The sequence below is a fragment of the Embleya sp. L77 genome, from assembly GCF_055557415.1.
In genome coordinates this window covers 4,249,585-4,307,255 of record NZ_CM145709.1, presented here as the reverse complement: position 1 = coordinate 4,307,255, position 57,671 = coordinate 4,249,585, and the positions used below count along the sequence as shown (strand labels likewise).

The 57,671-nt window shown below is 71.0% G+C and carries 49 protein-coding genes and 2 pseudogenes (2 of these 51 only partly in view); 25 read left to right on the top strand and 26 right to left on the bottom strand.

Annotation, left to right across the window (positions count from 1 at the left end; all coding sequences use genetic code 11):
* The 3 genes from ACZOOI_RS18465 to ACZOOI_RS18455 all read right to left on the bottom strand — a co-directional run.
* On the bottom strand, positions 1-527 hold the 5' portion of the coding sequence (locus ACZOOI_RS18465; protein ID WP_465276908.1) for a class I SAM-dependent methyltransferase. Its footprint begins 136 nt before the window's first position; 527 of the gene's 663 nt are visible here — the first part of the coding sequence; it begins with the start codon at positions 525-527; the stop codon falls past the left edge of the window.
* A 362-nt stretch (positions 528-889) separates the two neighbouring features.
* A complete protein-coding gene (locus tag ACZOOI_RS18460; RefSeq protein ID WP_465276907.1) occupies positions 890-1,510 on the bottom strand; it encodes a TIGR04282 family arsenosugar biosynthesis glycosyltransferase in 621 nt (206 codons plus the stop codon).
* Positions 1,507-2,202 (bottom strand): glycosyltransferase family 2 protein, encoded by a 696-nt coding sequence (locus ACZOOI_RS18455; protein WP_465276906.1) that lies wholly within the window; start codon positions 2,200-2,202, stop codon positions 1,507-1,509. The genes ACZOOI_RS18460 and ACZOOI_RS18455 overlap by 4 nt, the downstream gene beginning before the upstream one ends.
* A 154-nt stretch (positions 2,203-2,356) precedes the next feature.
* Between ACZOOI_RS18455 and ACZOOI_RS18450 the strand changes: the two genes are divergently transcribed.
* Positions 2,357-3,049, top strand: coding sequence for a response regulator transcription factor (locus tag ACZOOI_RS18450; RefSeq protein ID WP_465276905.1), 693 nt, complete (start codon positions 2,357-2,359; stop codon positions 3,047-3,049).
* Positions 3,046-4,158, top strand: coding sequence for a sensor histidine kinase (locus tag ACZOOI_RS18445; protein ID WP_465281232.1), 1,113 nt, complete (start codon positions 3,046-3,048; stop codon positions 4,156-4,158). Before ACZOOI_RS18450 ends, ACZOOI_RS18445 begins: the two co-directional genes overlap by 4 nt.
* A gap of 60 nt (positions 4,159-4,218) precedes the next feature.
* Here the strand turns inward: ACZOOI_RS18445 and ACZOOI_RS18440 are convergent, their stop codons facing one another.
* Positions 4,219-5,214, bottom strand: coding sequence for an NAD-dependent epimerase/dehydratase family protein (locus ACZOOI_RS18440; protein WP_465276904.1), 996 nt, complete (start codon positions 5,212-5,214; stop codon positions 4,219-4,221).
* A 395-nt stretch (positions 5,215-5,609) separates the two neighbouring features.
* On the opposite strand from ACZOOI_RS18440, the gene cofD reads away from it, so the two are divergent.
* Positions 5,610-6,572, top strand: coding sequence for a 2-phospho-L-lactate transferase (gene cofD / locus ACZOOI_RS18435; protein WP_465276903.1), 963 nt, complete (start codon positions 5,610-5,612; stop codon positions 6,570-6,572).
* A complete protein-coding gene (locus ACZOOI_RS18430) occupies positions 6,572-7,906 on the top strand; it encodes a coenzyme F420-0:L-glutamate ligase (RefSeq protein WP_465276902.1) in 1,335 nt (444 codons plus the stop codon). Before cofD ends, ACZOOI_RS18430 begins: the two co-directional genes overlap by 1 nt.
* A 355-nt stretch (positions 7,907-8,261) precedes the next feature.
* On the opposite strand, the pseudogene ACZOOI_RS18425 reads toward ACZOOI_RS18430, so the two are convergent.
* Positions 8,262-8,705, bottom strand: a pseudogene (locus ACZOOI_RS18425) (SRPBCC family protein); the annotation flags it as partial.
* A gap of 173 nt (positions 8,706-8,878) precedes the next feature.
* Complete coding sequence (locus ACZOOI_RS18420) at positions 8,879-9,808, bottom strand: DNA-3-methyladenine glycosylase family protein (protein WP_465276901.1); 930 nt, start codon at positions 9,806-9,808, stop codon at positions 8,879-8,881.
* Positions 9,809-9,890: 82 nt separating this feature from the next.
* Here ACZOOI_RS18420 and ACZOOI_RS18415 point away from each other — a divergent pair, with 82 nt between their 5' ends.
* Positions 9,891-11,111 carry a glycosyltransferase family protein gene (locus tag ACZOOI_RS18415; RefSeq protein ID WP_465276900.1) on the top strand — a complete coding sequence of 407 codons (1,221 nt, stop codon included), beginning with the start codon at positions 9,891-9,893 and terminating at the stop codon, positions 11,109-11,111.
* Positions 11,112-11,243: 132 nt separating this feature from the next.
* On the opposite strand, the gene ACZOOI_RS18410 is transcribed toward ACZOOI_RS18415, so the two are convergent.
* A complete protein-coding gene (locus ACZOOI_RS18410; RefSeq protein ID WP_465276899.1) occupies positions 11,244-12,383 on the bottom strand; it encodes a peptidoglycan recognition protein family protein in 1,140 nt (379 codons plus the stop codon).
* A 124-nt stretch (positions 12,384-12,507) separates the two neighbouring features.
* On the opposite strand from ACZOOI_RS18410, the gene ACZOOI_RS18405 reads away from it, so the two are divergent.
* The 8 genes and pseudogenes from ACZOOI_RS18405 (at position 12,508) to ACZOOI_RS18370 (ending at position 23,910) form a co-directional block, all read left to right on the top strand.
* Positions 12,508-13,254, top strand: coding sequence for a TIGR03089 family protein (locus tag ACZOOI_RS18405; RefSeq protein ID WP_465276898.1), 747 nt, complete (start codon positions 12,508-12,510; stop codon positions 13,252-13,254).
* A gap of 95 nt (positions 13,255-13,349) precedes the next feature.
* Positions 13,350-14,708, top strand: a complete 1,359-nt coding sequence (locus tag ACZOOI_RS18400; RefSeq protein ID WP_465276897.1) for an LCP family protein — start codon at positions 13,350-13,352, stop codon at positions 14,706-14,708.
* A gap of 259 nt (positions 14,709-14,967) precedes the next feature.
* Complete coding sequence (locus ACZOOI_RS18395) at positions 14,968-17,019, top strand: LCP family protein (RefSeq protein WP_465276896.1); 2,052 nt, start codon at positions 14,968-14,970, stop codon at positions 17,017-17,019.
* 155 nt (positions 17,020-17,174) lie between these two features.
* Positions 17,175-18,686 carry an LCP family protein gene (locus tag ACZOOI_RS18390; RefSeq protein ID WP_465276895.1) on the top strand — a complete coding sequence of 504 codons (1,512 nt, stop codon included), beginning with the start codon at positions 17,175-17,177 and terminating at the stop codon, positions 18,684-18,686.
* 331 nt (positions 18,687-19,017) lie between these two features.
* Positions 19,018-20,877, top strand: coding sequence for an LCP family protein (locus tag ACZOOI_RS18385; RefSeq protein WP_465276894.1), 1,860 nt, complete (start codon positions 19,018-19,020; stop codon positions 20,875-20,877).
* A gap of 623 nt (positions 20,878-21,500) precedes the next feature.
* Positions 21,501-22,001, top strand: a complete 501-nt coding sequence (locus ACZOOI_RS18380) for a GNAT family N-acetyltransferase (RefSeq protein ID WP_465276893.1) — start codon at positions 21,501-21,503, stop codon at positions 21,999-22,001.
* Between the two features lie 123 nt (positions 22,002-22,124).
* Positions 22,125-22,373: pseudogene (locus ACZOOI_RS18375) on the top strand (AAA family ATPase); the annotation flags it as partial.
* A gap of 310 nt (positions 22,374-22,683) precedes the next feature.
* Positions 22,684-23,910, top strand: coding sequence for a DUF4276 family protein (locus ACZOOI_RS18370; RefSeq protein ID WP_465276892.1), 1,227 nt, complete (start codon positions 22,684-22,686; stop codon positions 23,908-23,910).
* A gap of 181 nt (positions 23,911-24,091) precedes the next feature.
* Here ACZOOI_RS18370 and ACZOOI_RS18365 read toward each other — a convergent pair whose 3' ends face one another.
* The 3 genes from ACZOOI_RS18365 to ACZOOI_RS18355 all read right to left on the bottom strand — a co-directional run bounded on the left by ACZOOI_RS18365 (position 24,092) and on the right by ACZOOI_RS18355 (position 27,535).
* The gene (locus ACZOOI_RS18365) at positions 24,092-24,685 is read right to left on the bottom strand and encodes an acyltransferase (protein ID WP_465281231.1); all 594 of its coding nucleotides are present in this window, start codon (positions 24,683-24,685) and stop codon (positions 24,092-24,094) included.
* A 22-nt stretch (positions 24,686-24,707) separates the two neighbouring features.
* Complete coding sequence (locus ACZOOI_RS18360) at positions 24,708-26,240, bottom strand: glycosyltransferase (protein WP_465276891.1); 1,533 nt, start codon at positions 26,238-26,240, stop codon at positions 24,708-24,710.
* A 221-nt stretch (positions 26,241-26,461) separates the two neighbouring features.
* Positions 26,462-27,535, bottom strand: a complete 1,074-nt coding sequence (locus ACZOOI_RS18355; protein ID WP_465276890.1) for a glycosyltransferase family 2 protein — start codon at positions 27,533-27,535, stop codon at positions 26,462-26,464.
* 291 nt (positions 27,536-27,826) lie between these two features.
* Here ACZOOI_RS18355 and ACZOOI_RS18350 point away from each other — a divergent pair, with 291 nt between their 5' ends.
* The 4 genes from ACZOOI_RS18350 to ACZOOI_RS18335 all read left to right on the top strand — a co-directional run bounded on the left by ACZOOI_RS18350 (position 27,827) and on the right by ACZOOI_RS18335 (position 35,658).
* On the top strand, positions 27,827-29,326 hold the full coding sequence (locus ACZOOI_RS18350) for an LCP family protein (RefSeq protein ID WP_465276889.1): 1,500 nt from the start codon (positions 27,827-27,829) through the stop codon (positions 29,324-29,326).
* Positions 29,327-29,404: 78 nt separating this feature from the next.
* Positions 29,405-30,790 (top strand): LCP family protein, encoded by a 1,386-nt coding sequence (locus ACZOOI_RS18345; protein ID WP_465276888.1) that lies wholly within the window; start codon positions 29,405-29,407, stop codon positions 30,788-30,790.
* 122 nt (positions 30,791-30,912) lie between these two features.
* Complete coding sequence (locus tag ACZOOI_RS18340) at positions 30,913-32,748, top strand: HSP90 family protein (protein ID WP_465276887.1); 1,836 nt, start codon at positions 30,913-30,915, stop codon at positions 32,746-32,748.
* 9 nt (positions 32,749-32,757) lie between these two features.
* Positions 32,758-35,658, top strand: coding sequence for a hypothetical protein (locus tag ACZOOI_RS18335; protein WP_465276886.1), 2,901 nt, complete (start codon positions 32,758-32,760; stop codon positions 35,656-35,658).
* 81 nt (positions 35,659-35,739) lie between these two features.
* Here the strand turns inward: ACZOOI_RS18335 and ACZOOI_RS18330 are convergent, their stop codons facing one another.
* Positions 35,740-36,093 (bottom strand): DUF6299 family protein, encoded by a 354-nt coding sequence (locus ACZOOI_RS18330; RefSeq protein ID WP_465276885.1) that lies wholly within the window; start codon positions 36,091-36,093, stop codon positions 35,740-35,742.
* Positions 36,094-36,696: 603 nt separating this feature from the next.
* Positions 36,697-37,119 (bottom strand): MarR family winged helix-turn-helix transcriptional regulator, encoded by a 423-nt coding sequence (locus ACZOOI_RS18325; RefSeq protein ID WP_465276884.1) that lies wholly within the window; start codon positions 37,117-37,119, stop codon positions 36,697-36,699.
* A gap of 143 nt (positions 37,120-37,262) precedes the next feature.
* Here ACZOOI_RS18325 and eno point away from each other — a divergent pair, with 143 nt between their 5' ends.
* Complete coding sequence (eno, locus tag ACZOOI_RS18320) at positions 37,263-38,540, top strand: phosphopyruvate hydratase (protein ID WP_465276883.1); 1,278 nt, start codon at positions 37,263-37,265, stop codon at positions 38,538-38,540.
* Positions 38,541-38,629: 89 nt separating this feature from the next.
* On the opposite strand, the gene ACZOOI_RS18315 is transcribed toward eno, so the two are convergent.
* Genes ACZOOI_RS18315 through ACZOOI_RS18305 form a run of 3 tightly spaced genes read right to left on the bottom strand, consistent with a single transcriptional unit; the run spans position 38,630 to position 39,874 of the window.
* Positions 38,630-38,812, bottom strand: a complete 183-nt coding sequence (locus tag ACZOOI_RS18315; RefSeq protein ID WP_465276882.1) for a DUF397 domain-containing protein — start codon at positions 38,810-38,812, stop codon at positions 38,630-38,632.
* 58 nt (positions 38,813-38,870) lie between these two features.
* Entirely contained in the window at positions 38,871-39,053 is a 183-nt protein-coding gene (locus tag ACZOOI_RS18310; RefSeq protein ID WP_465276881.1) for a DUF397 domain-containing protein, read from the bottom strand.
* Positions 39,050-39,874, bottom strand: a complete 825-nt coding sequence (locus ACZOOI_RS18305) for a helix-turn-helix domain-containing protein (RefSeq protein ID WP_465276880.1) — start codon at positions 39,872-39,874, stop codon at positions 39,050-39,052. The genes ACZOOI_RS18310 and ACZOOI_RS18305 overlap by 4 nt, the downstream gene beginning before the upstream one ends.
* A gap of 449 nt (positions 39,875-40,323) precedes the next feature.
* Between ACZOOI_RS18305 and ACZOOI_RS18300 the strand changes: the two genes are divergently transcribed.
* The 3 genes from ACZOOI_RS18300 (at position 40,324) to ACZOOI_RS18290 (ending at position 41,899) form a co-directional block, all read left to right on the top strand.
* Entirely contained in the window at positions 40,324-40,506 is a 183-nt protein-coding gene (locus tag ACZOOI_RS18300; RefSeq protein ID WP_465276879.1) for a hypothetical protein, read from the top strand.
* 143 nt (positions 40,507-40,649) lie between these two features.
* Entirely contained in the window at positions 40,650-40,796 is a 147-nt protein-coding gene (locus ACZOOI_RS18295; RefSeq protein ID WP_396011084.1) for a hypothetical protein, read from the top strand.
* On the top strand, positions 40,793-41,899 hold the full coding sequence (locus ACZOOI_RS18290) for a methyltransferase domain-containing protein (RefSeq protein ID WP_465276878.1): 1,107 nt from the start codon (positions 40,793-40,795) through the stop codon (positions 41,897-41,899). The genes ACZOOI_RS18295 and ACZOOI_RS18290 overlap by 4 nt, the downstream gene beginning before the upstream one ends.
* Before the next feature lie 540 nt (positions 41,900-42,439).
* On the opposite strand, the gene ACZOOI_RS18285 is transcribed toward ACZOOI_RS18290, so the two are convergent.
* Positions 42,440-43,600, bottom strand: a complete 1,161-nt coding sequence (locus ACZOOI_RS18285; protein ID WP_465276877.1) for an acyl-CoA dehydrogenase — start codon at positions 43,598-43,600, stop codon at positions 42,440-42,442.
* Between the two features lie 197 nt (positions 43,601-43,797).
* Here ACZOOI_RS18285 and ACZOOI_RS18280 point away from each other — a divergent pair, with 197 nt between their 5' ends.
* Together ACZOOI_RS18280 and ACZOOI_RS18275 are read left to right on the top strand one after the other, a co-directional pair.
* A complete protein-coding gene (locus ACZOOI_RS18280; RefSeq protein WP_465276876.1) occupies positions 43,798-45,117 on the top strand; it encodes a UDP-glucose dehydrogenase family protein in 1,320 nt (439 codons plus the stop codon).
* Between the two features lie 106 nt (positions 45,118-45,223).
* Complete coding sequence (locus ACZOOI_RS18275; RefSeq protein ID WP_465276875.1) at positions 45,224-45,649, top strand: CoA-binding protein; 426 nt, start codon at positions 45,224-45,226, stop codon at positions 45,647-45,649.
* Between the two features lie 60 nt (positions 45,650-45,709).
* Here ACZOOI_RS18275 and purE read toward each other — a convergent pair whose 3' ends face one another.
* Together purE and ACZOOI_RS18265 are read right to left on the bottom strand one after the other, a co-directional pair.
* Positions 45,710-46,213, bottom strand: a complete 504-nt coding sequence (purE, locus tag ACZOOI_RS18270; protein WP_465276874.1) for a 5-(carboxyamino)imidazole ribonucleotide mutase — start codon at positions 46,211-46,213, stop codon at positions 45,710-45,712.
* Entirely contained in the window at positions 46,210-47,349 is a 1,140-nt protein-coding gene (locus ACZOOI_RS18265; RefSeq protein WP_465276873.1) for a 5-(carboxyamino)imidazole ribonucleotide synthase, read from the bottom strand. Before ACZOOI_RS18265 ends, purE begins: the two co-directional genes overlap by 4 nt.
* A gap of 229 nt (positions 47,350-47,578) precedes the next feature.
* On the opposite strand from ACZOOI_RS18265, the gene ACZOOI_RS18260 reads away from it, so the two are divergent.
* Together ACZOOI_RS18260 and ACZOOI_RS18255 are read left to right on the top strand one after the other, a co-directional pair.
* Positions 47,579-48,076 (top strand): GtrA family protein, encoded by a 498-nt coding sequence (locus ACZOOI_RS18260; RefSeq protein WP_465276872.1) that lies wholly within the window; start codon positions 47,579-47,581, stop codon positions 48,074-48,076.
* Positions 48,073-48,684 carry a GtrA family protein gene (locus ACZOOI_RS18255; protein WP_465276871.1) on the top strand — a complete coding sequence of 204 codons (612 nt, stop codon included), beginning with the start codon at positions 48,073-48,075 and terminating at the stop codon, positions 48,682-48,684. Before ACZOOI_RS18260 ends, ACZOOI_RS18255 begins: the two co-directional genes overlap by 4 nt.
* Positions 48,685-48,735: 51 nt before the next feature.
* Here the strand turns inward: ACZOOI_RS18255 and ACZOOI_RS18250 are convergent, their stop codons facing one another.
* The 8 genes from ACZOOI_RS18250 to ACZOOI_RS18215 all read right to left on the bottom strand — a co-directional run.
* A complete protein-coding gene (locus tag ACZOOI_RS18250; protein ID WP_391586814.1) occupies positions 48,736-50,001 on the bottom strand; it encodes an ATP-binding protein in 1,266 nt (421 codons plus the stop codon).
* A 68-nt stretch (positions 50,002-50,069) separates the two neighbouring features.
* The gene (locus ACZOOI_RS18245; protein ID WP_020556678.1) at positions 50,070-50,741 is read right to left on the bottom strand and encodes a response regulator transcription factor; all 672 of its coding nucleotides are present in this window, start codon (positions 50,739-50,741) and stop codon (positions 50,070-50,072) included.
* A gap of 178 nt (positions 50,742-50,919) precedes the next feature.
* Complete coding sequence (locus tag ACZOOI_RS18240) at positions 50,920-51,759, bottom strand: hypothetical protein (protein WP_465276870.1); 840 nt, start codon at positions 51,757-51,759, stop codon at positions 50,920-50,922.
* A gap of 250 nt (positions 51,760-52,009) precedes the next feature.
* Positions 52,010-53,326, bottom strand: a complete 1,317-nt coding sequence (locus ACZOOI_RS18235; protein WP_465276869.1) for a hypothetical protein — start codon at positions 53,324-53,326, stop codon at positions 52,010-52,012.
* Positions 53,327-53,373: 47 nt separating this feature from the next.
* Positions 53,374-54,150 (bottom strand): hypothetical protein, encoded by a 777-nt coding sequence (locus ACZOOI_RS18230; protein WP_465276868.1) that lies wholly within the window; start codon positions 54,148-54,150, stop codon positions 53,374-53,376.
* The gene (locus ACZOOI_RS18225) at positions 54,147-55,358 is read right to left on the bottom strand and encodes a hypothetical protein (protein ID WP_465276867.1); all 1,212 of its coding nucleotides are present in this window, start codon (positions 55,356-55,358) and stop codon (positions 54,147-54,149) included. Before ACZOOI_RS18225 ends, ACZOOI_RS18230 begins: the two co-directional genes overlap by 4 nt.
* Positions 55,355-57,172, bottom strand: a complete 1,818-nt coding sequence (locus ACZOOI_RS18220; RefSeq protein WP_465276866.1) for a COG1470 family protein — start codon at positions 57,170-57,172, stop codon at positions 55,355-55,357. The genes ACZOOI_RS18225 and ACZOOI_RS18220 overlap by 4 nt, the downstream gene beginning before the upstream one ends.
* Positions 57,173-57,523: 351 nt before the next feature.
* Positions 57,524-57,671: the final stretch of a hypothetical protein gene (locus ACZOOI_RS18215; protein WP_465276865.1), read on the bottom strand. It continues 1,454 nt past the right edge of the window; only the last 148 of its 1,602 coding nucleotides appear in the window; the start codon falls outside the window, past its right edge; it ends in the stop codon at positions 57,524-57,526.

The following is a 57,671-nucleotide window of genomic DNA, read 5'->3' as shown; positions in this document are numbered from 1 at the left end:
CCGTGGTCGTTTTCGACGCGGGCGGCGAAGCGTTCGTGTACGTCCTGCGGGTCGGTCTCCACCACGAGCAGGCCGCCGGGGGCCAGCAGGCCGTGGATGCGGTCGAGCAGCCGGCCCGGGTCGCCGCCGATGCCGATGTTGCCGTCGGCGAGGAGGGCGGCGGCCCAGCGGCCTTCGCCGGGCAGCGGCTCGAATACCGAGCGGCACAGCGCGGCGGCCCCGGCGGCCAGGGCCCGAGCGACGGCGGCCGGCACCGGATCGACACCGAGGGCGGCCACCCCTCGGCGACCGAGTGCCGCGGTCAGCCGACCAGGGCCGCAGCCGATGTCCAGGGTGGGGCCGGTACAGCGGGCGAGCATGGTGTCGTCGGCGGCGTCCGGTTCGGCACACCAGCGGGAGAGTTCCAGGCGTTGCCGACGGCGGCCGTGTCGGCGCAGGTACAGCGCTCCCCCGTCGCGCAGCGCGATCGTGTACGGGTCGTCCGGAGCGTCCGGGGCAAGATCCGCAGCACCCGAGGCAGGGACCACCGAAGCATCCGCAGCGAGATCGACCCGAACACCCGAAACAAAGTCCACCCGAGCCCCCGGGGCAAGGACCGCCGAAGCATCCGCAGCAAGATCGCCCCGAACACCCGAAACAAAGTCCACCCGAGCCCCCGGGGCAAGGACCACCGAAGCATCCGCAACAAGATCGCCCCGAGCACCCGAAACAAAGTCCGCCCGAGCACCCGAGGCAAAGACCACCGGAGCATCCGCAACAAGATCGCCCCGAGCACCCGAAACAAAGTCCGCCCGAGCACCCGAGGCAAAGACCACCGGAGCATCCGCAGCGAGATCGGCCCGAGCACCCGCGGCAACGTCGGTCGGGTGGTCGGGGTCGCGGACCAAGGTCATGCGTACACCTCGCCGCCGAGCAGCGCGCGGGCCACGCCGGCGCAGTGGGTGCCGGGGATGTCGCGGGTGACCGCGGCCAGGTCGGCGGCCGTGTCGATGTCGGTGAGCGTGGGCAGGTCGCGTACGGTCAGCCCGGCGGCGAGCAGTCGGGCCCGCTGGATCGCGCCGGTCCGCGGCATCGACATCGGCACCCCGGGAAACACCGACGGGTCGGGCTCGCGCAGTCCGATCGCCCAGAATCCGCCATCGGTCGCCGGGCCGAACCACGCGTCGGCGGCCGACCAGTCCACGGTCAGCAACTCGGGCGTGATCTGTGGGGTGTCCATGCCGACCAGCAGGGTCGGTCCGGTACAGCCGGCGAACGCGCTGGCCAGGCGCAGGTCGAGGCCACCGACCCCCTGCGGCACCACGTCGAAGCCGGCCGGCAGCCACGGCCCGGGCTCGCCGGCGAGCACCAGGACCCGGCGGCGCGCGGGCGTGGCGAGTACGGCCGCGAGCGTGTCGGTGAGCGCGGCCTCGGCCACCGCCGCGGCCTGGTCCGGGGTCAGCGGCGGGGTCAACCGGGTCTTTACCCGACCGGGCAGCGGCGCCTTGGCGATCACCACGAGGGTGCTCATGCGGGCCGCCCCGCACGGGCGAGCACGGCGCTCATGTCCCGGACCGCGGTGACCGTGCCCCGGACCGTGCCGGTGACCTTGGAGCGACCGGAGCGCGGCAGGTAGCGCACGTCCACCTCGGCGATCCGCCATCCGGCGTCGGCGGCGCGCACCACGGTCTCCAGCGGGTAGCCGGAGCGGCGGTCCGCGACCGCCAGCGCGAGCAGTTCGGCGCGCCGGGCGGCCCGCATCGGCCCCAGGTCGTGCAGCCGCGCACCGGTGCGCCGGCGCAGGCGGCGGGCCAGCAACAGGTTGGCCAGGCGCGCATGCGGCGGCCAGGCGCCGAGGGTCTGCGGGCGGCGGCGACCGAGCACCAGGTCCGCGCCACCGGCGAGCACGGGGCCGGCCACCTCGGGCAGCTGCCCGGGGTCCAGCGACGCGTCGCAGTCGCAAAAGCACACGATCGGCGCGGTCGCCGCGAGCAGCCCGGCGTGACAGGCCGCGCCGAAGCCGCGGCGCTCCTCGGCCACCACGCGGGCGCCGAGCGACCGGGCCAGTTCGGCCGAGCCGTCGCGCGAGCCGTTGTCCACGACGATGGGGCGATATCCGGCCGGCATCCGGGCGAGCACCCACGGGAGCGCGTCGGCCTCGTCGAGGCACGGCAGCACGACGTCCACAAAATGCTCGGCGGGATGCGCTGAAGAGGCGTCCATGCGGCTCACGCTAGGTACGCGCAGGCCGCATACCCAGGCTTGACGTGCTTACGGAGTGCTGACGTCGCCGCGATACGGCCGTGTGGGTTACGGCCCCCTTACGGATCGGCCTCCCGCCGGAATCGTCCCTCTTCGCACACCTACACTCGCCGGCATGAAGGTGCTCGTCGTCGACGACGACCCGACCGTGGCCGAAGTCGTCGTCGGTTATCTCGAACGCGCGGGGTTCGGTACGGCACACGCCGCCGACGGGCCCACCGCGCTCGATCTGGCGTTCGCCGAGATGCCCGATCTGGTGGTGCTCGACCTGATGCTGCCGGGCATGGACGGGCTGGACGTCTGCCGACGGCTGCGCGAGCGCGGCCCGGTGCCGGTGGTGATGCTGACCGCGCTGGGCGACGAGGGCGACCGGGTGCTCGGCCTCGAAGTCGGCGCGGACGACTACGTCACCAAGCCGTTCAGCCCCCGGGAACTCGTCCTGCGGGTGCAGTCCGTGCTGCGCCGGGTCGCGGTGCCGGCTCCGCCGCCGATGCCCTCGGTGCTGCGGCACGCGGACCTGGAGATGAATGTCGCCGCCCACCGGGTGCTTCGCGCCGGCCGTGAACTCTCGCTCACCGCACGAGAGTTCGACCTGCTGGGCTTCTTCCTCGGCAACCCGGGCCGGGCCTTTTCCCGGGACGAGCTGATGCGCCGGGTCTGGGGCTGGGAGTTCGGCGACCAATCCACGGTGACCGTGCATGTACGGCGACTGCGGGAGAAGATCGAGGACGACCCGGCCGCGCCCCGGCTCCTGGTGACCGTGTGGGGCGTGGGCTACCGGCTGGAGGTCGAACCCGAGTGCCTGTGAAGGATTTTGCGCTGATCTGCCTGATCGCGGCGGGCAGCGGGCTCGGGGCCACCCTGCTGGGCGTACTCGGCCTGCGCGCGCTGCGCAATCGTTCGCTCTCGGTCGCCTTGGCCGCGATGTCGGTGGTGACGATAGCCGGCATGGCCGCGGGTACGGTCGGGGTCTCCCAGGCGATGCTGCTCTCCTCGCACGACCTGACCGTGGTGATGGTGGTCTGCGCGGTCTCGGCCGTACTCGCGATCGGTGTGGCGATGCTGCTCGGCCGTCCGGTGGTGGCCGACGTCCGGGCCCTGCGCGGCACCGCGCGAGCACTCGGCGGCGGCCCGCCGGGACCGCCGCGCCGAGTCTCCGCCGTGGTGGAACTTGCGGAGTTGGGCCGGGAGTTGGAGCGTGCCGGCGTACAACTGAGCGAATCCCGGGAGCGCGAGCGGGCGGTCGAGCACGCCCGACGCGAGCTGATCGCGTGGATCTCGCACGACCTGCGCACGCCGCTCGCGGGCCTGCGCGCGATGGCCGAAGCGCTGGAGGACGGGCTGCCGGAGGATCCGGCGCGCTATCACCGGCGGATCAGGACCGAGGTGGATCGGCTCAGCGGGATGGTGGACGACCTGTTCGAGTTGTCCCGGATCCAGGCGGGCGCCCTGAAGCTGACCCTGGCCCGGGTCTCGCTCTACGACCTGGTGGCGGACGCGATGGCCGGTACGGAGGAATTGGCCCGATCCTGCTCGGTCCGGGTGGCGGGCGAGGACATCGTCGCGGTGCCGGTCCGGGTGGACGGCCGCGAGATGTCCCGGGCGATCACGAACCTCCTGGTCAACGCGATCCGGCACACCCCCTCGGACGGCACGGTCGCGGTCGGGGTGAGCACCGCCGAGGGCGAGGTCGTGGTCTCGGTGACCGACGCATGCGGCGGCATCCCGGAGGAGGACCTCCCCCGAGTCTTCGACACCGGCTGGCGCGGCACCCACGCCCGCACCCCGGCCCCCGGCGGCGGCGCGGGATTGGGCCTGGCCATCGTCCGCGGCATCGTCGAGGCCCACTCGGGCCGGGTCGGCGTGGCAAACACGGGAATGGGCTGCCGCTTCGAGGTGAGGCTGCCGGCGGGGTGAGGGTGTCGGTGCGTCGGGGGTGGGGCCGGTGGTTTGTGACGGTCGTCGGGGGCGTCGGGGTCATGCCTGGGCGAACTCCGCCATGCCGTGCTTGAATTCGATCGTGGCCTGCCACCCGAGTTCGGTCTCCAGGCGGGTGGCCGAGGCGGTGATGTGCCGGACGTCGCCCAGGCGGTATTCGGCCGTCGTGATCGGGGCCGGGCCGGCGTGCGCCTCGGACAGGGCCACGGCCATTTCGCCCACCGTGTGGGGGACGCCGGTGGCGACGTTGTAGGCGCGAAGGCCGTGGCCGGAGCGGTCCAGAGCGGCCAGGTTGGCGGTGGCCACGTCGCGGACGTGGACGAAGTCGCGGCGTTGGCCGCCGTCTTCGTACACCCTCGGGGGCAGACCGGCACGCAGCATCGAGCGGAAGATCGCGGCGACGCCGGCGTACGGGGTGTCCAGCGGCATCCTCGGACCGTAGACGTTGTGGTAGCGCAGCGCCGTGGCCACACCGCCGGTGGCCCGGGCCCAGGCGCCCGCCAGGTGCTCCTGGGCAAGCTTGGTCGCGGCGTACACGTTGCGCGGGTCGGGCGCCGCCTCCTCGCAAATCCGGCCGGGCGTCACCGCCCGCCCGCACATCGGGCACGGCGGCTCGAAGCGGCCGGCCATCAGCGCCTCGACCGGCCGCGGACCCGGCACGACCTCGCCGTGCTCGGCGCAGTGGCCCAGCCCCTCGCCGTAGACGACCATCGAACTCGCCAGCACCAGACGGCCGATACCCGCCCGCGCCATCGCGGCGAGCAGCACCGCGGTACCCAGGTCGTTGCAGCCGACATAGTCCGGCGCATCGTTCAGGTCCAGGCCCAAGCCGACCTTGGCAGCCTGATGGCAGACCGCATCCACCCCGACCAACGCCCGGTCCACGACCGCCGGATCGCGCACATCGCCCTGTACCGCATCCACGTCCTCGACCGGCACCAGATCGAGCACCCGCACCTCGTGTCCGGCTTCGGTCAGGCATTCGACGACGTGCGTTCCGATGAACCCGGCGCCGCCGGTAACCAGGATTCTCATCCCCCAACGCTAGGCCGACACCGACCCCCCACCCCCCACCCCACGCCGACGTCACCCCTCCGTAAGACCTACTCCCCCACCGCCCCCCACCCCGAGCCTCCACCCCTCACCCCACCCGGCACGTGATTCACCCCACGCCCCCGGCCCATCACCCCACTCCCCCAGGCGCGTCAGCGCCCCCGACCCAGCCCGCCCCCAGTGATCGACGCGCGAAGCGCGGAGAGCGGCGGAGCCGCAAAGTGTGGACGGTGTGGCCCGGAGCGAAGCGGAGGGACACGCAGTCACGAGCGAGGGGCCACTTTTTTCTCGGAGGAGCGAAGCGGGGGAGAGAAAAAAGTGGTGCCTCGCGAGCCGGCGCCGAAGGCGCCCAACAAGCAGCCTGCGAGACTGATCCCATGCGCATCGTTGTACTTGCCGGCGGCATCGGTGGGGCCCGGTTCTTGCGGGGTCTCAAGGCGGCCGTTCCGGAAGCGGAGATCACCGTCGTCGGCAACACCGGGGACGACATCCACCTGTTCGGGCTCAAGGTGTGTCCGGACCTCGACACCGTCATGTACACACTCGGCGACGGCATCAACGAGGAGCAGGGCTGGGGGCGCCGCGAGGAGTCCTGGAGCATTCGCGAGGAGATGGCCGCGTACGGTGTCGAACCGACCTGGTTCGGGCTGGGCGACCGGGACTACGCGACGCACATCGTGCGGACCCAGATGCTCGGCGCCGGCTACCCGTTGTCGGCGGTCACCGAGGCGCTGTGCGCGCGGTGGCAGCCCGGTGTACGACTCGTCCCGATGAGCGACGATCGGGTCGAGACGCACGTGGTGATCGACGATCCCGACAAGCCCGGCACCCGCAAGGCGATCCACTTCCAGGAGTACTGGGTGCGGCTTCGCGCCGCGCCGACCGCGCACGCGATCGTGCCGGTGGGCATCGAGACGGCCAAGCCCGCGCCCGGCGTCCTGGAGGCAATTGCCGAGGCCGACCTGATCCTGTTCCCGCCGTCCAATCCCGTGGTCAGCATCGGCACCATCCTGGGCGTACCCGGGATCCGCGAGGCGCTGGTGGCCGCGGAGGCACCGGTGATCGGGTTGTCGCCGATCATCGGCGGCGCACCCGTACGCGGAATGGCCGACCGGGTCCTGGCGGCGGTCGGCGTCGAGACGAGCGCCGCCGCCGTCGCCCAGCACTACGGACCGGGGCTGCTGGACGGCTGGCTCGTGGACACCGCGGACGCGGACACGGTGCTCGCCGTCGAGGCGGCCGGCATCCCGTGCCGGGCGATCCCGTTGCTGATGACCGACGTCGAGGCCACCGCCGAGATGGCCCGCGCCGCGCTCGCACTCGCGGACGAGGTGCGCTGATGGGGGCTCCGCCGCGCGGCTACTCGGTGTTCGGGGTGCCCGGGCTGCCGGAGATCGGCGAGGGCGCCGATCTGGGCCGGCTGATCGCGGACGCGGCGGCGGGACCGGACGGGCCCGGCCTGCGCGACGGCGACGTGCTCGTGGTGACCTCGAAGATCCTCAGCAAGGCCGAGGGCCGGTTGTTGCGCGGGGTCGATCGGGAGAAGGTGATCGACACCGAGGCGGTCCGCCTGGTCGCGCGCAAGGGCCGCACCCGGATCGTGGAGACCCGGCACGGATTCGTGATGGCGGCGGCGGGCGTGGACGCGTCCAACACGCAACCCGGCACCCTGCTGCTGCTTCCGGAGGACTCGGACGCCTCGGCCCGCCGATTGCGCGCGGCACTGGCCGAGTCGGCCGGCGTCCGGGTGGGCGTCGTCGTGTCGGACACCTTCGGCCGGCCCTGGCGTACCGGGGTCACCGATGTGGCGATCGGCGTGGCGGGGCTGGACGCGCTGGACGACCACCGGGGCCGGATCGACACGCACGGCAACGAACTCGCGGTCACCGTCACCGCGGTGGTGGACGAACTCGCCGGCGCGGCCGAGTTGGTCAAGGGCAAGGCGGGCGCGGTCCCGGTGGCGATCGTGCGCGGCCTGGGGCATCTGGTCATCGACGCGGACGGCGCCGGGGTACGTCCGCTGGTGCGCGGCGCCGAGGACGACATGTTCCGGCTCGGCACCCAGGAGGCGGTCGGCGAGGGCGCCCGGAACGCGATCACCGCGCGGCGCACGGTGCGCGCGTTCACCGACGAACCGGTGGACCCGGACGCGGTGCGTCGCGCGGTGGCCGCCGCGATCACGGCGCCGGCCCCGCACCACACCGTGCCGTGGCGGTTCGTGCTCTTGGAGAGCGCGCCGGCCCGGACCGCGCTGCTGGACGCGATGCGCGACGCGTGGGTGGCGGATCTGCGGGCGGACGGCCTGGGCGAGGAGCGCATCGCGCAGCGGGTCAAGCGTGGCGACGTGTTGCGCGGCGCGCCGTATCTGGTGGTGCCGTGCCTGGTCACCGACGGCGCGCACACCTACCCCGATCCGGTGCGGATGCGGGCCGAGCGGGAGATGTTCACCGTCGCGGCGGGCGCCGCCGTGCAGAACCTGCTGATCGCGCTGACCGCGGAGGGCCTGGGGTCCGCGTGGGTGTCGTCGACGATGTTCTGTCCCGACGTGGTACGCGCCACGCTCGCGCTGCCCGCCGACTGGGACCCGATGGGTGCCGTCGCGGTGGGCCGGCCGGCCGAGCCGCCTCGGGAGCGTCCGGTCCGCGCGGCGGACGATGTGATCGTGGTGCGCTGAGCGGCGCACGAACAGGACGAAGGGGTGGGCGCGCCACCGGATTTCCGATGGCGCGCCCACCCCTTTGTGCACGGACTCTGCCGCGTGGCGCTGCCGGCCCGGATTCGGCGGGCCCACACCGCTGCCGACGACGGGTCGAAAGCGATGTCCGGCCGATGTCCGGGGGCGTCACGCCACGTCAGTAGCCTCCGACCGAGGATCCGCCGACGGTCGGCGGGGCCTGCGGACGCGGCGGCGGGATGTGTCCGCCGCCGGGGGCTCCGGTGCGTCCGGGGTTCGGCGACATTTCGGGGCCGTCATAGGGCGGGGGCGGTGTCTGCGGCAGATCGGCGGAACCGTGGCTGCCGGGCGGCTCGACCTCGCCGCGCCAGGCCCCGGTCTCGTGGCCCCGCTTCTCCACGAACACCTTGAAGTGTTCGAGGTCGCCCTTGGTGCGGCCACGCACGAAGCCGAGCTTGTCGCCCACCGTCTCGACCAGACCCTCGGGGTCGAACTCCATCTGGAGCATCACCCTGGTGTGCACGTCGTCGAGCCGGTGGAAGGTGACCACGCCCGCCTGATGCGGGCCGTCCACGGTCTTCCACGCGACCCGCTCGTCGGGTCGCTGTTCGGTGATCTCGGCGTCGAACTCCCGGGTCACTCCGGCGATTCGGGTGACCCAGTGGGTTCGCGTCGCATCGAGTTGCTCGATCCGCTCGACCCCGCTCATGAACTGCGGGAACTCCCGGAACTGGGTCCACTGGTTGTACGCGGTGCGGACCGGCACGTCCACGTCGATCGAGTGCTGGACGGTCGTCACTAGCACTTCCTCCTCGTTCTCGGTGTCGGTTCCTGCTGCGAGTTGCACAGCCGGGTCCTTCACCCGAACGGCTGCCCGAGCCCTCCGCCGACAAACGTGGCGTCCCCGGTCGGAGTCGGGATCGGGGTCGGATCACCACACCTGCGCACGACACCTTGTTCACAAAGCCTGGTTCACAAGGCCTTGCCGACGAAGTGCCGACGCGGTCCGTACCGAGGTGCGCGGCGCGGGACCTTCACGCCCGACATGCGGATCAACAGCGCGGCCCGGTGCCGGTGTCCGGGGTAGCCGGCGAGCAGTTCGAGCATCCCCGCGTCGTCGACCGCGTGTCCGGCCAGCGCGAAGCCGATCGTCTTGGGCAGGTGCAGGTCGCCCACCGACAACGCGTCCGCGTCGCCGTGCGAGCGCTGCATGGTCTCGGCCGCGGTCCATATCCCGATCCCGGGCACCAGTTGCAGCAGTCGGGCCGCCTCGGGGTGGGCCACGCCCGTGGTCGCCTCCAGCCGGCCGGCCACCCGGACCGCCTCCATCACGGTGCGCGAGCGGCGCCCGTCCACGCCGGCCCGGACCCAGTCCCAGGACGGGATCAGCGCCCAGGTACGGACGTCGGGCACCACCCGCAGGCCGGTCGGCGCAGGCCCCGGCGGCGCCTCGCCGTACTTGCCCAGCAGCAGCCGAAACGCCCGGCGCGCCTCGATCGTGGTGACCTTCTGCTCCAGGATCGAGGGCACCAGCGCGGCCAGCACCAGCGTCGTGCGCGGCATCCGCAGGCCCGCGAACCGGCGTTCGGCGTCCCGGACGATCGGGTGCCGGGCGACGAAGGCATCCGGTTCGTCCTCGGCGCCGAGCAGGGCCGGCAGTGCGTCGAGTTGCCATCCGGCGCCGGGCCCCCACGCGCTCGCCTCGACCTCGCCGGTCCCGGGACGGTCGAGCAGCCGCAGCGTGCACGGCCCGTCCGGCGTGCGCGAGGTCCGCCACACCGAGCCGTCGGCGCCCGCGTGATACGTGGGGTCGCTGTGGCCGCGGCGCAGTTGGCCCAGGGTCAGCCGCAGGTCGAGCGGGAAGCCCGGACGCCACACACGGTGACGGGCACTCGGGTGCAACTGGCTCTCCTCGCGGTCCGGGTCGGGACCGCCACGGTACCTTCCCGGTTTTGCCCCGATGTGCGCAGAGCAGACTTCACCTATGCGGGTGATGGCGTTCGGCACCTATGACACGACCGTCCACCCCCGGGTGGGAATCCTCATCGAGGGCTTGCGGCGCCACGGTATCGAGGTGGTGACCTGCAACGTTCCCCTCGGACACATGGACGCCGGGCCGATGGTCCCGCCCCCCGCGGCCCATCCGGGGATCCCCCGCCAGCGCATACGGCACGCCCGGTGCATCGCGGAACTGGTCGCCAAGGCCCGCCGCGCGCCGCGTCCGGACGTGGTGATCGTCGGCTATCAGGGTCGGCTCGACATCCAGATCGCCCGTCGGCTGTTCCCGGGCGTACCGCTCGTGCTCGACCACCTGGAGAGCGTGGACGACGTGGCCGATCGGCTCGGCCAGTCGGCGCAGGCCGAACTGCGCAAGGTCGACCGGATCGAGCAGGCCGCGATCGCCGCGGCCCGGTTGGTGCTCGTGGACACCGAGGAGCACCGCCGGGTGCTCCTGCCCGGGCATCGCGACCGGGCGGTCGTGGTGCCGATCGGGGCGGCGCCGGTGTGGTTCGACGCGGGCCGGGCGAGCACCGATCCGACGCCGATGGCGGCGGGCGAGCCGGGCTCCACCACGGACCCGGCGGGCGATGCCCGACCCGGCGATGTCGCGGCGGCCCTGCCGGGGGACTTCGCGCCGGACTTCCGGCCGGGTGAGGACCTGCGGGTGATCTCGTTCGGGCTGTACTCGCCGGTGCAGGGCGCGCCGGTGATCGGTGCCGCGCTGAGTCGGCTGGAGGGCTATCCGATCACGGTGACGATGATCGGACGGGGGTTGCAGGCGCAGCGGACCCGGGACCTGGTCGGCCCGGACGCACCCCGGGTGACCTGGCGGACCTGGGTTCCGGAGGCCGAGCTGCCGCGCCTGGTCGCGGCGCACGACGTGTGCCTGGGCGTGTTCGGCACCGGCGCCAAGGCGCTGCGGCTGGTGCCGAACAAGGTCTTCCAGGGGGCGGCGGCGGGGTGCGCGGTGCTCACCTCGGACACCGCGCCGCAGCGCCGACTGTTCGGGCCGGCGGGGTTGTTCGTGCCGGCGGGCGATTCGGACGCCCTGGCCGACGCACTGCGCCGGTTGGCCCAGCACCCGGCCGAGGTGGCCCGGCTGCGTGCCGCGGCGGTCGCGCTCGCCCGCGAGCGCTTCGTACCCGAGGCGGTGGTGGAGCCGCTGGTGGAACGGCTCCGGGAGATCGTCGACAAGCCCGCCTGACCGGCCGAGCACGAACAAAGGTTCGACCCACGCGCAGGCCGCGTCGGTACGGATCGCGGGCGGCGCCTGGGCAGGCGCCCGCGGTCTTCGTCGGCGCGAAAAACCGCGGGCAGTCGGCGGAGCCGACGCTGCTCACCCCACCCGCAGGGCCACGTCGGTGCGGATCGCGGGTAGTTGGTCGTAGAGCTTCTGGCCGGGGCACTCGGTGTTGAACGCGTCCCGGTGGCCGGAGATCACGTCGAATGCGTGGGTCGTGCCCTTGGGGTAGCGGCTGCCGCTGTCCGACGAGGTCAACGTGACCTTGCCCTTGGGGTTGCGGTCGTCGAGGCCGAGCTTCCACGCGATCACGCGGGAGAGGGCGATCAGCATCCGTCCGTGCGGCGCGGCGGTGGTGTAGGTGCCCATCGCGGCGACGCCCATGCTGTCGGTGTTGAAGCCGAGGGTGTGTGCGCCCAGGACCGGCTTGTCGGTGCCGCCGGCGCGACCCTCGAAGATCGTGCCGCACTTGTCCACCAGGAAGTTGTAGCCCACGTCGGCCCAGCCGTTGGTCTTGACGTGGTAGCGGTAGATCGACCGGAGCACCTTGGCCGAGTCGCTGCACGGGAAGTCGTTGCCGTCGGCGGTGTGGTGCACGAACGCGGCTCGCACGGTGTTCGTGTACTTGAACTTCGCGTCCCGCAGCGACTCGTCGGCGCCCCAGTCCGCGCGGGCCACGATCGCCGGCTTTTCGGCGTGGCCCTTGACCGCGCGGCCGTCGGTGCGGTTGGGCAGGGTCTGGCGAGGTGGCATCCGGTCCAGGATCGACTCGCCGGGGTCGACCAGTTCGGCACGCAGGTCCTTGGGCAGTACGCCGTCCAGCACGCCCACGCGGACCTGGATGCCGTCGGACCGGCCCGCCCAGAACGGCTCGGTGCCGCCGCGGGCACCACCTTCGGCCTCATCGGTGCCGTCGACCCCGGTGTGCAGCTCGTGCCACGGGCTCCACACTCCGCCGGTGCGGGTGCGCACGTGCACCGCCATCCGTGCGCCGGCGCCCGGGTCGGCCCAGGTGACGCCGAGCAACGAGTAGGCGGGGGTGCCGCGTTCGGTGGTGAGCACCTCGGTCCGGCCCACCCGCGGCGCGCCGGCGTCCGGCTCCTGTTCGATGCCGGTCAACGGGAGGGTCACCGTCGAACCGGGGGTGCTCGGCCGGTCCTCGGCGTGCGCGGGTGGTCCGACGAGCACGGCGGGTACGGCGAGGGCGGCGATCGACAACGCGATTCTGATGTACACGGGCGGGCCCCTCCATCGTGGGCGGTCGAGCTCTACCGGTTCCCGCGCGGGGCTGAATCCCGTACCGAATGCGGCAATTACACCCATTTGCACCATCGACGCGTCGGCTCGATAGGCTGGGAGCATGCTCAGCACTCCGGTCGATCAGTTGCGCATCGCGCTCGCCGCCGACTCCGCGCGGCCCTTCACCACCTTCTACGACGACGCCACCGGCGAGCGGGTCGAGCTCTCCGTCGCGACGTTCGACAACTGGGTCGCCAAGACCGCGAACCTGCTGCGCGACGACCTCGCGGTCGAGCCGGGCGCACGCGTTTCGCTGCTGCTGCCCGCGCACTGGCAGACCCAGGTGTGGCTGCTCGCGGCCTGGTCGCTGGGCCTGGTGGTGAGCTTCGACGGCGATCCCGCCGACGCCGATGTGGTGGTGTCCGGCCCGGACACCCTCGATCGTGCCGCGACCTGCCCGGGCGAGCGGGTCGCCCTGGCGCTGCGGCCGATGGGCGGGCGGTTTCCCACGCCGCCGGCCGGCTTCCTGGACTACGCGGCCGAAGTGGCCGGGCACGGCGACCGGTTCGTCCCCGAGGGCCCGGTACGCGCGGATGCCCCGGCGCTTGCGGAGGCCGGACGCGAGTGGACGGCCGGCGAGTTGGCCGAGGCGGGCGAGGCCGCCGCGCGGGAGTGGAAGCTGGTCCCCGGCGATCGCCTGCTCACCTCTTTGAGCTTCGCCCGAACGGGTGGATTGCGGGCGGCCGTCCTCGCGCCGCTTGCCGCGTCGGTCCCCGTCGTCGTATGCCGTCACCTGGATGAATCCCTGCTGGAGCGGCGGATCGAGGTCGAGCGGGTCACCCGTGCCGTCACCCGTTCCGCCGACTAGGCCATGACAAGACGGGTCGTGCTGCGCTTTCGTGGCCACGACCGCCCGTAGTGCCGTGCCCGGCGGTCCCTCAGCAGGCGGGGAGGCGTGGGTTCATGGATACGTGGGATCACCTGTACCGGCCCGAGGGCGCGGCCGAGCCCGCCGCGCCCGAGAAGCCGCCCGCGACCCACGAGTCCGCGCCTGCCGCGCCGGTCGAATCCGGCTCCGGTCGGGCCGCCGCGCGCCGCGCGCGCAAGAAACGCAACCGGCGGCGCAAGGTGTTCCTGCCGATCGGAGTCGGCATCTCGCTGATCCTGCTCACCGGCGTCTCGGCTGCCTACGTCGCGTACCAACGGCTCAACGGCAACCTCGAGACCGACGCGGTGGACGGCAAGCTCAACGCCGATCGCCCGGCGGTGGGCGGCAACGGCAAGGGCAAGCCGATGAATCTGCTGATCATCGGCTCGGACTCGCGAGCCGGCGAGAACCGCGCGCTGGGCGGCGGCGGGGACAACGGCGAACGCTCGGACACCACGCTGTTCGTACACCTGTCCTCGGACCGCGAGCACGCGGTGGTCATGAGCATCCCGCGCGACCTGCTGGTCACCGTGCCCTCGTGTGTGACCAGGGACGGCGCGCGCTCCGCCGAACAGCGCGGGGTGATGTTCAATTCGGCGTTCGAACTCGGCGGCGCGGCGTGCACGCGCAACACCGTCGAGAAGATCACCGACATGCGCGTGGACCACCACATCATCGTGGACTTCTCCGGCTTCAAGGGCATGGTCGACGCGGTCGGCGGCGTGGAGATCTGCCTGCCCCGGACCGTGCAGGACCGCGAGGGCAACATCACGTTGTCCGCCGGCCGACGCAAGGTGCACGGCAGGGAGGCCCTGGACTACGTCCGGCTGCGTCACGACATCGGGCTCGGCGGGGACGGCAGCGATCTGGGGCGGATCAAGCGGCAACAGGCGTTCGTGGCCTCGCTCGCGAAGCAGATCCGCAGCGGCGACACGCTCTCCAGCCCGTCCCGGCTCTTCGCCCTGGCCGACGCGCTGACCAAGTCGATCCGGGCCGACGAGGGCCTGGATTCGGTGGCGGCCCTGGTCGAGCTCGCGCGCGGGATGCAGGACCTGGAGACCAGGAACATCACTTTCGCGCACGTACCGGTGTACAACCCGCCGGAGGACGACAACCGGGTCGCCCTGATCCAGCCGGACGCCCGACGCCTGTTCGACGCGATCAATCACGACGAGCCCCTGGACGGTCGGCGCAAACCGGATCCGGCGGCAACACCGGGGGTGGCACCTTCGATCGACGCCGCGTCCGACGGGCCCACCCGCCGACCGGACGGGGCCGCCCCGGCAGCCGGTGTCGCCGTCGCCGGCGGCACCGCCGCGCCGGCCGAATCGGCGAAGACCTCGGTCATGGCCGACACCCGGAACGCGGATCAGGACATCTGCAAGGCGAACTGACGCCGCATCATCCCATTCGTCCACAGGCGTCCCGCCTCGGCGGCGACGGATGTGGTGGCGCACGGTAGCGTGCTCGCCGATACGCGGGCCGCTCCGCCGTGACGTGTTGCGCCTTCATTCGGTGACCTGCGTCACAGGCGGATGGACACACGCAACTCAGGGCAGTGGCAGCACGTCTATCACAGATAACGGCCGCTCTACGCGCGGTTCGTCGCTCTTGATCGGCGTTGGGCGCCCTGGGGAAAGAAGCAGACACGACGTGAGTGACAGCGAACGGGCCGGCAAACAGGCCGAATCCGGTCGGGACGCGCGCCCGGACACGGCACCCGCGACTCCGGCCGAATCCGAGACATCGGCCCCGGGACCCGCAGCGGCCGAGACGGACGGGCCGAACGCGGCGAACGCCGACCCGGCTCCCGGCGCGGACGCGGCCGCCCCGGGTACAGCCGCCGACGCGCCTCCCGCCGCGGACCCGGCGGTCCCGGCCGACCCGGCACCGGCCGCGGACGGGCCGGCTGCCGGGGTCGGCGCCGAGGCCGAGGCGAAGGCGGTCGCGTCCGAGGCAGAACCGACCGAGCCGGGTGGGCCGAAGGCCGAGATACCCGCGGCCGAAATACCCGCGGCGGAGATACCCGAGGCGGGTGCGCAGGCTGAAGCAGGCGCGCAGCCAGAGGCGGATCGGCAGGCCGAAGCAGGTACACAGGCCGAACCGGACCCGCAGGCCGAAGCAGGCGCACAGGCCGAACCGGACCCGCAGACCGAAGCAGGCGCACAGGCCGAACCGGACCCGCGGACCGAGGCAGGCCCGCCGCCCCCCGCCGGGCAGCAGGGCGCACCTGCCGACGCGGCGCCCGCCGTACCGTCCCCGCCCGCGCCCGCCGCGGCCGGCTCCGAGGAGCCGCTCGCCGCCGCCGTGGCCGCGATGGCCGCCGCCGGCGAGGCCGCGGCGCCGGATCGGCTCTCCCGGCGGAATCGACGTCGGCGGGTGTACAAGCGGGTCCTGATCGGCGTCACGGTCACCGTGGCGCTGTGCCTGGTGGCCGGCAGCATCGCGGTGTACGCGATCTACCGCAAGCTGGACGGCAACATCACCACCGAGGACCTGACCGCGAAACTGGGCCCCGAGCAGGAACGTCCGCAGGTCGTCGCGCACGACGCGACGAACATCCTGCTGCTGGGCTCGGACGACCGCAGCGGCGACAACAAGCAGTACGGCGACATCGGCGAGGGCACCAAGCGCTCGGACACCACGATCCTGTTGCACCTGGCCGCCGACCGGAAGAGCTCGGTGGCGGTCAGCATTCCGCGCGACCTGATGGTCGACATCCCCTCGTGCGTGCGTCAGGACGGCAGCAAGTCGCGGGCCTACCGCGACCAGTTCAACCACGCGTTCGAGATCGGCGGCGCGGCCTGCACGATCAAGACCATCGAACAGATGACCAAGGTCCGCGTCGATCACCACATCGTGATCGACTTCTCCGGCTTCAAGGAGATGGTCAACGCGGTGGACGGCGTCGAGGTGTGCCTGAGTCGGCCGATGCGGGACACCGCCGCCAAGCTCGACCTGCCCGCGGGCAAGCACCGGCTCGACGGCGAGCAGGCACTCGGCTACGTCCGCGCCCGCAAGAACGTCGACGACGGCAGCGACACCCAGCGGATGACTCGCCAGCAGCGTTTTCTGGCCGCGCTCGTTAAGAAGGTCAAGGTCGGCGACATGCTGACCCAGCCGTGGAAGTTGTACAACCTCCTCGACGCCGGCACCCGGTCGATCACCGCCGACCCGGGACTGAGTTCGCTTAGGGATCTGATGGACCTGTCCGACAGCATCAAGGGGATCCCCAACGACAAGGTCGCGTTCCTGACCGTGCCGCGGCAGCCGTACCGGTTCGACATCAACCGGGACGAACTGGTCCAGCCCCAGGCCGACCGCCTGTTCGAGGCGATCCGTCTCGACCGGGTCGCGGTCGGCGCCGCGGTGAGCGGCAAGGACGAGAACGGCTTCGAAAACAACGGCGAGGTGCGGATCGAGCAGGCGGCGGCGACGCCGACGGCGTCCACCCGTACCAGGATCGACGAGAACGGCGAACGGGTGACGGTCACGCCGACCGCACCGGGTTCGAGCGGCGCCGACAAGGGGACCGGCACCCGGTCGCCCGCGAACACCGGGGCACCGGGCTCGTCGACTTCCACGACCGACCCCACATCCACCAGCGGCGGCACCCCGTCGGCCGAACCGACCTCGGCCGCGAACACGGGCCCGATCGTCACCGTTTCGGGACGAACGGCGGAACAGGACGTGTGCGCGGGCTGATTGCATCGACACCGCACAGGGAGGGCCGGGTCGCCGCGGATCGGCGGTGACCCGGCACGTTGCCGGAGGGGGCTCGTCACATGGGCACGGACGCGGATACGGAGGTCGGGGAGCACGGGGCACCCGACCGGCGGGGCATACGCAGAAAGAGCACCGTGAAGAAGCGCCTCAAATGGATCGCGATCTCCGTGGTCGGCATCCTGGTGATCCTGGCCGGCAGCGCGTACGGGTACATCCGGTACCTGAACGGGAAGTTGCACCACACGCAGATCACCGCCGACAAGAGCAATCGACCACCGGCCGCGGCGAAGGACGATCAGGGCCGAAGTCCGATGAACATCCTGCTGATCGGCAACGACAGCCGGATCGGCGAGGGGCGGCGGTACGGCGCGGAGGGGCACGAGGGACTCGCCGACGTGGCGATCCTGATGCACCTGTCCGCCGACCGTTCCAACGCCACGCTCGTGAACATCCCGCGCGACACGATGGTGGACATCCCGCGCTGCGAGATCGGCAAGGGCAAGGACAAGAAGGTCACCGAAGCCCGGTTCGGCCAGTTCAACGACAGCTTCCGCAGCATCGGCGCGTCGTGCACGGTCGCCACCGTGGACCGCATGCTCCAGGTCCGGATCGACCACTACATCGAGGTCGACTTCAAGGGCGTCCGGGATCTGACGGACGCGGTCGGCGGGGTGCCGATCTGCCTGGACGCGCCGATCCACGACCCGGTCCTGTCCAATGAGCGTGGCGGCACCGGACTGGACCTCCCGGCCGGCCCGAACAACCTGAGCGGCAACGATGCGCTGCAATTCCTGCGCGCCCGGCACGCGTTCGGGGACGGGAGCGACCTGGCCCGGATCGAGGCGCAGAAGGTCTTCCTGATGTCGCTGGCACGCGAACTCAAGAGCAACGCGAAACTGAGCAACGTGGACGGCATGTTCAAGATCGCGAACAGTGCGGTGAGCGCCCTCACGGTGGACAACGACCTGGCGGGCGTGGACAAGCTGATCGACCTGGCCGACGAGATCAAGAAGGTGCCGGAGAAGCGGATGGCGTTCACCACGCTGCCGACCGAGACCTACCGACCGGCACCGGACCAGGTCCAACCCCTGCGGCCGGCCGCGGACAACCTGTGGGCCTCGATCCGGGCCGACCGGCCGTTGACCACGGGCGACGGGGCGACCGATCCGCCGCCCGCGCCGGTGGCCACGACACCGCCTCCGCCGCCTCCGACGATCGCGCCGAGCGACGCGGCCCGGATCCGGGTGACGGTGGACACCGGGACCGAGAAGAAGCGCATCACCCCGGTGGTGGAAGCGCTCAAACGCCAGGGCTTCAAGGCCACTTCGGGTACGACCATGCCGGACGGCCGAGAACACGCCAACAGCCGGATCACCTACCCTGACGGCAGTCGGGATCAGGCGAAGGCGATCGCGACCGCGCTGGGCCTGCCGGAGACCGCCCTGGAGGTGGCTCGTCCCGGCGACACCACGATCAAACTGCTGATCGGGGCGGATCTTCCGGACGCGGGCCCCGGGGGCGGCGGCACGCCGACGAGTTCGGCCGGCGCCGGCCCGAGTGGGGCGCCGGAACCGCCCAAGGCCGCCGACCTGAACCTGGAGACGGCCGACAACACCAAGTGCGCGTCTCCGCGTAAGAAGCAGTAACACCCGCAGACACGTTCGAAGGGGGGCGTGGTGGGATGCGCACGAAAGCGCCCGTCCGCGACCCCCATCGATCGAACAACGATCGACCGACAGCGGAGCCGGAACCATCGGTGAAGGGTTTCGTACGTTTTCCGATGATCCGAGTGTCAGGACTTCGCAGTCTCGGTGACCATGGCGAGATCTCGCCGGTTATGGTGGCTGCTTCCAAACCGACCATCACGTATCACCGTCGGGTTCCGTGCGGATGCCTCCGGAACCCCGGTGTCGCCCATCAGGACCGAGCACAGCCCGGGGGGACCGTGCGGCGGATACAGCCGGAGGGAATCTCGGCGTGAACAGAGGGAACGGGCCGCACCGTGGCACGCCCGGGGACAACGATCCCCTGGGCGGCATGGACGACGCGGACGTCGCGGACATGTGGGTGATGAACCCGGACACCGGCAGCTTCGAGTTGCGGGCGCCGGGCGGCCCCGGTGCCGGATCCGCCGGTGGTTCGGGCAGCGGTTCCGCCGGTGCTCCCGCCGGTGGTTCCGGCTCGGACGGCTCCGGCGCCGCCCGGCCGCGCTCGCGAGCCGCGAACCCCGAGGGCCGACGCCCGTCCGCGGTGGCCGCGGCGTCCGGTCGGGAAGCCGACGACGACCCGCCCCGGCGCCGCGAGCGCGCGGGCAGCGCTCCCACCGGACGCGCGGGAGCCCGCAGCGGCGCGCGAAGCGAGGGGCCGCCCAAGAACAAGGTCAAGAAGCGGCTCAAGTGGATCGCCATCTCCGTGGTCGGCCTGCTCGTGGTGCTGGCCGGTACCGCGTACGGGTACAAGAAGTACCTGGACAGCAAGATATCCACCACCGCGAAGAACGCGGGCAGTGAGGGCGTCCCCAAGGCCGAGGAGGACGCCTTCGGGCGCAAGCCGCTGAACATCGTGCTGATCGGCAACGACAGCCGTAAGGGTCTCGGCAAGAAGTACGGCGCGGCCGAGCACACCGAGGGTCTCGCCGACGTCACGATCCTGATGCACGTCTCGGCCGACCGCAGCAACGCGACGCTGGTCAGCATCCCCCGCGACACCATGGTGCAGATCCCCAAGTGCGTCGTGGACGGCAAGACCTACCCGGCGTCCAACGGGCCCCAGTCGTTCAACGAGAGCCTGGCCAACGGCGGTCCGCCGTGCACGGTCTCCACCGTCGACAAGATGCTCGGGGTCCAGGTGGACCACTACATCATGATCGACTTCACCGGCGTGAAGAAGATGACCGACGCCGTCGACGGCGTGGACATGTGCATCTCGGAGCCGATCAACGACCCGGTGCTGCCCAACGGACAGGGCGGCACCGACCTCAAGCTCGCCGCCGGCGATCAGAACCTCAGCGGCGAGACCGCGCTGAAGTTCCTGCGCGCGCGGCACGCCTTCGGCGATGGCAGCGACCTGGCCCGGATCAAGGCGCAGAAGGCGTTCCTGATGGCGCTCACCCGCAAGCTGAAGAGCAGCGCGTCGCTGACCAACGTCGAGGGCATGTTCAAGATCGCCAACATCGCGGTGGAGTCGCTGACGGTGGACAAGGGCCTTGGCGCCGTGGACAAGCTGATCTCGCTGGGCAACCAGTTGAAGAAGGTCCCGGAGAAGCGGATGGCGTTCACCACGCTGCCGATCGAGGAATACCCGCCGCAGCCCAAGGCCAAGGTGCAGCCCAAGCAGCCCGAGGCGAACAACCTGATGGCGATGTTGCGCAACGACACGCCCGTCACCAAGGACGACAAGCCCGCGGGTGAGCAGCCACCGGCCGCGCCGACGCCCGAGGCGCCGAAGGTTGATCCGGCCACGGTCAAGGTCGACGTACGCAACGGCGGCGGCGTCAACAAGCGCGCCAACGAGGTCGCGGCGGACCTGGTCGGGCGCAAGTTCGTCGCGGTCGCGTCGGGCAACGCCAGGGACGGCAAGATCCACCCGACGAGCACGATCACCTATCCCAAGGGCCGCCTGGACGCCGCGAAGGCACTGGCCGCCGCGACCGGCCTCGGGGACGGCGCACTGGTCGAGAGCACATCCACGACGCTGACCCGCTTCGAGGTCCTGATCGGCAAGGACTTCCCCGCCACACCACCCCCGGTCGCGGGGGCTCCGCCGAGCGATCCCCCGAAGAACATCGACCTGGAGACGGCGGACAAGAACGTCTGCGCGCCGAAGAAGAACAGATAGCCCCACCCACACCCCCACGGCCGCCCGCCACCTCCCGAACGGGGAGGGAGCGGGCGGCCGTCGGCGTTCCGAGCCGAACGGCTCGGCGCGGGCGGCTCGGCGGGGGCGGGCGTTGCGGGCGGGCGTTGCGAAGGGGCAGCGCGGGTGCGGGTCCACGTGCGTGGGGTGCGAGGGCTTGGGCGGGGGCGGGGGCGTGGGTGCGGGGCGTGGGTGCGTGGGCGTGGGCGCGTGGGCGCGAGGGCGTCGGCCCGAGAGCGCCGGCCCGAGGGCCTCGGCGCCAGGGCATCGGTCCGAGGGCGCCGGCGCCAGGGCATCGGTCCGAGGGCCTCGGCGCCAGGGCATCGGTCCGAGGGCGCCAGCGCCAGGGCATCGGTCCGAGGGCCTCGGCGCCAGGGCATCGGTCCGAGGGCCTCGGCGCCAGGGCATCGGGGCCAGGGAAGTCGGTGGCGTCCGGTCGAGATGCCGTGGTGGGCGGTGGAGGGGCGCCGGGGCTCGGGGCGCCGGGGTGCGACCGGTGACGTGGCCGTCGGGTGGGTGCGGTCGGGCGCCCGATGCGCGACCGCCGGAACCGCGGGCGGGCCAAAGCGTTTGACGTGGGTCGCCGAGGCGGACACGCTCCGGGGGTGGACAACGCACGGGTGCAACTGCGCCGACTGGACGAAGACTTGACGGCCGCCCTCCTGGACGCCGCGGTGGCCGACGCCGACCCGGCGGAGGTGATGCCGGCCGTACCCGGCCCGCCCGGCTGGACCGCCGACCGCCGAGCCGCCTTCCTGGCCTTCCATCACGAATGGGCGGCCACCCCCACCACCTACGCGATCCTGGTCGCCGACCGCGTGGTGGGCGCGGCCCGCCTCCAGCCCGCCCCGGAAGCCCCGGACGACGCCCTGGAGGCCGGCCTGTGGATCGGCCGCTCCCACCGCGGCCAAGGCATCGGCCACGCCGTCGTCGCCCTCCTGCGCGCCGAGGCCAAGTCCCAGGGCGCATCCCGCATCGTGGCAAGCACGACCGAGACCAACACCGCCGCCCAACGCCTCCTCACCACCGCCGGCGCCGACCTCCACCACCGCCCCACCCCCGACCCCAACGGCGACACCATCGCGGCCACCCTCGACGTCGACTGACCCCGACCCCGCCGAGACGGACGGCGTCTGTCGGGGTGCATTCGGGGTGGACCCCGGCAGCCGCGGAGCGCTCCGGGCGAACGGTGCACGGTCCCCGACCGCCGGGACTGCCAAACTGGATGTATGCAGGAGAAGCGCTTTTCACTGACGCGGGTCCGACTGAGGCATTACCGCAGCATCGCGGCTGCCGACGTCGAGTTGGGCAGGCTGCTCCTGCTGGTAGGGCCGAACGGGTCGGGCAAGAGCAACTTTCTGGACTCGCTGCGACTTCTCTCCGAATCCCTGCAGACCTCCCTCGACCAGGCCCTGCGCAGTCGGGGTGGAGTAAACGAGGTGCGCAGAAGATCCGCCGGACATCCGACACATTTCTCCGTGGACGTGGAATTCCGCGGCGAAGACTACGAAGGCACATACGGATTCGAGGTCGCGACGGTGCAAGGCGGCGGTTTTCGGATCGCCCGAGAGGTCTGCGAAGTCTGCTTCGCCGCGCGCGGAGACGAGGGGCATCGATATGCGGATGCGCGCTATCTGATCGAAGACGGCGCACTCGTCGCGCAGACGGAACCCGTCATGCCTCCGGTGGGCGACCAACGCCTGTATCTGGTCTCGGCCGCCGGGCTCGAACCCTTCGGTGCGGTCTTCGAAGGTCTTTCGGGCATCAGCGTATTCAGTCTGAATCCGGATGCCATGCGCCGTCCGCAGTCCCCCGATTCGGGGGGAATTCCTCCTTCGCGACGGTGCCAACATCGCCAGCGTTCTCCATCGTCTCGAGCGGACGCCCGAGGGAGCCGACGACAAGTCTCGAATCGAAGACTACCTACAGCAGATCACCCCGGGGATGCATGGGGTTTCCCGGACGGAGCTGGGCAACTGGGAAACCCTCCGGTTCAGCCAGGACGTACCCGGCGCCAAGAATCCATGGCGATTCCCGGCGCAATCGGTCTCCGACGGGACATTGCGTGCCCTGGGCGTTCTGGTCTCGCTGTTCGCGGGCACCGGACGGACATTGAGTCCCATCGGCATCGAAGAGCCCGAGAGTGCGCTGCACCCGGCCGCGGCCGGAGTCCTGCTCGATGCGCTCCGCGATGCCAGTGAGCGGCGTCAGGTGATCGTGACGAGCCACAGCCCCGACCTCCTGGACCGCCACGATTTCGGTCTTTCCGAGTTGCGGGCGGTTCGTTCGATCGGCGGAGAGACGAAAATCGGGGAGTTGGACGAGGCCGGGGCGTTGGCTTTGCGAGAAAACCTCTATACCCCCGGCGAGTTGCTGCGCACGGACCAACTACTCCCCCGCCCCGACGATCCGGCAGGGGAACGAGCCGGTGACGCCGACACCGGTGGTTGCCCCATCGTCGAGGGCCACGGAGAAGTGCAGGCCGTACGAGAGCTGATCACGCGCATCGCGGTGGAAATGTTCGAGACCTGGGTCGAGGTGGCACAACCTTTTCGTCTCGATTCCGGCCGGATGCGCAAGCCGGACGAACTGCGCAAGGCCGTGCGGGTCCAGTCCGCACGAGTGCCCTCACGGGGCGGCGTTCTGGTACTCCGAGACGGAGACGACGACGACGTGTGGTGCCCGGTGGAACTCGCCCGTGCGATGACGCCGGTTCCGGAATCGGTCACCGGGTCGGTCGAGATCGTCATCGCCCGACACGAATACGAGGCATGGTTCCTCGCTTCCGTCGAATCGCTTCGGATCCACTCGGCGGTGCGCGACGATGCGACTCGGCCGGCCGATCCCGAGGGCAGGCGCGGTGCCAAGAGCCAACTACAGGCGATGATGCACGAGTCCTACAAGGAGACGTTGCATCAGGCGAAGTTCTCCGCACTGATGGATCTGCGGATGGCCGCCGAGCACAGCAGATCGTTTCGACGCATGGTGCACGCGGTGCAATTGCTCGTCGGGTAGCCGGATCTCGCGGCGGCTAGGCCGTGTCCGGTGAATCTTGGTGGATGAGGTCGCGTCGTCTGGTGCCGTGGCTCGGCGTGCCGGAGAAGCAGCCGCATGGTGGTTCCATTCGGCTGTTTCTCCGGTGCGGCGAGGTGCGGTGCCAGGCGGCGCGACCCCACCAAGATCCGCCGGACACGGCCTAGCCCTCCGGTGGTGGGGTCAGGGTCAGTTCGCCGTTGCGTTCCGTGTAGTGTTCGTCGGTTTCCGGACAGTGCCAGTGGCCGTCGCCGGTCGGGGTCAGGGGGATGCCCGCGCGGCCCACCCATTTGATGCGGCGGGCCGGGACGCCGGCCATCAGGGCGTGGTCGGGGACGTCGCGGTGGACCACGGCGCCGGCTGCGATCAGGGCCCAGCGGCCGATCGTGACGCCCGCGACGACCACGCTGCGGGCGCCCACCGCGGCTCCCTGACGGATCGTCACGCCCTGGGCGTGCCAGTCCTGTTCGCCCTTGAGCAGGCCGTCCGGAGTGACCGCGCGGGGATACATGTCGTTGGTCAGCACGACCGCCGGGCCGATGAAGACACCGTCCTCCAGGACCGCGGGTTCGTAGACCAGCGCGTGGTTTTGCACCTTGACGTTGGCGCCGATCCGGACCGCGGGCCCGATGTAGGCGCCCCGGCCGATCACGCAGTTCGCGCCGAGGACCGCATCCTCTCGAATCTGGGCGAGGTGCCACACCCGGGTGCCCTCGCCGAGGGTCGCCGACTCGTCCACATCCGCGCTCGGGTCGATAGCCACCCCCGAACGCTAGTGCTCACTCGGCCGCCACGCCCAGGAAATCGGCGAGGACGCGGGCCGAGCGCCGACCGTCGTGGTGCTCGGCGACGTACGCCGGGCCCCGCGCGGCCAGTTCGCGGGCCGCCTCCGGTTCGGCGACCACCTCTTCCAGCACCTCGGCCAGCGAGTTCGGATCGGCCCCGCGGATCGGCAGGTCGGCCGGCAGATGCTCGATCGCCGACTCGTGCAGGTAGCAGATCGTCAGCCGACCCGCCGCGAGCGCCTGACACGACGTCATGCCGTAGGAACCGCAGCCGAACTGGTCGAGCACGATGTCGGCATCCGCGAACAGCGCCGGGAGTTCGGCGGCCGGTCGGTTCAGGAGGCGGCGGTACTCGATCAGGCCGATCTCGTGCAGCCGGTGCAGGGTCGGTTCGATCCGCGCGGTGCCGCGCAGGAACGGACTGGTCATCACGTGCACCACGACCGGGCGTTCGCGGGCCAGCACGGGCTTGTCGGTCCGCCATGCCGAAGGGTCGATCGCGGCCGGCAGCCACACCGCGTCCGGCACGTCGGCGATCAGGTCGGGCGTGGCCACGAAGGTCGGCACATCCAGGCCGCGCAGGATCGGCAGCAGCCGGTCCACCTTGGCCTGCAGCGCGTGGGTCAGCTCGTAGCGCGGGTCGAACGGCGAGAACTCCACCCGGGCCCGGTGCGCGGCCGGATCGCGTGCCTCCGAGCCGTACAGGACCAGTCCGAGCGAGATCCCGGCCGCCCGCAGCTCGGCCAGGTCGGTGTCCACCCAGGAACCGCCGAGTCGGCCGAACGCGGGCATCCCGCCCTCCGCCAACACGTGCGTGTAGCGGTCCAGCACCCGGGCCAGCCGACCCAACTGCCACCGGGTGGACAGCCAGTCGTCGGTGGCGATCGCCTGGTCGCTGGGATAGCCCGGGGTGTTCGCCGAACTGAGCGCGGACGCCTCGGCCCGCACCCCCGGCAGGTGTCGCTCGACCGCGCGGGCCCACGCGTGCCCCTGCCCGCCGGTGTTGGTCGGCCCGATCCCCAACACCGGAGCGGACGTGGGCACCGGCTCCGCGTCGGCGGCGAACGCGCGCACATACGGCTCGTACGCCTGCTCGCAGCGCCGCGCCCACGCCTCGGCGTCCCGTTCGGCCTCCGCGCGATGGGTACGCCGGACCGCCTCCAGGTCGCGCTGGGCCATGATCCGCCGCAACCCCTTGAGCACGCCGCCACCGTCGAGCGCCTCGACCGCGGCCCGGGCGGCGGCCAGTCGGGCGGTGCGTACCGGGTCGACCGGCACGCGCAGGGAGCGCACCACCCCGGTCTCGGTCACCTCGACCGACGTGGTCACCGCAACCGTCTCGGCGGGCACGACCCGCAGCACGTAGGCACCCTCGACCGGATCGGTCGGCTGCTCCTCGCCCACCTCCGTGTGGGTGACGACCAGCCGCCGCAGCCGCGCGGGCGGGGTGAAGCCGCGATCCTCCGCGGCCGACCGGGCGTCCGGAATCGCCACACCCGCGGCCACAGCCGAGTCCCTGTCGCTCATCGCCGTCGTCTCCCAAGGCCGTGCCGACTGTTCACAGACTGTCACCGGGGACGAGCGGTGACCAGGGCGGCCACGTTACTTGGCTTTACCGAAAGGACCCGGTTTCCGGGCGTGGAAACGGCGAGTCGCCGGCCTGGGGACGACACCGCACACCCATGCGAACACGCGAGGGCCCGGGCCGCGCGCGGCCCGGGCCCTCGACACCAGGTGGTGCCGGTCGTTCAACCGATCTCTTCGCCCCGCCGATCGGTGTGCGCCTCGACCCGATCGGCAAGGCTCTTCGGGCTGGTCAGGAAGCCGGCCCCCCATGCCCCGTGCATCGTGGCCAGTACAATGGGCAGGCGAACGAGGGCAGCGAGCCGCAATCCCCGGCCCTCCCAAACGACGCCGCCCAGGATGCCCGCCACATAGCCGCCGGGAAGCAGCCAGCCGGGCCAGAAGCCGACCAGACCGGCCACGGTGCCCAGCGCGACCGCGAGCAGCGCGACCGGCGGCGCCAGGTAGCGAAGGTTGACCGAGCCCTTGTGGTGCCGGGACACCACCCGCCGCCAACGGCCGTAGTTGAAGTACTGCTTGGCCAGGGCCTTGGGGGTCTGCCTGGGCCGGTAGGAGACCTTGAGTTCGGGCGAGAACCAGATCAGGTAGCCGGCCCGACGGATCCGATAGTTCAGCTCCCAGTCCTGGGCACGCTCGAATTCCTCGTTGTACCCGCCCATTTCCTCCAGCACCTCGCGTCGGAAGACGCCGAGGTACACGGTGTCGGCCGGTCCCGCGTCGCCGCCGGTATGAAAGCGCGCATTCCCGACACCCAGCTTGGAGGTCATCGCGCGGGCGACCGCATCCTCGTAAGGGGTGGTGCCCTCGGCGTGCATGAGCCCGCCGACGTTGGCCGCACCGGTGTCGACCAGCAGCCGGACGGCGGTCGAGATATAGCCCGCGGGCAGGATGCCGTGGCCGTCGACGCGCACGATCACCGGGTGGCTGGAGGCACCGATCGCGGCGTTGAGCGCGCACGGGGTCCGACCGCTCGGATTGGCGACGGTGTGTACCCGCTTGTCGTTCGCGACCAACCGGGCGGCGATGGTGTCGGTGTCGTCCGTGGACGGTCCGAGCGCGATCACCACTTCGATATCGCCGGGGTAATCCTGCGCAAGCACACGACCGACGGCCTCTTCGAGGTGTCGGGACTCGTTGAGTACCGGCATGATCACGGAGACGGGCGGTTCTTCGGGAAGCGGCTCCGCCCGGCGAGCTGGGGGCTCGTGCGTGGCGGGCTCGTCGGCAGTCTGGTTCATCGCCCTGGAGCGTACTGCGAATGGACCTGTCGACGAGCATCGACCGGGTGAGTGGGCGAGGGGGGGCCGTCGGCGCGCCGTCCTCATTCCCGCTCGATCCCGCTTTACGGTGGTTCGACGCGCAGCACCGCAACCGTGGTCGGCCGCACAGGCGTCCTTCGGGTGTACGCGGGTACGGATGGACATCCGCACGACGCGCGCCGGGAGGGTGTGCGCAGCGAACGGCGGGACGAGATCGGTCCGCGAGGAGGGACACCGCACCCCATGGCGACGACTGGCGGACGACCCTCGGTGAGAACCGCGAACGGCGACCGGAACGAGAGCAACGTCGGCCGCAATTGGCTCGTGTTGATCACCGGCGTGCTCGCGGCGGCGATCCTGGTGACCAGCGGCATCGGCTGGGCCTGGGTCAAGCACTTCGACGGGAAGATCCAGCGGATAGATCCGTTCAAGGGCCTGGACAACCGCCCGGACACCGGATCCGGCAAGGACCTCAACTTCCTGATCGTCGGGTCGGACAACCGTGCCGGCATCTCCAAGGACACGCTGGAGAAGCTGCACGCCGGCGGCGAGTCCTGCGACTGCACCGACACGGTGATGATCGTGCATCTCAACGCCAAGCGGGATCGCGCGACCATCACCAGCCTGCCGCGGGACAGCTACGTGGAGTTCCCGGCGCACAAGGACAAGGCCACCGGCGAGCAGCGCGGCCCGTCCAAGGGCAAGATCAACGCCGCGTACACGCTCGGTGGCCCGCCGCTCACGGTCGCCACCGTGGAGAAGGCCACCGGGATCCGGATCGACCACTACATCGAGGTCAACTTCGTCTCGTTCGTCAGCGTCGTGGACACCCTCGGCGGCATCGAGATGTGTACCCCCAAGCCGCTGCGCGACCCCAAGTCCGGTCTCGACCTGCCCGCGGGCACCAGCAGGTTGGACGGGGTCAAGGCCCTGCAGTTCGTCCGGGCCCGGTACATCGCCAGCGACCCGACCGGCGACATCGGCCGCACCCAGCGTCAGCAGAAGTTCATGACCCAGGTGCTCGCGAAGGCGACGTCGTCCGGCACGCTGACCGATCCGCTCAAGCTCAAGAACGTGCTGGATGCGGTGCTCGGCTCGATCAAGGTGGACGAGGGCATGAGCCCGCAGTCCTTCCTGGAGTTGGGCGGCAAGCTCCGGAACCTGTCCAACTCCGGCGTCACCTACGCGCAGGTGCCGCTCAAGAGCATCGACCACCAGGTCCCGGACTGGGGCTCGACGGTGTTGTGGGACGACGCCAAGGCCGCGGGCCTGTTCCGGGCGATCCGCGAGGACAAGGACCTGATCGCGCCGACGCCGGAGAAGAAACCCGACACCCCGGGCCAGGCCGACGCCCCCGCGCCCTCCCCGGTGTCGGTGGAGGTGGCGCCGAACGAGATCTCGGTACAGGTGTACAACGGCGGGCCGGCCACGGGCCTGGGCACCCGCGCGCACGAGGACCTCAAGGGCCTGGGCTTCGCGATGGCCGGGCCGCCGCGGACCTCGACCTCGACCGACGGGGTGCGCACGATCATCCGGTACGACCCCAGGTGGAACCGCTCGGTCAAGACGGTGCAGGCCGCGCTGCCGGGCGCGACCCTGGAGCCGGTCACCGGCCTGGGGCGGACGATCGAGGTGATCGCGGGCTCGTCGTACGCGGGGGCCACCCCGGTGCGGGTCGGCGGCGCGCCCACCGAGCAGCCGCCCGTCGATGCCACGCCGAATCCGGCATACTCCGCCAAATCCGGTGACGAGGTCTCGTGTAAGAAGTGAGCATCAACTGTGGAACAGATGGTCGATGAGATCGGCATTCGGTTGCCTCGCGGCTGATCGGGTGCAAGCTTCGGTGTCATGAACAATTGGCCGCCGGGGTGGGCGGATGGCGACCAACAGCCACAGCAGCCCCCTCCGGGAACGATTCCGAGCCGCCCCGGCGGCCACCCGCAGCAGGCACCCGGCGGGCATCCGCCGCAGCCGAACGCGTATCCGCCGCAGCCGGGTGGGTATCCGCCCGCCCCTGCGGCGCACTCGCCGCAGGCCGGCGTGCCGCCCGTGCAGCGCGCTCCCGGCGCGGACGGCTATCCGCCGCAGCCGCCGATCGCCGACGCGCACGGCGCACCGGCCGCCCCGGTGGGCCCGCCGCCGCAGCGCGGGCCCAGCGGCCCCGAGGGCCCCGGCGGCCCCGGTCGGCCCGACGGTCCCGACGGCCCGGGTCGTCCCGGCGGCCCGCCGCGGCGTCCGCGCGGCCCGGTCAACTGGAAGAAGCGCATTCTCATCGGGCTCGGCGTCTTCGTCGCGCTCGTGGTGGTCTTCGGCACGGTGACCTACTTCTGGGCCGACTCGAAGATCCGACACGAGGACGTCCTGGACGACTACAAGGGCCGACCGGCCGCGTCCGAAGGCACCACGTGGCTGATCGTCGGCTCGGACAGCCGCGAGGGCCTGGACGCCACCGACCGCAAGAAACTGCACACCGGCAAGGCGCCGGGCAAGCGCACCGACTCGATGATGCTGCTGCACAAGGGCAAGGGCGGCACCGCGCTGATCAGCCTGCCGCGCGACTCCTACGTGGACATCCCGGCGTTCAGCAAGAACGGCAAGACCGTCAACGCACAGAAGAACAAGCTGAACGCGGCCTTCGAGAAGGGCGGCGCGCCGCTGCTCGCCCGCACCGTGGAGATGGCCACGGGCATGCGGCTCGACCACTACGCGGAGATCGGGTTCGGCGGGTTCAACAACATCGTCAACGCGATGGACGGCGTGGACATCTGCCTCAAGGGTCCGATCAAGGACAAGAAGTCCGGCGCGGACCTGGAGGCCGGTTGCCAGACCCTGGACGGCGCGCAGGCGCTCGCCTTCGTGCGGTCCCGCTACTACGACCCGGCACGCTCCGACCTGGCCCGGATGGAGAATCAGCAGCTGTTCCTCAGCGCGCTGGCGAAGAAGGCCAAGTCGGCCGGCGTCCTGCTCAACCCGTTCAGCGCGTTCCCGGTGGCCGACGCCTCGCTCGGCGCGGTGACCGTGGACGACGACACCGGCCTGTTCGACCTGTACGGCCTGTTCAAGGACATGGGCAGCCTGTCCGGCGGCGACGGAGTCACCACCACGGTGCCGATCTCCAACCCCGGATACGAGGTCAAGAACGTCGGCTCCACCGTGCTGTGGGACGACAAGGGCGCGAAGGCGCTGTTCCAGGCGCTGCGCGACGGGCGGACGGTGGACGCGCCCAAGCGCTGAACCCGGATCGGTGGGGACCGGCGGCCGAAGAAGTGATTCGCCGCCTGTCCCCGCCGTTTCGTACCATCAGCACTCGGCCGGGATGTCGGCCGGCGATCCTGCCCCGAGGTGACGAAGTCCGCATGAACGATGCCGCGATAACCGCCGCAGACCACACCTTCCAGGTCGATCTGCGCGGTCTGGTCGACCTGTTGTCGCACCACCTCTACTCCAGCCCCCGGGTATACCTGCGTGAGCTGCTGCAGAACGGCGTCGACGCGGTCACCGCGCGGCGGGCCGCGGACTCACAGGCCCCCGCGGCGATCACGATCACGGTGGAGGACGGCGGCCTTCGGGTCACCGACACCGGTGTCGGGCTGACCGAGGCCGACGTGCACCGCTTCCTGGCCACCATCGGGCGCAGTTCCAAGCGGGATGCGCTGGAGAGCGCCCGGCGCGACTACATCGGCCAGTTCGGCATCGGCCTGCTCGCGTGCTTCGTGGTCGCCGACGAGATCACCGTGGTCACCCGCTCGGCCCAGGCGGCGGACGCGCCGCCGGTGGAATGGAAGGCCGGCGCCGACGGCCGCTACACGGTGCGCACCCTGACCCCCGAGGAGCGCGAAGAGCCGGGCACCACGGTGTTCCTGACGCCGCGTCGGGGCAGCGAGTCGTGGTTCGCCGCGGACCGGGTGATCGAACTCGCCCGCGACTTCGGCGCGCTCCTGCCGTACCCGGTCACCGTGGTGGCCGACGGCGAGCACACGCCGATCACCGACACCCCCGCGGTCTGGGATCGCCCGTACCCCACGTCGGAGCGTCGCCGGGCCGCGCTCGCCGCGTACTGCGAGAGCCGACTCGGTTTCACCCCGCTGGACGTGATCGACCTGGACGTGCCGCTCGCGGGCGTGCGCGGCGCGGCGTTCGTGCTGCCGGAGGCGGTCAGCCCGGCGATGCGCGGCAAGCACCGGGTGCATCTCAAGGGCATGTTGCTCACCGAGAACGCCGACGGGCTGCTGCCCGACTGGGCGTTCTTCGTGCGATGCGTCGTGGACACCGACACGCTGCGGCCCACCGCGTCGCGGGAGAGCCTGTACGACGACGAGTCGCTCGCCGGGGTGCGGGACGCGCTCGGCGGGCACATCCGGGACTGGCTGGCCGAGTTGGCCGCGCACGACCAGCCGCGGCTGGCCCGGTTCCTGAGTGTGCATCACCTGGGCGTGAAGGCGCTCGCCCGGCACGACGACGAGTTGTTGCGGCTGGTCCTGCCGTGGTTGCCGTTCGAGACCACCGACGGGCGGATCGCGCTCGACGAGTTCGCCCGCCGGCATCCGGTCGTGCACGTGACGCCGACCGTGGAGGAGTACCGCCAGGTCGCGCCGATCGCGGCGGCGGCCGGGCTGGGCGTGGTCAACGGCGGTTACACCTACGACCTGGACCTGGTCCACCGGCTGGCCGAGATCCGCCCCGGCACCACCGTCACCGAACTCGACCCGGACACCGTCACCGCGCACCTGGACTCGGTCGACCCGAGCGCCGAACTGGCGGCGGCGAGCTTCCTCGCGCATGCCCGGGCCGCGCTGGATCCGCTCTCGTGCGACGTGTCGCTGCGCACGTTCCAGCCGGTCACCGTGCCCGCGCTGCTGCTCGACGGGCGGGACGCGCGCGGCGAGCGCGGTCGGGCCGAGGCCGAGCAGGACGCGGCCGGTCGCGGCGACGACCTGTGGTCGGGAATCCTGGGCTCGCTGCGCGGCCAGGGCCCGCGTGCCCAACTCGTGCTCAACCACCTCAACCCGCTGGTCCGCCGGATCGCCGGCCTCGACGATCCCGAACTGGCCCGGGCCGCGGTCGAAGGACTGTACGGCCAGGCCCTGTTGCTCAGCCACCGACCGCTCACCTCGGCCGAGACCGGCCTGCTCGGCCGGTCCTTCCTCGGCCTGCTGGAGCGGGCGGTCCACCAGCCGAACCCCGCCGAATAGGAACCCTTGATGGACATCCGTGACGACGCCGGGTTCTTCGCTGCCCTGGACGCGAACGAGGAACTGCCGTATGGAAGGGCACGTACCGCCCGCGCCGAGGAACTGGTCGTGGTCGCCGAACGGATGGGCAACGACGAGAACCTCGCGTGGGCGCTGCTGCGGCTGATCACCGCGTACAACTACGGTGGCGAGTCGCCGCGTACGCCGGTCCCGCTCTCCCGCCTGCTCAAGCTGTGGGACGAGCACCCCGAGGGCTTCGACGAGCAGCTGACCCACCACCTGTTCTGGGATCTCAAGTGGATCACCAGCTCGCTGCTCGCGGTGCCCGACGTGCCGCTGCCGGCGATCCGCGGCTACCTCGCCGACATGGAGCGCCGCTATCGCACCGCCGGACACAGCCTGCGGCCGGTCCACCAGAGCCGGTTCTACCTGGCCCGACACATCGGCGCAGACGCGGAGAGCGCCGAGGCGTTCGACGCGTGGCTGGCGGCCGATCGCGACCGGCTCGCCGACTGCGACGCGTGCGAACGGCGCGAGCAGGCCCGCTGGTTGATCGCGCAGAGCCGGGACGCGGACGCGCTGGAACTGCTCGCGCCCACCCTGGACGGCGCGTTGACCTGCGCCGAGGAGCCGCAGGTCTCGCTGGCCGCGTCGATGTTGCCGCTCGTGCGCGAGGGCGATCCGGATCGGGCCCGGGCACACCACCTGCGCGGCTACCGTTCCGTGCGGGGCAAGGTGAGCACCTACGCGGCGGTCGCCGAGCACATCGAGTTCTGTGCGCTGACCGGCAACGAGGGCCGCGGGATCGAGATCCTGGCCGAGCACCGCGCCTGGCTGGAGCGTCCGCAGAGCGACCCGTCCGACCACTCCGACTTCCTCGCCGGCGTCGCGGTGCTGCTGCGCCGGCTGGTCGCGGTCGGCGGCCCCGAGTTGGTGGTCTTCGAGAACACCACGGCCGGCGCGCTGCGCGACACGGTCGAACGCGAACTGTTCGAGATCACCGCGCGCTTCGACGCGCGCAACGGCAACGACGCGGTGAGTTCGCGGGTGCGACGCCGGTTGGCGGCGGCGCCGGTGGCGAAGTCGCTGCCGCTGGGCCTGCGTTCGGCCCGGGTGTCCGCGCCGTCGTCGGCCGCGCCGGTCCGGCCGGCGGCCGTTTCCGCTGCCCGGGATGCTGCGGAACTGCTGTCCCACGCCCGCGAGTTGGACGCGCAGGGGCATCCCCGTTCGGATGCGGCGTGGCAGGACTACGCGGCGACCGCACGCGAGCGTGGACAGGACGTGGACGCCTTCGCGCTCGCCGCGATCACCGAGGCGGAGGGCATCGACCTGGTCGAGGAGGGCGAGTTCGCGGCGGGCATCGCGGCGCTGACCCGAGCCGCGGCCGGCTACGAGGCGGCCGGCGCGCCGGGGCGGGCGGTGGGCGCCGAGGTGCGCACCGCGATGGCCCGGTTCCGGGCCGAGGAGGCCGACGCGAACGGGCTGTTCGACGCGGCCCGGGCCAAGGCCGAGGAATTCCTGCCGGACGACGCCGCACCGCTGGCCCTGGTGCTGCACCACCGCGCGATCGTGGCCCTGACGACCGGGGCCGACGACGTGGACGAGATCCTGACCGAACTGCACGACCTGGGCCGGGACCACGGGCTGGGGCACCGGCAGGCGGCGGCGCTGCACCTGCGCGCGGAGCAGGCGCTCCAGGAGGACCGTACGACCGACGCCGAGGCGGATCTGAGCACCGCCATCACGCTCTGCCGGGAGGCGGAACGGCCCTGGCTGGCCTGCCGACCGTTGTTCCTGCGCAGCCAGGTCCGGATGCAGGCGGGCGACCCCGCGGCGGCGGAGGCGGATATGCGCGGCGCGCTGGAGACGGCGGCCTTCTACGCCGAGCCGCAGTTCCCGGTCGGCCACGCGCTGACCATGCTGGCCAACGCCGTCGGCGCGCAGGACCGGCCCGAGGACGCGCTGCCGTTCGCCTTGGAGGCCGCGCACGTCTTCGACGACGAGGGCGACGCGGAGATGGCGGCGGCCTGCCGCAGGGGCGCCGTGGGCATGCTGTTCGGCCTGGGCCGGGACGCGGAGGCTGCGGCGATCCTGGAGGAGCTGCTGCCCGAGATCGAGGCGCACCACGGCCCCGAGCACGCGATGCACGAACGGTGGGCACTGGGCATGTGCCTGCGCCGGCTGGGCGATGCGCGGGACGCGGCCAAGCACCTGTCGATGGCGGCCGAGGCCGCGACGAAGGTCGCCGATCGGGCCACCCAGGCGGAGATCGCGGTGGCGGCGGCACACGCGCTGGACGACGCCGGGATGGCCGCGCAGGCGCAGGCCGCGTTCGGCCGGGCGATCGAACTGCTGCGCGCGGAGGGCGACGTGCGCGAGACGGTCCGCGCACTGCGGGCGAAGGCGTGGAACATCGCCGGCAGCACGGACCGGGAGGACCCGTCCGGGGTGGACCGGGCGGTGGCGCTGTTCGGGGAGGCGCTGCGGGAGTTGGCGGGGGCTGATCCCGGCTCGGGGGCGGGGGCGGGGGCCGGTTCGGGTGCCGATTCCGGTGATGGCGCGGCCTCGGGCCCGGGTTCGGGTACCGACGACGATGTGGCGGCGATGATCGCGATCGAGACGGCCGGTACGCATCACCAACTCGCCCACCTGCTGGCGCGCGCCGACCGGCTGCATCCGGCGCTGACCGCGGCCGACCGGGCGGCGGCGGCGTACGTACCGCTGTTGCCGGAGGAGGGTCACGGGTATCTGGATGCGGTGCAACTGGGCGCCCGAATAGAGGCGTTCGGGCTGGAGCAGCGGCAGACGGCGGTGAACCGGTTGAGCGAGGCGCTGACGGTGTGCCGGACGGCCGGGTTCGACTCCGTCGATGATCTCCGGGAACTGCGGAACGAGTTGGCGAAGAACTGACCGACGGACGTCGGCAATCGCTCCCGCCGCCGCCCGGAGCCCCGCGACGTGGCCCGGGCGGCGGAAGTGCCGAGTGCGCTGTCAGGCCCGCTGGATCACCACGTCGTGCGCGTCGTGGGCGAGGATGTTCGGGAGTACGGGGATCAGGTCGTCGTCGTACCGGAGTTCGAGCAGCGTGGCATCGCCGCTTGCCGGGCCGGGGACGAAGGTGATGTACGGCTGCTCGGTGTTGCGCCAGGTGTGCGTGCGGCCGTCGCACGTGGCCACGGTGCCGCCGATGGAGGCGTGCCGGCCGGCCTGGGCGACGTTGCCGCCGACCAGTACGGTCCCGACGTGGTCGGCGGAGCACTGGTAGGTCCCCGAGAGGGTGAGCGTCCCGTCCTCCGCCACCCACACGGTCGAATCCATCGCGACCCGGTCATCGCCGGCACGCACGCCCCCGCGCGGGAGCGTATGCGCCTGCGCTGCCGCAACGGGCGCAAGCGCGAGCACGAGACCGGCACATCCGGCGGACAGGGCCACGGCCGTACGGCCGGCAGTGATCATCATGCCGTCGCCAACGATCGCGAGTCCGAAAGGTTTCGCCCACACGTACGGACGAGATGGCGAGCGCGGCGGCCACCCTCCGCCGAAGCCGCACGACCTGCCGCAAGCCCCGATGTCCGCTGCCGGACCGAACGACCCTGCCGGCCCCTGGCGTTCGCGGTCACGGAAGGACCGACTCCCGGCGGCCCGGGGCATCCGAATCCGCCGCCGCCGGCCACCGAGTAGCCCGAAAGCATGAACTTCCCGGGCCCGCCTTCTCGGTTGTCGAAGCCTCCCGATTACGCCGAGCACCACGCGGGCCGCACTCACCGGGCCCCGCCCGCCCCCCGCTGTGGCGTGGGGGCCGGCCGAGGACGGTCCGCGTGTCCTGGACTTCGGAATCGCCCGCGCTGTGGAGTCGACTCGGCCCACCTCCACGGAAGCGGCCTTCGGCACCCCCCGCCGATCCGCTGACCGCCCCGCGCCGCACTACCGGACGATTCGGGGCGGGCTTCAGTGCGCCGCGAGTCTCGCCACCAGCCCGATCCCCCGGGCCAGCAACTCTCGTTCCTCGCCCGTCAGTTCCGCCTCGATCGCGCGCGCGAGCCAATCCACCCGGCGCCCCCGCTCCTCCTCCAGCAGCGCCTGCCCGGCGGAGGAGAGCTCCACCAGGCTCTTGCGGCCGTCGGTCGGATGCGCCCGGCGCGTGATCAGTCCCTGCTCCATGAGCAGTCCGACGGCACGGGCCATGGACTGCGGGCGCACCTGCTGGTCGGCCGCCAGCTCGCTGGTCGTCATCGCACCGCTGCGGTCCAGCGCACCGAGCACGGCCACCTGACCGAACGGCATCCGGTCCTCCAGCTTCACGCGCCGCGTGAGCTTTCCCATCGCGGTGCGCAGTTCGGCCGCGACGGCGGCGGATTCCGGAAGGGGCATGCCGAACTTTAACGCAGCGCAGCTGCACAGCAGAACTGAACAGCGGGACTGAACAGCACTGCTGTAGAGTTCCCGTGCCGGGTCCGACACCACCGTCGCCGCAGCCGAATCCCGGCATACAGGCGACAACGAGAAGGGCTCTCATGACCGCCATCACCTCCGTCACCGGCCGCCGCATCCTCGACAGCAGGGGCAACCCCACCGTCGAGGTGGACGTGGAACTGGCGGACGGATCCATCGGCCGGGCCGCAGTCCCCTCCGGCGCTTCGACCGGCGCCCGCGAGGCCGTCGAACTCCGCGACGGCGACCCGGACCGCTGGCACGGCAAGGGCGTCGACCACGCGGTACGCCACGTCAACACGGAACTCGCCGCCGCCGTCACCGGTCGCGAGGCCGAGGACCAGGCCGGCCTCGACGCCGTACTCGTCGCCACGGACGGCACCCCCACCAAGTCCCGGCTCGGCGCCAACGCGATCCTCGGGGTCTCGCTGGCCACCGCCAAGGCCGCAGCCGCCGCCCACCGACTGCCGCTCTACCGCTACGTCGGCGGGTCCGACGCCCGACTGCTGCCCGTACCGATGATGAACATCGTCAACGGGGGCGCGCACGCCGACAATCCGCTGGACTTCCAGGAGTTCATGATCGCCCCGATCGGCGCGCGGACCTTTGCCGAGGCCGTGCGAATGGGGTCCGAGATCTTCCACACCCTGCGTCGCGACCTCCTCGCCGCCGGGCACGACACGGGCGTGGGCGACGAGGGCGGTTTCGCGCCCGCGTTGCGCACCGCCGAGGAGGCCCTCGACTTCGTGCTGGCCGCCGTCGAGCGCACGGGATACCGACCGGGCACGGACATCGGCCTGGTCATGGACCCGGCGTCGTCCGAGTTCTTCCGCGACGGCGTCTACGACTACACCGGGGAAGGAATACGGCGCACACCCGCCGAACAGGCCGACTACCTGGCCAAGTTGATCGACGCGTACCCCATCGTGTCGATCGAGGACCCGATGGCCGAGGACGACCTGACGGGATGGCGGGACCTGACCACCCGGGTCGGCGCACGCTGCCAACTCACCGGCGACGACGTGTTCTGCACGAACGAGACCCTCCTGCGCGAGGGCATCGACTCCGGCGTGGCCAACTCGGTCCTGGTGAAGGTCAATCAGATCGGCACCCTGACCGAGTCCCTGGCCACCGTCGACGCCGCCCACCGGGCGGGTTACACCGTCGTCATGTCGCACCGCTCGGGAGAGACGGAGGACATGACGATCGCGGACCTGGCGGTGGCCACGGGCTGCGGCCAGATCAAGACCGGTTCCCTGTCCCGCTCCGACCGCACCGCCAAGTACAACCAACTCATCCGCATCGAGGAGCACTTGGGCGCCAGCGCCCGATACGCAGGCGCAGAGGCACTGCGCCGCTGAGCCCTGTCCGCGGATCATTACTTGGCCGCGAGGGCGGCGAGGGCGCGGTGCCGGACGTCGCGGTGCTCGGAGGGAATCGAAGACCGCCCCTAGTCCCGCAGCGCACCCAGCAGTTCGCCCCACGCGGCCGGGCTGATCTCCAGATGGCCGAGACTGCTGTCCTTGGTGTCACGGATGCCCGTGGACGTCGGGAGGGGCGCGACCTCGACACATGCGTCGTTGCCCGTGGAGTGACTGGCCTTGCGCCACGCGAGCGGGTCGATGACGTTCAAGGTTCATCCCATCTAATCGCCGTGATGTGCCGGTCCCGGACGAGTCGGTTCTCCGCCGCTAGTCCCGCAGTGCGCGCAGCAGTTCGCACCACGCGGCTGGGCTGACCTCCACGTGGCCAAGGCTGTGGTCCTTGGTGTCGCGTATACCCGTGGCGGCCGGGAGAGGCGCGACCTCAACGCACGACTCACTACCCGATGAATGGCTGGACTTACGCCAGGTGTACGCGTCGATGGTGCTCAAAGCGCTTCCAATCTGCTCTGTATCAAACGCTGCGATCGCTCTTCCGAGAGCGCCGCCGCGCGCTGGTAGTCCAGGTTCCGTCGATGCCGACGAACAGTCCGCACATCCCTGATAATCGCTGATCCGCTCTCCCACTCGGCATACGCAACGGGCGCATCTAGGGCTGGCAGGTCGAGCACTGTCACCGCACCGAGAAAGGGATGAACCTCGGCGTCGGACGGCAGGATTCTGAGACACACGTTCTCTAGTCGGCTCAGGTCAAGCAGGTGTTGCAACTGCTCCTGCAAGGCTATCCGTCCGCAGAAGCTGGCGGAAAGCACTGACTCGGGGAGAGTTGCCGAGACTGGAATACCGCGCTCGGTAACGATCTCCGCCCGTTGCAGTCGAACCTCCAAGAGAGCTTCCGCGTCGTCAGGGTCCGGCACGAAGGGCGACTGCAAGAGCGTTGCCCGCGCGTAGCCCTGAGCTTGCATCGGACCAGGAACGATGGTCGACGCAACGTCAATTGAAGTTGCCCGCGACTCGATGAGAATCAATTCTTCGTAGTTCCGGCTCAGCACCTCCCCGTACTTCACCCACCAAGGGTCCGCAGGGTGCTCCACGCCCAGCGCTCGATCCAGGCGCATCCGCGTAACCGGAGTCAGCCGCAAGATGTCGGCCAGTACGGCCACTTGGGCCGGCTTGATCGGCGTCACCCCGGTCTCCAGTCGAGACTGAGTGCCCTCGGCCCATCCCGCTCGCTCTGCCACTCGTGCCATGGGCAGGCCCGCCTCCCGGCGGAGCCGACGCAGTTCTGCACCGACGTGTGCGGGAGTACGCATCATGCCTCCTGTTGCGTGCCTCGGCTGGATTTCATGGAAGTGGAGCGGCAGGTTGCTGCAAGGGGCCTTGCATGTCAGCGTATTCAGTGTAACGAGAGATCACCTCTCCGTGACCGTCATCCGTTATGTCTGGATGCGGACGCGCTGCCGATCGGCGGGTGGAAGGTGCGGCCATGGAGCAAGAGAGTTCAACTCACTTGGCAGGGAGGACCATTCGACCCGGCCGGGGGGCGTGGATTCGGGACGAGCTCAGCGGCCTCTGTGGGGTCTGCGAATCGACCACGGGCCAAACCGTGTGCGCTCGAACGCTTGCCGGGACGTCGTTCACGGCCCGTGCGGATGACGTTCGCGTGCTCTCCCCCGCTGCCGCCGTCGAGGCCGTCTACACCTCTCCCGTTACGCCGACTAACGATGACAGCAAAGGGGTTCGAATGAGTCGACTACCGCAAGTGCGTGAAGGGCACGTCGTGGAGCACCTCGACGAGAGCCGGCGCGACGAGTGCCCGGAGGGCCGGGTCGTGCTCACCGGCGTCGGCCTGGTCACCGTCCAGCCCGCCAACGGCGCACCGAAATGGACCGTCGATCGACACGAAGTGCGGCACGTCGGCGCCCAAGACAAACAAGCGGATTGACCCGCAGGTGGGTGGGTGCTCGATTCCAGGCGATGCCCACCCACCTGCGACACCACCGGTCCGAAGGACGGCAATGGCACACCCAGAATACCGAGCCCGACTCGGGGCCTTGCCGTCCGCCGTACAAACACTCGGAGGCACCCATGAACAACCACGGCGACGGACAGAACGGCAAGGACGGCGACCGAAAGCAGCCGCCGCGCGAGCAGGACGGCCAGTGGAAGAAGCCCATTCCCCCGGACTCCAACACCCCCAAGGACCCCAGGAACCCCAAGGACAAGAACAAGTGAGCGCCCGCAGCCCACTCGTCGCCTGGGAAACCGTCTTCAACGACACGTCGCGCGACCCCTACATCCCCGACATCGTGTGGGTCGAGGGCGAGCAGATCGACCGCCGCACCGACCCCGAAGGCTGGACCCGGGCCGTCCGTGCCGACATCCCACTCGTCACGCAAATGGACGACGGCGTCGAGGGCGGCGACCTGATTCCCACCTCGTCCGCGTCGATGCCCTCGCTCGTCCGGTACATGCTCGAACAACTCGACGCGCGCCCGGATCACGACGTCCTCGAACTCGGCACCGGCACCGGCTGGACCACCGCACTGCTGGCCACCGCCCTGACCAAGGGCATCGTGACCACCGTCGAGGTGGACACCGCGGTGGCGAACGCCGCCCGAAAAGCACTGACCGGCCGCAGCTATGCCACCCCGACCACGGTCATCGGCGATGGGCTCGAAGGATACGAACCCGGCGCGCCGTACGATCTCGTCCTGTCCACCATGGCCGTGCGGCACGTCCCCTACGCGTGGGTCGAACAGTCCGCTCCCGGTGGGGTGATCCTCACCCCCTGGGGAACGGCGTACAACAACTCCGGCCTACTGCGCCTGGTCGTCGACCGCGACGGCACGGCCTCCGGCCGCTTCGTCGGCAACGCGGCCTTCATGTACGCCCGTTCGCAACGCCGCGCCTTCGACGGACGCCGGTTCGTCGGTGACGTGATCAAGGACCCGGGCACAGGAAGATCCCGCCACACCACCACGGACCCGCGCCGACTCCGGGAGGAGCACGCGGACTTCGCGATCGGCCTGGCCGTACCCGACGTCGAGCAGCGGGTGTTCTTCGGATCCGGCGAATCGGCGGGCGAGTCCACCTCCTGGTACACCGACGGCGAATCGTGGGCATCCGTCGTCCACGTGCCCGGCGTCGATTCGTTCCGGGTGACCGAAGGCGGCCCATGCGACCTGTGGGCCACGATCGAGGGTGCCTACAGGGCGTGGCGAGCCCGCGGCGAACCTCCCCGCGAGCAGCACGGAATCACCGTGACACCGAACGGCCAGTGGACCTGGCACGACGGCCCGGGCGGCCGAACCGGGTGCGGACCGATGTCCCGGTAGCGCCGAGCCGGCGACGTACGAAGTCTCCACGACGACCGGGTGGGCGGGTGCTCGATTCCAGGCGATGCCCGCCCACCCGCGAGATCACCGCTCTCGAAGGACGGCAACGACATGCGCTACCGCCCACGACCCGGAATCCGCCGACGCCGACCCGGCAACAGCAAGCACCACGGCCACCCAGGCAGCCCCCTGTCCACCGCGTTGCACAAACTCGCCGCAGCAGCAAGGCAGTTGGCCGCAGCAATCCCGCGGCCGGCAACAGCCGGGCCATGGATGGGCTTCCTGCACGGCGCCCCGTCCACCGGCCCATTCGCTCCGGAAGACCTCCCGCTCGACTGGCGATCCCGCCTGCCGAATCCGGCCGACCGAGTGGAATCCGGCCTCGCCCACGACTGACCGCCGTACGCCCCGTGGGCCGCAACCACCGCACACCGCAGCCGCAAACCACGCAGTCCCCCCGGCCGAATATCCGACCAGGGGGACCGCCGGCACCATCGACCCGCCACCGCCACCGCCGCAGGCACGAGCGCGAGCGCGCCCCTACTTCGGCAGGTTCCGCGCCATCACGATGCGCTGGACCTGGTTCGTGCCCTCGTAGATCTGGGTGATCTTGGCATCGCGCATCATCCGCTCCAGCGGGTAGTCGCGCGTGTAGCCGTATCCGCCCAGGAGTTGCACCGCGTCGACGGTGATCTCCATCGCCGCGTCGGACGCGAAGCACTTGGCCGCCGCGCCGTGGAAGGTCAGATCCGCGTCGCCGCGCTCCGACTTGGCCGCCGCCGCGTAGGTCAGCTGTCGGGCCGCCTCCAGCTTCATCGCCATGTCGGCGAGCATGAACTGGATGCCCTGGAAGTCGCCGATCGGCTTGCCGAACTGCCTGCGCTCCTGCACATAGCCCTTCGCGTAGTCGAGCGCACCCTGCGCGATGCCCAGCGCCTGCGCCGCGATCGTCACGCGCGTGTGGTCGAGCGTCCTCATCGCGGTGGCGAAGCCCGTACCCTCCTCGCCGATGATCCGGTCGGCCGGGATCCGCACGTTGTCGAGGTAGACCTCGCGCGTCGGCGAGCCCTTGATCCCGAGCTTCTTCTCCGGCGCGCCGAACGAGACGCCCTCGTCCGACTTCTCCACCACGAACGCCGAGATGCCCTTGCTGCGCTTGTCCGGGTCGGTCACCGCCATCACCGTGTAGAACTCGGACACCCCCGCGTTGGTGATCCAGCGCTTGACCCCGTCGAGCACCCACGAGTCGCCGTCGCGCACCGCGCGGGTCTTCATGGCCGCCGCGTCCGAACCCGCCTCGGGTTCGGACAGGCAGTACGAGAACATCCCGTCACCGCGTGCGACCGCGCCGAGGTAGCGCCGCTTGAGGTCCTCCGAGCCGGACAGGACCAGCGGCATCGTGCCGAGCTTGTTGACCGCCGGGATCAGCGACGAGGACGCACACACGCGCGCGATCTCCTCGATCACTATCACGGTGGCCAGCGCGTCGGCGCCGCCACCGCCGTACTCCTCCGGGATGTGCACCGCATGGAGATCGTTGGCGCTGAGCGCGTCCAGCGCCTCCTGCGGGAACCGGGACTGCTCGTCGACCTCGGCGGCGAACGGGGCGATCTTCGCCTCCGCGAGAGCGCGGACCGACTCGCGGAGCATGTCGTGCTCCTCGGAGACGCGGAAGAAGTCGAAGTCTTTTCGTCCGGCCACGGGTGCCTACCTCTCAACAGAAGAGTGTGCAGCGTTTTATTACCGCTCAGTAAACAACACTGGCGTCCACAATTATTCAGCCGCACCCGGTTCGGGCTCGCATCGGGACGGCCACGGTTCGGCGACGGCGCCGTGACTGCGCCGGATACGATCCAGGTCCCGTCCCATCCCCACGACGAAGAAGTCAGGTGACGTACGTGGCACCCCGCATCACGGTCATCGGTACCGGCTACCTGGGCGCCACGCACGCGGCGTGCATGGCCGAGCTGGGCTTCGAGGTCCTCGGGATGGACGTGGATCCCGACAAGGTGGCCACCCTCGCAGGTGGCCGCACGCCGTTCTGGGAGCCCGAGCTCGAAGAGCTGATGGCCCCGCACGTGGCGTCGGGACGGCTGCGCTTCACCACCGACATCGCCGAGATCGCCGAGTTCGGCGACGTGCACTTCGTGTGCGTGAACACGCCGCAGTGCAAGGGCGAGTTCGCCGCCGACGTGTCCTACGTCGACGCCGCCGTGGACGCGCTGGCCCCGCTGCTGCGCCGCCCGTGCCTGGTCGTCGGCAAGTCCACCGTCCCGGTCGGCACCGCCGAACGGCTGACCACCCGGATCGCCGAGCTCGCGCCGGTGGGCGCCGAAGCCGAGCTGGCCTGGAACCCCGAGTTCCTGCGCGAGGGCTACGCCGTCCAGGACACCCTGCACCCGGACCGGCTGGTGATCGGTGTGCGCTCGCAGCGGGCCGAGGACACGCTGCGCGAGGTGTACGCGACCCTGCTCGACGAGGGCGTCCCGCTCGTGGTGACCGACTTCGCCACCTCCGAGCTGGTCAAGACCGCCGCCAACTCGTTCCTGGCCACCAAGATCTCCTTCATCAACGCGATGGCCGAGGTCTGCGAGGCGGCCGGCGCCGACGTCGAGCAGCTCTCCCAGGCGCTCGCCTTCGACCCGCGGATCAACGGCCGCTTCCTCAAGGCCGGACTCGGCTTCGGCGGCGGTTGCCTGCCCAAGGACATCCGGGCATTCATGGCCCGAGCGGGTGAACTGGGCGCCGACCAGGCGCTCACCTTCCTGCGTGAGGTGGACGCGATCAACATGCGCCGCCGGTTCCGGATGGTCGACCTCGCCCGCGAACAGTGCGACGGCAGCTTCCTGGGCCGCCGGGTCGCCGTCTTCGGCGCCGCCTTCAAGCCCAACTCGGACGACATCCGCGACTCGCCCGCACTCAACGTCGCCGCGCAGGTGCAGCTCCAGGGCGGCGAGGTGACCGTGTACGACCCCAAGGCGATGGACAACGCCCGGAAGATGTACCCGGGCCTGACCTACGCGGACACCGCCTTCGACGCCGCCCGCGGCGCGCACGTGGTGCTGCACCTGACCGAGTGGTCCGAGTTCCGCGAGATGGATCCGGCCGTACTGGGCGAGATCGTCGCGGAGCGACGCGTACTCGACGGGCGCAACGCCCTCGACCCGGTGCGCTGGCGCGGCGCAGGATGGACGTACCGGGCACTCGGTCGCCCCTGAGTAGCCGGCCCGCGCCGGGGGCACACTCACCCGGCTGACGGCGCCGCGCCGTCCGTCTGTCGGGGGGCACCGCGAGCAGCGAGACAAGGACTGCGAGGTCATCAGCATGCCGTACGGCGACGAGGCCACGATCCGACGGATCCTCGACACGCACACGTGGGCGGTGGTGGGACTCAGCACCAACTCCCACCGTGCCGCATATGGAGTAGCCGCGTTCCTCCGTCAGTGGGGAAAGCGCATCGTGCCGGTGCACCCGAAGGCCGAGACCGTCCACGGCGAGCAGGGGTACGCCACGCTCGCCGAGATCCCGTTCCCGGTGGACGTGGTCGACGTGTTCGTCAACTCGGACCAGGCCGGCGACATCGCCGACCAGGCCGTGAAGATCGGCGCGAAGGCGGTCTGGTTCCAGTTGGACGTGATCGACGAGAGGGCCTACCAGCGGGTCCGTGACGCGGGCCTGGACATGGTGATGGACCGCTGCTCCGCGGTGGAACTCCAGCGCATCACCATGACGGGCGCGGGCCGGGCCTGAACCCGGAAACCGGGGCCCGAGCACACCGCCGGGCCCCGTCCACACCTGCGGAAGGAATCCCTAGGACCCGATCCGCTCGCGCAGCTTGCGCCCCTTCTCGGTCGCCTGCGCCTTCAGCTCGGCCTGGAAGCCGGTCATCCGCTCCAGCAGCGCCGGATCGTGCGCCGCCAGCATCCGCACCGCGAGCAGCCCGGCGTTGCGCGCTCCGCCGATCGAGACGGTGGCCACCGGCACCCCGGCCGGCATCTGCACGATCGACAACAGCGAGTCCATGCCGTCCAGGTACTTCAGCGGCACCGGTACGCCGATCACCGGCAGCGGGGTGACCGACGCGAGCATCCCGGGCAGGTGCGCGGCGCCGCCCGCGCCCGCGATGATCGCCTTGAGACCGCGTTCGGCCGCGGTCGTGCCGTACTCGATCATCTCCTGCGGCATCCGGTGCGCGGAGACCACGTCGGCCTCGTACCGGATCCCGAATTCGTCCATGACCTGCGCGGCGAGTTCCATCACCGGCCAGTCCGAGTCGGACCCCATGACGATGCCGACCACGGGCTGCGTGCTCATTCGGTGATGTCCCCTCGGAGGTAGTCGGCGGCGTGCCGGGCGCGCTCGCGCACCTCGTCCAGGTCGTCGCCGCACACGGTGACGTGGCCGACCTTGCGACCGACCTTCACGTCCTTGCCGTACATGTGCACCTTGACCCCGGGATCGCGGGCCATCACGTGCAGGTACGGACGGTACATGTCCGGGTAGTCGCCGCCGAGCACGTTGACCATCACGGTCCACGGCGCCCGGGCGCGCGGGTCGCCCAGCGGCAGGTCGAGCACCGCGCGCAGGTGGTTCTCGAACTGCGAGGTGACCGCGCCGTCGATGCTCCAGTGCCCGCTGTTGTGCGGGCGCATGGCCAGCTCGTTGACCAGGATCCGGCCGTCGGCGGTCTCGAACAGTTCGACCGCGAGGTGTCCGGTGACCCCCAGCTCGCCCGCGATCGACAGCGCGATCCGCTGGGCCCGGACCGCGAGCTCCTCGGCCAGGTTCGGCGCGGGCGCGATCACCTCGCGGCACACGCCGTCCACCTGGATCGACTCGACCACGGGGTAGGCCACCGCCTGCCCGTGCGGCGAGCGCACCACGCATGCGGCCAGCTCGCGGGTGAAGTCGACCTTCTCCTCGGCGAGCACCGGCACGCCGGCGGCGAACGGCACCGCGGCCTCCTGCTCGCCGCGCACGATCCACACGCCCTTGCCGTCGTAGCCGCCGCGCGTGGTCTTGAGCACGACCGGCCAGCCGCCCACCTCGGCCGCGAACGCCGCCACGTCCGCCGGATCGGCCACGATCCGGTTGCGCGGGCACGGGACGCCGATCTCGGCCAGTCTGGCCCGCATCACACCCTTGTCCTGGGCGTGCACGAGGGCCTGCGGGCCGGGCCGGACGGTGACACCGTCGGCTTCGAGGGCCTCCAGGAGCGCGGTGGGGACCTGTTCGTGGTCGAACGTGACCACGTCGCAGCCCTGCGCAAAGCGGCGCAGGTCGGCGAGATCGTCCTCACTGCCGAGCACGACGTCGCCCACGACCTGGGCCGCGGATTCGGACGGGGATGCGGCGAGTACGCGAAAGCGGGCGCCGAGCGGGATTGCGGCCTGGTGCGTCATGCGGGCGAGCTGGCCGCCGCCGACCATGCCGACGACTGGGAACGTCACGGGGGAAGGGTACCGACCCGACACGCGCGGCCGTGGCAGTGGGCATCGCGGGCGCGCTTGCGGCGGACCGAGGTCACCGCAACGACATGTGCCACACGTGCCGGGAGATGTTCCGGTAAAGAGTCTGCAACAGGAGGGAGACCGTGCGCCGATGCCGAGCGACCGCGGCGGCTACCCTCGTCAGGTGAGTCGTCATGCCCGTAGCCCCCTTGGTGCCGAAGGAGCGTCCGTGCCCTCGCCTGTCGGCACCCCCGCCGAGCCGACCGTCGGAGCGCCGCCCGGCCGGGTGGCACGCATCCGTTCCGAGGTCACCCAGTTCCTGGTCGCGGGCGGACTCGCCTACGCGGTGGACGTCCTCGTCTTCAACCTCGGCCTCTCGCTCGGCTTGGGCGGGGTCGCGGCGAAGATCGTCTCCTCGATCCCGGCGACCATCGTGGCTTACGTCGGTAACCGATACTGGACCTATCGGCATCGGGACCGCACCGGCGTCGGCCGCGAGTACACGCTCTTCTTCGTGTTCAGCGCGATCGCCGCGGGCATCCAGGCGTCGAGCGTGTTCGTCTCGCACACCCTGATGGGTTATGAGAGCAAGCTCGCCGACAACATCTCGGCGAACATCGTCGGTATGGCTCTCGGCACGCTGTTCCGCTTCTGGGCATTCCGTACCTGGGTGTTCAAGCACAAACGACCCGGTGTCGCGCCGGTCGTCGAAGGTGGCATGTCGTGAAGGCGCTCCGGAATTGGTACGACCGAGTCGGGCACCTGCTGCGCGAGACGCTGAAGTTCGGCGCCGTCGGCGGGTTCGGCGTGATCGTCAACGTGATCGTGTTCAACATCTGCCGTGACCACCTGGGCCTGGCCTCGGTGCGCTCGTCGGTGATCTCGACCGCGCTCGCGATCATGGTGAACTACCTCGGCAACCGTTACTGGGCCTTCCGGCACCGCTCGTCCGAGGACAGTCGGCGCGAGTTCGTGCTGTTCATGGCGTTCAGCGGGGTCGGCATGGCGATCGAGGCGGGCACCGTGGCCATCTCGCACTACTGGCTCGGCTACCCGTCACTGCTCGCGGACAACGTCGCGAAGTACGCCGTCGGCCTGCCGCTGGGCACGCTGTTCCGCTTCTGGTCCTACCGCACGTGGGTATTCACCGGAACCCACCACCTCGACCGCAAGCCGGTGCAGGTCGTGGCGCCGCCGGCCGCCGAGACCATCGAAGCCGGCAGGAACGCCGAGGCCACGAAGGCCGACGGGCGGCCGACCGGCTCCGGCCGGGCCCACCTGGACAGCGAGGCCGCCCGCCTGGTCGAGGACGAAAGCGAAACGTCCCGAGCCTGAGCCCGCCTCGGGACCGGTCCGTCCGAGCCCCGGCCCTGCTCCCACCGCCGCTTACCCGGGCGGATCCTCCGGATGCGCCGCCAGGAACACCGCGAACACCGGCGGGCGCTGCTGGAGCAGTTCCAGTCGGCCGCCGTCCGCCTCGGCCAGGTCGCGGGCGACCGCGAGCCCCAGGCCGGTCGAGTTGTGGCCGCTGACCGCCCGCTCGAACACCCGCGCACCCAGCTCGTCCGGCACTCCGGTGCCCTCGTCCTCGACCTCGACCACCACCGATGTGCCGGTCGTACGGGTACGGATGTTCACCCCGCCGGCACCGTGCATGAGGGTGTTCTCCACCAGCGTCGCCAGCACCTGGGACAGCGCCCCGGGAGTGGCCACCGCGGTCAACCCGCGCTCCCCCTCGACCCGGATGCTGCGTCCGGCCTCGCGGAAGTTGGGTCGCCACTCGTCGATCTGCTGCTGGATCACGTCGTCCACCCGGACGGTGACCGCCGACATGTTGCGCGGGTCGCGCCCGCCGCTGCCGCGCCGACTGCTGGTCAGCAGCCGCTGCACCACGTCGGTGAGCCGCTCGACCTGGGACAACGCGATCGCGGCCTCCTCCTTGACGATCTCCGGGTCCTCGGTCGCGATGATCTCTTCCAGCCGCATGGACAGCGCGGTGAGCGGCGTGCGCAGCTGGTGCGAGGCGTCCGCGGCGAGCCGGCGCTCGGCGGTGAGCATCCGCGCGATCCGCTCGGCGCTGCGGTCCAGCACCTCGGCGACGCGGTCCAGCTCGGGCACGCCGTACCGGCGGTGTCGGGGCCGGGGGTCACCGGAGCCGAGCCGTTCGGCGGTCTCGGCCAGGTCGGTCAACGGGCGGGCGAGCCGGCGGGCCTGCCACACCGCGAGGGCGGCGGCCGCGGCGACGGCGAGCAGCGCCACGCACAGGATCAGCAGGAGGGATTCGCGGATCTTGCCGGTGACCCGCTCGCGCGGTTCGCCGACGGTGACCGAGTCGCCCATCTCGCCGTGCATGTCCTTCTCGAAGACCCGGCCGCTCGGCTTGTCGCCGATCACCAGCGGGGGCTCCCCGGGCAGCCGCACGATCGCGTAGCGATGCGGCTCGATCTGTCTGTGCAGCAGTTCGGCGTCCGAGCGTTCGCCGGAGGCCAGGCGCAGCTCGACGACCTCCAGGATGCGCGCGGCCTCGGCCTTGAGGCTGTCGCCCGCGCTGTTCTCGATCGCGTGGGTCTCCACGAATGCCAGGGGCACGCCGAGTACGGCCACGACGACCAGGACCACGCCGAGCGTGGTGTTGATGAGCCTACGACGCAAGGTTGGTCCCGTCAGCTTTCCGAGGTCGGCTCCGAGATCGACTCCGGCGAAGTCGGCCCGGCCCGAGGTCAGCTCTTCTCGAAGCGGAAGCCGACGCCGCGCACGGTGGTGATGTAACGGGGGTTGCCCGCATCGTCACCGAGCTTCTTGCGCAGCCACGAGATGTGCATGTCCAGCGTCTTGGTGGAACTCCACCACGTGGTGTCCCACACCTCGCGCATCAGCTGGTCGCGGGTGACCACCCGGCCGGCGTCGCGCACCAGCACCCGGAGCAGGTCGAACTCCTTGGCGGTGAGCTGGAGCTCCTCCTCGCCGATCCAGGCGCGGTGCGAGTCGACGTCGATCCGCACGCCGTGCACCCCCTGACCGACGTCGGCCGCGCCGCGCCGGAGCAGCGCCCGCACGCGCGCGAGCAACTCGGCGAGCCGAAAGGGCTTGGTGACGTAGTCGTCGGCACCGGCGTCGAGGCCGACCACCGTGTCCACTTCGTCGGCGCGCGCGGTCAGGACCAGCACCGGGAAGCCGTGCCCTTCGGCACGCAGCCGCCGGCATACCTCCAGACCGTCCATCCCGGGCAAGCCGAGGTCGAGCACGAGCAGGTCCACCCCGCTCTGCGCGGCGCATTCGAGAGCGCTTGGGCCGTCCTCGCGCACCTCGACCTCGTAGCCCTCTCGGCGCAACGCACGCGCGAGCGGTTCGGAGATGGATGCGTCGTCCTCGGCGAGCAGTACGCGGGTCATGACCTTGATGTTACTGAGCCGTGGACGCGCAGTTGACGAGCTCCGCCCGACAGACCTACGAGGGCCGGGAATCGACGGGGACTTTTCCCTGATCGAGGGGCCGGGAAGGATCGGGACATTCGGAGCGATCGGGACTCCGCGAGCGGTGGGGACCCGCGGCCGAGGTGTCCACGCGCGGTCACCATTCGTCGTCCTCGTGTCGACGCCACGAGTACAACATCGTGGCCGCGGCCATCACCAGGATCAGTGCGCCGACCACGATCAGCACGATCGTCCCGCCGGAGACGTCTCCGTCGTCCTCGCCGCGGGTCACCGTCCCGATGTCCACCCCGCTCGCCTTGGCCCCTTCCCCGGCAACACCGCTCGGGCTCGCGGCCGGGCTCTCCGCCCGCGGTGACGCGGTCTGTACGGACGTCTCGCCCGGTGCCGGAGGTTGCCCGGCGCCGGGGCCCGTCGGACTGCCCTGCGTACCGTCCGGGGCCTTCCCCGCCACGTCGACCTTGAGGGTCGCCGCGGGCGGCGCAGGGGCAGTCGGGAAGCACGTGGTGATCTGGTCGCCGAAGATCGCGGTGCTCGTGACCATCTTGCCCGGCGCAAGCCGGATGTCGCCCTTGGCATCGAGCGGCACGGTGATCTCACCCTCGTAGGGCGGCACCACGATCTGCGCCGGCGTACCCGGGATGTCGACCCGCATCCTGGGTCCCTGGAGCGTGAGTTCGCCGCTCGCGCCGCCGGACAGGATGAGCTGGATCGACGGGGTCAACGGCGTGCCCGGGAACGGCAGCGGGCTGGTCGCGGGGCTGCCGCCGAGGGTGACCTTGATCTTCACCTTGTCGCCGGGGCGGACCGGATCGGTCGGCGCGTCCAGCGAGATCTGCTGCGGACCGTCCACGGCGGGCTGATCCAGCGGGATGACGCAGTGCACCTGCACGATCAGCGGTTCCGCCGCGCCTGCGGGCGGAGCGAGGGCGAGCGCCGATCCGACCGTGCAGCCCAGGGCGAGGACGGCGCTCGCCATGCGTGGAGCCCAGAGAGCCATCGGGAGTCGCGTTCCTTCTCGTGGGGGCGGAGTTCCTGGGGGAGGGACGAGGTGAGGGGAGTGGGTTGGGGTGGGGTGCCCCGCGCGGGCGTGTTCGCGGCACCTGTATACAGCCGAAGGGTCCCCCGGCCGGGTGAGGACCGGCAAGGGGACCCTTCGCATTCGGATCGACTGGGTTCAGCCATCAAGGCCGCTACGACGCCGAGTTCCGGCGCGCACGGACCGGATGTCAGACCTGGTTGCGCATCCGCCGCCGGTAGGGCACGAACAACATCAGCGCAATCGCGGCGAGCACGGCGGTTCCGGCCGCCATCGCGAACGCGGTCATGCCGCCGCCGGAGGCCCCGGTTTGCGCCAGGTCGCCGGTGGTTCCGCCGGTGGTGGTGCTGCTGCCGCCGTTGCTGTTGGCGCTGCCCGAGGGGGACTGGGTCAGAGTGGGCGGCGGCGGGCTGCCCGCGTCACCCTTGGCCTTGAGGGTGGCCGAGACTGCGGTGGTATCGACCTTGCAGTCGGTGTAGGTCTTGATCTTCTGCGAGCCCAACGATGCTTCGGTGTCGATCCGCAACGCACCCGGGCTGAACGAGAAGTCGCCACCGCCCCAGACAGCGAACTTGCCGGTGAGCGGCCCGTCCACCTTCAACGGGTCGCCGGGCTTGGGGTCGGCTTCCTTTGCCGGCCCGACCACGTCGACGGTGCGCTTGTTGTCGCCCTGCACCACGTCGATCGTCAGCTTCGGCGTGTACTTGATGTGGGCCGACGGAATACCGGAGGGCACGCTGCCCACGATGTCGTCCTTGAACTTCGCGGAAATGTCGAGGCTGTCACCCTTGGTGGCGGTGCTGGGGATCGTCACCGTCACGCCGAACTTCGGGGTGGTGTCCGGAATCTTGATCGGTGAGTCGAAGGTCTTGCACGCGTAGGAGACCTCCACCTCCTTGCCGTTCGGCGGGCCGGGCGGCTCGTTCGTCGGGGGCTTGCTGCTCGGAGGGGCCGTGCCGTCCTTGTCGACCAGGATCTTGCCGAGCTTCGGCGCGCCGTTGACGGTGCACGGCACGTCGACCACGGCCGTGAGCACCAGCTTGGTCGGGGTGATGTCGATGTCGCCCGTGGCGTTCGCCGGCACCTTGATCTTCGCGTTGAAGGTGGGCAGCGTGATCGGCTGGTCCTTCGTGACCTGGACCTTGCCGGGCTCACCGACGATCTTCAGGTCCTGGGTCGAACCCCCCGACGCCTTGGCGTCGAACGTCGCGTTGAAGTCGACCGGCTCGGGCAACGTTTCCGGCCCCTTGACCGGGGTGGCGCCCATCGACACCTTGACCGTGGCCTCACCCCCCGGAGCGGTTTTGGTGGTCGGCATCTCCAACGTGATGTTGAAGTCCTCGGTGAGGTCCGGCGTACCGGGCGGGAACGGGATCTTGCAGGTCATGTTGACCTTGACCGGGTCGGCCGCCTGCGCGGCAGGAGCCAGCACGACCATTCCTGTGCCACCGGCCACCAACATGCCGCCGATCGCGGCTGTGGCGAGTCTTGTCTTGGCCTTGCTCATCAGGTTGTGCTCCCTTCGTCGGGGCGGGACTCACCCCGTCGTGTTGGTCAGCTGAGCGTGAGCGTCAAGGTCGCCGAGTAGCTCTCGGCGGATGTGTTCCGGTCGGGCAGCCGCAGGGTCAGCTCCGCGCCGACGTCGAATTCACCCCCTGTGACGCTCGGTGACGACGATGTCGAGCACAGGGTTGCCGTACGGCTCGACTGCGCCCGGTTTCCGGGCTTCGCCGAACTGGGGTAGGGGCCGCGTCCCGGATGCGGCGTGCAGTACGGATCCCAGACGAGGTTGTGCGCCTCGATCCGGGTTCCGTCCTCCGCCCGGAAGTCGGACATCGCGCCGGTGAGGGTCCACCCGTTGCGCGACCCGCGAAAGTCCTGCACCAGCATCGGGTTCAGCGCACCCTTGGCGGTGCCACTGACCCGATCCACGGTGAGCCTGCTCTGCCCGGTACTCGGGGTACTGACGGCCAGGACGCCCGGGTTGACGTTGCCGTCCACCCGGGCCGGGGAGCCGGGTTGCTCGATCTTCGTGTCCCAGTCGAGCTCTCCCGCACCGGGTGCCGATCCGTCGCCGTCGCTCCCGCCGGACCCGGACGCGTCCGGGCCGGGCGAAGCGTCGTTCGACGGAGCGGAGTTCGTTTCGTCGCCGGCGGCGGTCGGGGCGGGCCGGAAGGTACCCCCGCCGCTCGGGCCCGCCTGGTCGGTGACCTTGGTGTGCGACGGGCCGAACTCGCCGTCGCCCGGCCCGTAATGGAACACGAGCACGGTGCCGACGACCGCCGTCGTCGCGATCAGGGCGCCGAGTCCCCTGCCGGGTCGCGTGGTCATCGCTCGGGCCCCCCGGATTCGGCGGCACGGGGATGGTCGTCCTCGCCGGGCTCGGAACCCGCGTACAGCGGGCCGCCGATCACCATCGTCTCGACCATCGAGCGGACCGGGCGCTTGCTCAGGTCCACCGGTGCGGCCGAGGGCTCGGACGGCCGTCTGTTCGCGGTCCTGGGTGCCGACCCACCGTCATCGGCCTCGTCCTCGGCGGACCTTCGGTTCTTGTCGTCCCTGGTCAGCCGGGACGGCGCCGCCGCCAGGCCGACTTCGCGCTCGCGCTCGCTGGTACGGCGGGCCCGCTGCTCGCCGATCAGTTCGACGACCCGCAGGAACAGCCGCCAGGCCGCCACCGGGACCACGATCACCAGGAGGGCGCCGAAGATGTAGACGCCCCACGGGCGGCCGACCTCCAGGGCCTGTTCGTCCACGACCTGGTTGTCGTAGGTCACCCGCCAACTGAAGGTGCCGTGCTGACGGGGGTTCAGTTCCACCGGGAGCGAGATGGTGGTGCGCTTGCCCGGCGGGATGGTGACGTGCGACTCGTAGTTCTCCCAGGTCGGGGCGTAGACGCCTTCGTAGAAACCGATCCGGAAGGTCGGGTTGACGATGGGCGACTGGCCCATGTTGCCCACTTCGATCCGGAACCGGCGCTGCACGGGCGAGCCGAACCAGGTGAAGATCGAGTCCTTGCCGACCATGGCGCTGTCGATGAACACCAGCCGGCCGGGGGTCTTGACCGTCACCGGCAGCGGGGCGTAGGGCGCGCCGTCGATCTCCAGCGGCACGCTCGCGTCCTTCGGCGGGCCGTTCATGATCACCGCGATCCGGACCACGCACGGACACGGAGACGGTGGGATGGCGGCGGTCAGGGTGATCGAGACATTGCCGCCGGTGTCCACGGTCCCGCTCGCGGCACTGGCCGCGGCGCAGTTGACCGTGCCGCGCAGGCCGTTCTCCCCGCAGATGCTTGCCTGGACGAGGGATCCGGGAGTCCAGTCACCGCCGACGACCGAGACCTTGTCCCCGGCCGCGACCTTGCCCGGGTCGATCGACGCGCTCGGTCCCGCGGCCGGCGCCGGGTCCGCCGCACGCGCGGGCGCCGTGCCGCCGAGGGCGACCAGCCCCAGCAACAGCACGGCGATCAGCGCGAGGGCGGCACCGCGGACGCGGCCGACCCGAACTGCGTGACGAACCCGGTTGACCACGATCAACGGCCGACCCCCGCGGAATCGGCGGAGTCCTCGGCGGCCGGCGCATCGGCGCGCGGACGGGCCGGGGGCTGCTTGCCCTTCGGGCGCTTGGCGGCCTTCTTCGCGGGAGCGGCGGGGGCGGCGTCGGCGGCGGCCGGCACGGCGGGCTCGGCTTCGGCAGCGGCCGGGGCAGCGGGCTCGGCCTCGCCGGCGGCCGGCACGGCGGAATCGCCTTCGACGGCGGCCGGCTGCTCGGCGGCCGGTGCGGCGGATTCGGCGGCGTGCTCCGTCGGTTCGGCCTCCACAGCCGCCGGCGTGGTGTCCTCGACGGCGGATGTGTCCACAACGGGCTTGTCCGCCACAGGAGTCGCCTCGGCGTCGATCCGCTTGTCGTCGGCTTCTCCGGCCACGGCCGGCTCGTCCGCGCTCGCCGCGACTTCGACCGGCTTCTCCTCGGACACCTCGGTGTTCTCGGACTTCTCGGTGTTCTCAGGCTTCGCGGGGGTCTCGGACTTCGCGCCTTGCTCGGCCTGTTCGGCCTGCTCCGCCGCGACCGGCTCAGCGTGCTCCGCCGCAGCCTCGGCCGGCATCCCGCCCGCCGTGTCGGGGTCCTCGCCCTCGCCGGAAGTCTCCGCCGGGGCGGCCCCCTTCGCGAGTTCAACCGACACCGGCTCCGCAACCGGCTCCGCAACCGGCGCGTCACCGGCGGCGTTCGCGTGCTCGGCAACGGTCTCACCGGCAGGCGCGGGCGCAACCTGGGCGTGCTCGGCAACGCTCTCGCCGGCAGGCGCGGGCGCAGGCGCGGGCGCGGGCGCGGCCGGGATCGGCGGCAACACGGTCGTGTCGTCGGTCGGGCCCACCGGGTCGCCGGGCTTGGCCGGGTCCCCTCCCTTGCCCTTGCGTCCGTTGCGCCACACGCCCCAACCGATGCCGGCGAGCAGCAGGATGGCGGCCAGGGTGAGCAGGCTGGGCCACGGCACGGCCGTGTACGAAGCGCTCGCCTCGTCCTTGAGGTTCTGCTCCGCGACGACGCCGTCGACCTTGACGGTGACGTGGTCCAGTCGCGGCGCGTCCTTCCACTCGACGACCTTCTCGACGGTCGAACCCGGCAGGATCTCGGCGCCCTCGTCGGCCTTGCTCATCAGCTCGCGCCCGAACAGGCCCTCGGCCCTGAGCCGGAACTTGGGTCGCAGGATCACGTTGCCCCGGTTGATGATCCGGTAGGTGATCGTCGCCTTGCTCGATCCGAAGAATTCGCCGAAGCCCGCGTCCCGCTTGACCTCGACCTTTTGGACGTCCATCGCCGGCAGCGCGTCACCCTGCACCCGCAGGTACACCCGGGCGCCGATCTGCCGCTGGATGTTGACCTTGATCTGGCCCTGCTGCTGGGTGCCCTCGATCGCGGTGTTGAGCGCGACGATGGCGCCGGGGTGGTCACCGGGCGTCGCGTTCGGCGGGATGACGATGTTGAACGGGACCTGACGCTTCTCCCCCGGCTGCAGGGTCAGCGTCTGGTTCTCCGGCGCCACCTGGATCCAGGTCCCGACGTCCTTCTGCTTGTCGGTGAGCGTGCGCAGCGCGAAACCGCCGTCGCGCGGCGTGTTGTACGCGTCCGCGCCGAACAGCTTCATGGTGAGCGGCGCCGGGCTCGTGTTGTGCAGGGTCACCACGTCGGGGACGGTGGTGCCGGCGGCGCCTTCGAGGAAGAAGTAGCGACGGGCGTTCTGGCTCGTGCCGTCCGGCACGTACGGGTCGACCGACCATTCGCCGTTGCCCGCGGCCGACGCAGGGGTCGGTGCGACCAGCGTCAGGGACGCGAACAGCGTGGCCAGCACTGCGAACAGGGTGGCCAGGGATCGGTTACGTCCGCCTTGCCGGCGGCTCGGGGGGGCCGGGGTGCCCGTCATCGGTGTCTCCAGCTGGTCTGTGTGCCGCGGATCGAAAGGGCCGGCTTCGGGAGCGGATCCGAAGGGCCCGCGCTGTGTGCCTGGGCGCTGCGCGGATCGCACGTGTGCGGTGTGGGCGGGACGGGCCGGCTGCCCGCCCCACCCTCCGCTCTGCGTCGATCCGCAGCGGCCCGCTCCGGCGGACCGTGCGCCACGGATGGTTTTCCGTGGCGCCCGAGCCCCCGGTGTCGAGGCCGTTCGAGGTCCCCGCGCCGAAGGGATCCGGCGCGGGGAATTCGGTCAGGAGATGGAGAGCGTGAGCGTCGCGCTGTAGTTGCCGGGTGCCTGGTAGGCCGGGACCGCCAGGGACAGACCCGCGTCGGCCTTGAACGTGCCACCGGTGACATCCGCGTTGGGCGCGGAGGCCAAGGTGGCGCCGGTCTTGCCG

What these genes read in the sequence shown, in the direction of transcription:
- ACZOOI_RS18460 (WP_465276907.1), bottom strand. Translation starts at nt 1,510, where the DNA reads ATGAGCACCCTCGTGGTGATCGCCAAGGCGCCGCTGCCCGGTCGGGTA.
- ACZOOI_RS18455 (WP_465276906.1), bottom strand. Translation starts at nt 2,202, where the DNA reads ATGGACGCCTCTTCAGCGCATCCCGCCGAGCATTTTGTGGACGTCGTG.
- ACZOOI_RS18450 (WP_465276905.1), top strand. Translation starts at nt 2,357, where the DNA reads ATGAAGGTGCTCGTCGTCGACGACGACCCGACCGTGGCCGAAGTCGTC.
- ACZOOI_RS18440 (WP_465276904.1), bottom strand. Translation starts at nt 5,214, where the DNA reads ATGAGAATCCTGGTTACCGGCGGCGCCGGGTTCATCGGAACGCACGTC.
- cofD (WP_465276903.1), top strand. Translation starts at nt 5,610, where the DNA reads ATGCGCATCGTTGTACTTGCCGGCGGCATCGGTGGGGCCCGGTTCTTG.
- ACZOOI_RS18430 (WP_465276902.1), top strand. Translation starts at nt 6,572, where the DNA reads ATGGGGGCTCCGCCGCGCGGCTACTCGGTGTTCGGGGTGCCCGGGCTG.
- ACZOOI_RS18415 (WP_465276900.1), top strand. Translation starts at nt 9,891, where the DNA reads ATGCGGGTGATGGCGTTCGGCACCTATGACACGACCGTCCACCCCCGG.
- ACZOOI_RS18405 (WP_465276898.1), top strand. Translation starts at nt 12,508, where the DNA reads ATGCTCAGCACTCCGGTCGATCAGTTGCGCATCGCGCTCGCCGCCGAC.
- ACZOOI_RS18400 (WP_465276897.1), top strand. Translation starts at nt 13,350, where the DNA reads ATGGATACGTGGGATCACCTGTACCGGCCCGAGGGCGCGGCCGAGCCC.
- ACZOOI_RS18370 (WP_465276892.1), top strand. Translation starts at nt 22,684, where the DNA reads ATGCCATGCGCCGTCCGCAGTCCCCCGATTCGGGGGGAATTCCTCCTT.
- ACZOOI_RS18360 (WP_465276891.1), bottom strand. Translation starts at nt 26,240, where the DNA reads ATGAGCGACAGGGACTCGGCTGTGGCCGCGGGTGTGGCGATTCCGGAC.
- ACZOOI_RS18355 (WP_465276890.1), bottom strand. Translation starts at nt 27,535, where the DNA reads ATGAACCAGACTGCCGACGAGCCCGCCACGCACGAGCCCCCAGCTCGC.
- ACZOOI_RS18345 (WP_465276888.1), top strand. Translation starts at nt 29,405, where the DNA reads ATGAACAATTGGCCGCCGGGGTGGGCGGATGGCGACCAACAGCCACAG.
- ACZOOI_RS18340 (WP_465276887.1), top strand. Translation starts at nt 30,913, where the DNA reads ATGAACGATGCCGCGATAACCGCCGCAGACCACACCTTCCAGGTCGAT.
- ACZOOI_RS18335 (WP_465276886.1), top strand. Translation starts at nt 32,758, where the DNA reads ATGGACATCCGTGACGACGCCGGGTTCTTCGCTGCCCTGGACGCGAAC.
- ACZOOI_RS18325 (WP_465276884.1), bottom strand. Translation starts at nt 37,119, where the DNA reads ATGCCCCTTCCGGAATCCGCCGCCGTCGCGGCCGAACTGCGCACCGCG.
- eno (WP_465276883.1), top strand. Translation starts at nt 37,263, where the DNA reads ATGACCGCCATCACCTCCGTCACCGGCCGCCGCATCCTCGACAGCAGG.
- ACZOOI_RS18305 (WP_465276880.1), bottom strand. Translation starts at nt 39,874, where the DNA reads ATGCGTACTCCCGCACACGTCGGTGCAGAACTGCGTCGGCTCCGCCGG.
- ACZOOI_RS18295 (WP_396011084.1), top strand. Translation starts at nt 40,650, where the DNA reads ATGAACAACCACGGCGACGGACAGAACGGCAAGGACGGCGACCGAAAG.
- ACZOOI_RS18275 (WP_465276875.1), top strand. Translation starts at nt 45,224, where the DNA reads ATGCCGTACGGCGACGAGGCCACGATCCGACGGATCCTCGACACGCAC.
- purE (WP_465276874.1), bottom strand. Translation starts at nt 46,213, where the DNA reads ATGAGCACGCAGCCCGTGGTCGGCATCGTCATGGGGTCCGACTCGGAC.
- ACZOOI_RS18245 (WP_020556678.1), bottom strand. Translation starts at nt 50,741, where the DNA reads ATGACCCGCGTACTGCTCGCCGAGGACGACGCATCCATCTCCGAACCG.
- ACZOOI_RS18240 (WP_465276870.1), bottom strand. Translation starts at nt 51,759, where the DNA reads ATGGCGAGCGCCGTCCTCGCCCTGGGCTGCACGGTCGGATCGGCGCTC.
- ACZOOI_RS18235 (WP_465276869.1), bottom strand. Translation starts at nt 53,326, where the DNA reads ATGAGCAAGGCCAAGACAAGACTCGCCACAGCCGCGATCGGCGGCATG.
- ACZOOI_RS18230 (WP_465276868.1), bottom strand. Translation starts at nt 54,150, where the DNA reads ATGACCACGCGACCCGGCAGGGGACTCGGCGCCCTGATCGCGACGACG.